Source organism: Streptomyces sp. NPDC059994 (genome assembly GCF_042737755.1).
Taxonomy (GTDB): domain Bacteria; phylum Actinomycetota; class Actinomycetes; order Streptomycetales; family Streptomycetaceae; genus Streptomyces.
Window position 1 is genome coordinate 138,269 of sequence record NZ_JBHWUR010000002.1, and the last position, 54,936, is coordinate 193,204.

At 71.4% G+C, this 54,936-nt stretch carries 54 protein-coding genes and 1 pseudogene (1 of these 55 running past the window's edge); 16 read left to right on the forward strand and 39 right to left on the reverse strand.

From position 1 onward, the window contains the following. Window positions 1-149 precede the first annotated feature (149 nt). From ACFWA7_RS02195 to ACFWA7_RS02295, 21 genes are all read right to left on the reverse strand, one after another. Window positions 150-1,001 (reverse strand): alpha/beta fold hydrolase, encoded by an 852-nt coding sequence (locus tag ACFWA7_RS02195; protein WP_385820335.1) that lies wholly within the window; start codon window positions 999-1,001, stop codon window positions 150-152. A 161-nt stretch (window positions 1,002-1,162) separates the two neighbouring features. Beyond that, complete coding sequence (locus tag ACFWA7_RS02200) at window positions 1,163-2,410, reverse strand: PucR family transcriptional regulator (RefSeq protein ID WP_385820337.1); 1,248 nt, start codon at window positions 2,408-2,410, stop codon at window positions 1,163-1,165. A 140-nt stretch (window positions 2,411-2,550) separates the two neighbouring features. Further along, window positions 2,551-5,388: an ATP-binding protein gene (locus ACFWA7_RS02205; RefSeq protein WP_385820339.1), complete on the reverse strand. Its 2,838-nt coding sequence runs from the start codon at window positions 5,386-5,388 to the stop codon at window positions 2,551-2,553. A gap of 85 nt (window positions 5,389-5,473) precedes the next feature. Continuing rightward, window positions 5,474-6,088 carry an FMN reductase gene (locus ACFWA7_RS02210; protein WP_385535085.1) on the reverse strand — a complete coding sequence of 205 codons (615 nt, stop codon included), beginning with the start codon at window positions 6,086-6,088 and terminating at the stop codon, window positions 5,474-5,476. Beyond that, the gene (locus ACFWA7_RS02215; RefSeq protein ID WP_385535087.1) at window positions 6,085-7,182 is read right to left on the reverse strand and encodes an LLM class flavin-dependent oxidoreductase; all 1,098 of its coding nucleotides are present in this window, start codon (window positions 7,180-7,182) and stop codon (window positions 6,085-6,087) included. Before ACFWA7_RS02215 ends, ACFWA7_RS02210 begins: the two co-directional genes overlap by 4 nt. A 26-nt stretch (window positions 7,183-7,208) precedes the next feature. Beyond that, on the reverse strand, window positions 7,209-8,045 hold the full coding sequence (locus ACFWA7_RS02220) for an alpha/beta fold hydrolase (RefSeq protein ID WP_385535089.1): 837 nt from the start codon (window positions 8,043-8,045) through the stop codon (window positions 7,209-7,211). A gap of 127 nt (window positions 8,046-8,172) precedes the next feature. Continuing rightward, window positions 8,173-10,887, reverse strand: a complete 2,715-nt coding sequence (locus tag ACFWA7_RS02225) for an AAA family ATPase (protein WP_385535091.1) — start codon at window positions 10,885-10,887, stop codon at window positions 8,173-8,175. A gap of 16 nt (window positions 10,888-10,903) precedes the next feature. After that, window positions 10,904-11,791, reverse strand: a complete 888-nt coding sequence (locus ACFWA7_RS02230; protein WP_385820341.1) for a carbohydrate ABC transporter permease — start codon at window positions 11,789-11,791, stop codon at window positions 10,904-10,906. Beyond that, window positions 11,788-12,753, reverse strand: a complete 966-nt coding sequence (locus tag ACFWA7_RS02235; RefSeq protein ID WP_385820343.1) for a carbohydrate ABC transporter permease — start codon at window positions 12,751-12,753, stop codon at window positions 11,788-11,790. Before ACFWA7_RS02235 ends, ACFWA7_RS02230 begins: the two co-directional genes overlap by 4 nt. After that, window positions 12,753-14,084 (reverse strand): ABC transporter substrate-binding protein, encoded by a 1,332-nt coding sequence (locus tag ACFWA7_RS02240; RefSeq protein WP_385820345.1) that lies wholly within the window; start codon window positions 14,082-14,084, stop codon window positions 12,753-12,755. Before ACFWA7_RS02240 ends, ACFWA7_RS02235 begins: the two co-directional genes overlap by 1 nt. 102 nt (window positions 14,085-14,186) lie before the next feature. Further along, on the reverse strand, window positions 14,187-14,912 hold the full coding sequence (locus tag ACFWA7_RS02245; protein ID WP_385820347.1) for an alpha/beta fold hydrolase: 726 nt from the start codon (window positions 14,910-14,912) through the stop codon (window positions 14,187-14,189). A 49-nt stretch (window positions 14,913-14,961) separates the two neighbouring features. After that, window positions 14,962-15,279, reverse strand: a complete 318-nt coding sequence (locus tag ACFWA7_RS02250) for a GNAT family N-acetyltransferase (protein WP_385535101.1) — start codon at window positions 15,277-15,279, stop codon at window positions 14,962-14,964. 45 nt (window positions 15,280-15,324) lie between these two features. After that, window positions 15,325-16,053: a GPR1/FUN34/YaaH family transporter gene (locus ACFWA7_RS02255; RefSeq protein WP_385535103.1), complete on the reverse strand. Its 729-nt coding sequence runs from the start codon at window positions 16,051-16,053 to the stop codon at window positions 15,325-15,327. A gap of 16 nt (window positions 16,054-16,069) precedes the next feature. Beyond that, complete coding sequence (locus ACFWA7_RS02260; protein ID WP_385820349.1) at window positions 16,070-17,956, reverse strand: amidohydrolase; 1,887 nt, start codon at window positions 17,954-17,956, stop codon at window positions 16,070-16,072. Continuing rightward, window positions 17,953-18,906, reverse strand: a complete 954-nt coding sequence (locus ACFWA7_RS02265) for an alpha/beta hydrolase (RefSeq protein WP_385820351.1) — start codon at window positions 18,904-18,906, stop codon at window positions 17,953-17,955. Before ACFWA7_RS02265 ends, ACFWA7_RS02260 begins: the two co-directional genes overlap by 4 nt. A 65-nt stretch (window positions 18,907-18,971) precedes the next feature. Continuing rightward, complete coding sequence (locus ACFWA7_RS02270; RefSeq protein ID WP_385820353.1) at window positions 18,972-19,799, reverse strand: alpha/beta fold hydrolase; 828 nt, start codon at window positions 19,797-19,799, stop codon at window positions 18,972-18,974. A gap of 100 nt (window positions 19,800-19,899) precedes the next feature. Next, window positions 19,900-21,327, reverse strand: a complete 1,428-nt coding sequence (locus ACFWA7_RS02275) for a dihydrolipoyl dehydrogenase family protein (RefSeq protein ID WP_385820355.1) — start codon at window positions 21,325-21,327, stop codon at window positions 19,900-19,902. Next, entirely contained in the window at window positions 21,327-21,911 is a 585-nt protein-coding gene (locus ACFWA7_RS02280; RefSeq protein WP_385535113.1) for a Dps family protein, read from the reverse strand. Before ACFWA7_RS02280 ends, ACFWA7_RS02275 begins: the two co-directional genes overlap by 1 nt. A gap of 87 nt (window positions 21,912-21,998) precedes the next feature. Further along, a complete protein-coding gene (locus ACFWA7_RS02285; protein WP_385820357.1) occupies window positions 21,999-22,520 on the reverse strand; it encodes a DoxX family protein in 522 nt (173 codons plus the stop codon). A 5-nt stretch (window positions 22,521-22,525) separates the two neighbouring features. Next, on the reverse strand, window positions 22,526-23,188 hold the full coding sequence (locus tag ACFWA7_RS02290; RefSeq protein ID WP_385820359.1) for a hydrolase: 663 nt from the start codon (window positions 23,186-23,188) through the stop codon (window positions 22,526-22,528). 233 nt (window positions 23,189-23,421) lie between these two features. Further along, window positions 23,422-23,862 (reverse strand): MarR family winged helix-turn-helix transcriptional regulator, encoded by a 441-nt coding sequence (locus ACFWA7_RS02295; protein WP_385820430.1) that lies wholly within the window; start codon window positions 23,860-23,862, stop codon window positions 23,422-23,424. A gap of 211 nt (window positions 23,863-24,073) precedes the next feature. On the opposite strand from ACFWA7_RS02295, the gene ACFWA7_RS02300 reads away from it, so the two are divergent. The 5 genes from ACFWA7_RS02300 (at window position 24,074) to ACFWA7_RS02320 (ending at window position 26,909) form a co-directional block, all read left to right on the forward strand. After that, window positions 24,074-24,592 carry an alpha/beta fold hydrolase gene (locus ACFWA7_RS02300; RefSeq protein WP_385820361.1) on the forward strand — a complete coding sequence of 173 codons (519 nt, stop codon included), beginning with the start codon at window positions 24,074-24,076 and terminating at the stop codon, window positions 24,590-24,592. Next, on the forward strand, window positions 24,574-24,864 hold the full coding sequence (locus ACFWA7_RS02305; RefSeq protein ID WP_385820363.1) for an alpha/beta fold hydrolase: 291 nt from the start codon (window positions 24,574-24,576) through the stop codon (window positions 24,862-24,864). The genes ACFWA7_RS02300 and ACFWA7_RS02305 overlap by 19 nt, the downstream gene beginning before the upstream one ends. An 804-nt stretch (window positions 24,865-25,668) precedes the next feature. Further along, the gene (locus ACFWA7_RS02310; RefSeq protein ID WP_385820365.1) at window positions 25,669-25,938 is read left to right on the forward strand and encodes a hypothetical protein; all 270 of its coding nucleotides are present in this window, start codon (window positions 25,669-25,671) and stop codon (window positions 25,936-25,938) included. A gap of 79 nt (window positions 25,939-26,017) precedes the next feature. Then, complete coding sequence (locus ACFWA7_RS02315) at window positions 26,018-26,377, forward strand: ANTAR domain-containing protein (protein WP_385535122.1); 360 nt, start codon at window positions 26,018-26,020, stop codon at window positions 26,375-26,377. Window positions 26,378-26,555: 178 nt separating this feature from the next. Then, entirely contained in the window at window positions 26,556-26,909 is a 354-nt protein-coding gene (locus ACFWA7_RS02320) for an ANTAR domain-containing protein (RefSeq protein ID WP_385820367.1), read from the forward strand. Between the two features lie 156 nt (window positions 26,910-27,065). On the opposite strand, the gene ACFWA7_RS02325 is transcribed toward ACFWA7_RS02320, so the two are convergent. Then, entirely contained in the window at window positions 27,066-27,719 is a 654-nt protein-coding gene (locus ACFWA7_RS02325) for a hypothetical protein (protein ID WP_385820370.1), read from the reverse strand. Window positions 27,720-27,874: 155 nt separating this feature from the next. Beyond that, window positions 27,875-29,218 (reverse strand): diacylglycerol/lipid kinase family protein, encoded by a 1,344-nt coding sequence (locus ACFWA7_RS02330; RefSeq protein ID WP_385820372.1) that lies wholly within the window; start codon window positions 29,216-29,218, stop codon window positions 27,875-27,877. A gap of 125 nt (window positions 29,219-29,343) precedes the next feature. On the opposite strand from ACFWA7_RS02330, the gene ACFWA7_RS02335 reads away from it, so the two are divergent. Next, window positions 29,344-30,177, forward strand: a complete 834-nt coding sequence (locus ACFWA7_RS02335; RefSeq protein ID WP_385820374.1) for a DUF1206 domain-containing protein — start codon at window positions 29,344-29,346, stop codon at window positions 30,175-30,177. 219 nt (window positions 30,178-30,396) lie between these two features. Here the strand turns inward: ACFWA7_RS02335 and ACFWA7_RS02340 are convergent, their stop codons facing one another. The 5 genes from ACFWA7_RS02340 to ACFWA7_RS02360 all read right to left on the reverse strand — a co-directional run bounded on the left by ACFWA7_RS02340 (window position 30,397) and on the right by ACFWA7_RS02360 (window position 33,723). After that, complete coding sequence (locus ACFWA7_RS02340) at window positions 30,397-31,113, reverse strand: ANTAR domain-containing protein (protein ID WP_385535132.1); 717 nt, start codon at window positions 31,111-31,113, stop codon at window positions 30,397-30,399. 86 nt (window positions 31,114-31,199) lie between these two features. Further along, window positions 31,200-31,958, reverse strand: coding sequence for an ANTAR domain-containing protein (locus ACFWA7_RS02345; protein WP_385535134.1), 759 nt, complete (start codon window positions 31,956-31,958; stop codon window positions 31,200-31,202). Continuing rightward, a complete protein-coding gene (locus ACFWA7_RS02350) occupies window positions 31,958-32,623 on the reverse strand; it encodes a hypothetical protein (RefSeq protein ID WP_385820376.1) in 666 nt (221 codons plus the stop codon). The genes ACFWA7_RS02345 and ACFWA7_RS02350 overlap by 1 nt, the downstream gene beginning before the upstream one ends. Beyond that, window positions 32,620-32,886, reverse strand: coding sequence for an anti-sigma factor antagonist (locus ACFWA7_RS02355; RefSeq protein WP_385535138.1), 267 nt, complete (start codon window positions 32,884-32,886; stop codon window positions 32,620-32,622). The genes ACFWA7_RS02350 and ACFWA7_RS02355 overlap by 4 nt, the downstream gene beginning before the upstream one ends. A gap of 654 nt (window positions 32,887-33,540) precedes the next feature. Next, window positions 33,541-33,723 (reverse strand): hypothetical protein, encoded by a 183-nt coding sequence (locus tag ACFWA7_RS02360; RefSeq protein WP_385820378.1) that lies wholly within the window; start codon window positions 33,721-33,723, stop codon window positions 33,541-33,543. Window positions 33,724-34,181: 458 nt separating this feature from the next. On the opposite strand from ACFWA7_RS02360, the gene ACFWA7_RS02365 reads away from it, so the two are divergent. The 4 genes from ACFWA7_RS02365 to ACFWA7_RS02380 all read left to right on the forward strand — a co-directional run bounded on the left by ACFWA7_RS02365 (window position 34,182) and on the right by ACFWA7_RS02380 (window position 36,929). Beyond that, on the forward strand, window positions 34,182-34,352 hold the full coding sequence (locus tag ACFWA7_RS02365; RefSeq protein ID WP_385535142.1) for a DUF5670 family protein: 171 nt from the start codon (window positions 34,182-34,184) through the stop codon (window positions 34,350-34,352). Between the two features lie 228 nt (window positions 34,353-34,580). Continuing rightward, window positions 34,581-35,204, forward strand: a complete 624-nt coding sequence (locus tag ACFWA7_RS02370; protein WP_385820380.1) for a hypothetical protein — start codon at window positions 34,581-34,583, stop codon at window positions 35,202-35,204. Further along, window positions 35,204-35,629 (forward strand): hypothetical protein, encoded by a 426-nt coding sequence (locus ACFWA7_RS02375; RefSeq protein ID WP_385820382.1) that lies wholly within the window; start codon window positions 35,204-35,206, stop codon window positions 35,627-35,629. The genes ACFWA7_RS02370 and ACFWA7_RS02375 overlap by 1 nt, the downstream gene beginning before the upstream one ends. A gap of 427 nt (window positions 35,630-36,056) precedes the next feature. Next, entirely contained in the window at window positions 36,057-36,929 is an 873-nt protein-coding gene (locus ACFWA7_RS02380) for a helix-turn-helix domain-containing protein (protein ID WP_385535148.1), read from the forward strand. 137 nt (window positions 36,930-37,066) lie between these two features. Here the strand turns inward: ACFWA7_RS02380 and ACFWA7_RS02385 are convergent, their stop codons facing one another. The 4 genes from ACFWA7_RS02385 to ACFWA7_RS02400 all read right to left on the reverse strand — a co-directional run bounded on the left by ACFWA7_RS02385 (window position 37,067) and on the right by ACFWA7_RS02400 (window position 42,084). Continuing rightward, a complete protein-coding gene (locus ACFWA7_RS02385; protein ID WP_385820384.1) occupies window positions 37,067-38,194 on the reverse strand; it encodes an HTTM domain-containing protein in 1,128 nt (375 codons plus the stop codon). Then, window positions 38,184-38,771 (reverse strand): DUF5819 family protein, encoded by a 588-nt coding sequence (locus tag ACFWA7_RS02390; RefSeq protein ID WP_385820386.1) that lies wholly within the window; start codon window positions 38,769-38,771, stop codon window positions 38,184-38,186. The genes ACFWA7_RS02385 and ACFWA7_RS02390 overlap by 11 nt, the downstream gene beginning before the upstream one ends. A 266-nt stretch (window positions 38,772-39,037) precedes the next feature. Beyond that, on the reverse strand, window positions 39,038-40,411 hold the full coding sequence (locus ACFWA7_RS02395) for an ice-binding family protein (RefSeq protein WP_385820388.1): 1,374 nt from the start codon (window positions 40,409-40,411) through the stop codon (window positions 39,038-39,040). 707 nt (window positions 40,412-41,118) lie between these two features. Next, the gene (locus tag ACFWA7_RS02400) at window positions 41,119-42,084 is read right to left on the reverse strand and encodes a pirin family protein (RefSeq protein ID WP_385535157.1); all 966 of its coding nucleotides are present in this window, start codon (window positions 42,082-42,084) and stop codon (window positions 41,119-41,121) included. A gap of 142 nt (window positions 42,085-42,226) precedes the next feature. On the opposite strand from ACFWA7_RS02400, the gene ACFWA7_RS02405 reads away from it, so the two are divergent. From ACFWA7_RS02405 to ACFWA7_RS02415, 3 genes are all read left to right on the forward strand, one after another. Next, a complete protein-coding gene (locus ACFWA7_RS02405; protein ID WP_385535159.1) occupies window positions 42,227-42,580 on the forward strand; it encodes a tetratricopeptide repeat protein in 354 nt (117 codons plus the stop codon). A gap of 87 nt (window positions 42,581-42,667) precedes the next feature. Beyond that, a complete protein-coding gene (locus tag ACFWA7_RS02410; RefSeq protein ID WP_385535226.1) occupies window positions 42,668-43,750 on the forward strand; it encodes a magnesium and cobalt transport protein CorA in 1,083 nt (360 codons plus the stop codon). Between the two features lie 123 nt (window positions 43,751-43,873). After that, on the forward strand, window positions 43,874-44,923 hold the full coding sequence (locus tag ACFWA7_RS02415) for a M4 family metallopeptidase (protein ID WP_385535161.1): 1,050 nt from the start codon (window positions 43,874-43,876) through the stop codon (window positions 44,921-44,923). A gap of 16 nt (window positions 44,924-44,939) precedes the next feature. Here ACFWA7_RS02415 and ACFWA7_RS02420 read toward each other — a convergent pair whose 3' ends face one another. After that, a complete protein-coding gene (locus ACFWA7_RS02420; protein WP_385820390.1) occupies window positions 44,940-45,416 on the reverse strand; it encodes a GNAT family N-acetyltransferase in 477 nt (158 codons plus the stop codon). Between the two features lie 10 nt (window positions 45,417-45,426). Next, window positions 45,427-45,981: a DUF1990 family protein gene (locus ACFWA7_RS02425; protein WP_385820392.1), complete on the reverse strand. Its 555-nt coding sequence runs from the start codon at window positions 45,979-45,981 to the stop codon at window positions 45,427-45,429. Window positions 45,982-46,216: 235 nt separating this feature from the next. Here ACFWA7_RS02425 and ACFWA7_RS02430 point away from each other — a divergent pair, with 235 nt between their 5' ends. Beyond that, complete coding sequence (locus ACFWA7_RS02430; RefSeq protein WP_385535228.1) at window positions 46,217-47,077, forward strand: nuclease; 861 nt, start codon at window positions 46,217-46,219, stop codon at window positions 47,075-47,077. 21 nt (window positions 47,078-47,098) lie between these two features. Here ACFWA7_RS02430 and ACFWA7_RS02435 read toward each other — a convergent pair whose 3' ends face one another. Then, entirely contained in the window at window positions 47,099-48,532 is a 1,434-nt protein-coding gene (locus tag ACFWA7_RS02435; RefSeq protein ID WP_385820394.1) for a dihydrolipoyl dehydrogenase family protein, read from the reverse strand. Window positions 48,533-48,669: 137 nt separating this feature from the next. On the opposite strand from ACFWA7_RS02435, the gene trxA reads away from it, so the two are divergent. After that, entirely contained in the window at window positions 48,670-49,047 is a 378-nt protein-coding gene (gene trxA / locus ACFWA7_RS02440) for a thioredoxin (RefSeq protein ID WP_385535168.1), read from the forward strand. Window positions 49,048-49,064: 17 nt separating this feature from the next. Here trxA and ACFWA7_RS02445 read toward each other — a convergent pair whose 3' ends face one another. The 3 genes and pseudogenes from ACFWA7_RS02445 to ACFWA7_RS02455 form a co-directional block, all read right to left on the reverse strand. Continuing rightward, window positions 49,065-49,994 carry an AEC family transporter gene (locus ACFWA7_RS02445; RefSeq protein ID WP_385820396.1) on the reverse strand — a complete coding sequence of 310 codons (930 nt, stop codon included), beginning with the start codon at window positions 49,992-49,994 and terminating at the stop codon, window positions 49,065-49,067. Window positions 49,995-50,119: 125 nt separating this feature from the next. Further along, window positions 50,120-51,554: pseudogene (locus ACFWA7_RS02450) on the reverse strand (benzaldehyde dehydrogenase). A gap of 280 nt (window positions 51,555-51,834) precedes the next feature. Next, a complete protein-coding gene (locus ACFWA7_RS02455) occupies window positions 51,835-53,019 on the reverse strand; it encodes a thiolase family protein (RefSeq protein ID WP_385820398.1) in 1,185 nt (394 codons plus the stop codon). A 162-nt stretch (window positions 53,020-53,181) separates the two neighbouring features. On the opposite strand from ACFWA7_RS02455, the gene ACFWA7_RS02460 reads away from it, so the two are divergent. Further along, window positions 53,182-54,777, forward strand: a complete 1,596-nt coding sequence (locus tag ACFWA7_RS02460) for an IclR family transcriptional regulator C-terminal domain-containing protein (RefSeq protein WP_385820432.1) — start codon at window positions 53,182-53,184, stop codon at window positions 54,775-54,777. Here ACFWA7_RS02460 and ACFWA7_RS02465 read toward each other — a convergent pair. Beyond that, window positions 54,741-54,936 carry the 3' portion of a hypothetical protein gene (locus ACFWA7_RS02465; protein WP_385535176.1) on the reverse strand. 62 nt of this gene lie beyond the right edge of the window, so the window shows 196 of its 258 coding nt (coding positions 63-258); its start codon lies beyond the right edge, outside the window; its stop codon occupies window positions 54,741-54,743. The two genes, ACFWA7_RS02460 and ACFWA7_RS02465, sit on opposite strands and share 37 nt — an antisense overlap.

Consider the following 54,936-nt stretch of genomic DNA (forward strand, 5'->3'; position numbering starts at 1 on the left):
GGGAAGGAGCTGAACAAGCCAGCCGGAAACGGGGGTTGACGAGGGATCAGGCACCTGACGTGTCTTCGTTTCAGGCACACGTGACATCAGTGATCGGGTCATCGGAACTCCAAACCGAACGTTCTTCCTACCGGGGCGCAACCGTCTGCCTAGGCCCCTGTTGCAGCCGCCTCCGCGAGGAATCCGTCCACCACCGCGTTGAAGGCCGCCGGGTTCTCCAGGAACGGGAAGTGCGAGCTCGCCACGTCGGAGGGGAAGACGTGCAGGCGCGCACCGGGAATCTGCTCGGCGATGAAGCGCTGCGAATCGGGGTGCACATGGCTTCCCTCACAGCCGATCACCAGGGTCGGCACATCGATCCTGGGGAGGACGTCGCGCCAGTCCTGAGCGCAGTGGTCGAACAGAAGGGGTACGGCGGCGTAGGCGGGCGTCGAGGTGATCTGCTCGGCGACGAAGGCGAGCACCTCCGGGTCGGGCTCGCCGGAGAACATGCCGCGCACGAAGCCGGCGCGCACCTCGTCACCCCCCGGCGCCGCGAGCGCTGCACCCAGGGCGAGCAGCTCGGACACGTCGAAGATGGCGCCGGAGTCCCGCTGTTCCCGCCCGGTCATCCAGGGAACGGCGGCGACGGCCGCCGGCTGGTCGACGGCGACGAAGCGCCGGATCCGTCCGGTTCCGTACTGGTCGATGAAGCTCCACCACACCGAGACGCCCATGGACCAGCCCAGCGCGTCGAACCGCTTCAGCCGGAGGTGGTCGACGAGTTCGAGCACGTCGCGGGCCAGGCGCGCGATGCGGTAGCCGTGCCGCGGCTTGCCGGACAGCCCATGGCCGCGCAGGTCGACGGTGACGACGCGGCGGCCGTGCGACAGATCCGCGAGCTGATGGCGGAACATCGCCTGTGTCTGGCCCCAGCCGTGCAGCATGACCAGAGGTACGCCCTCGCCACCGCTGTCCCGGTACGCGAGCCGTGTTCCGTCAGTGGTGATCAGGTCTCTCATGGCTTCTTCCCTGGTCAGGGTGGTGGACGTGATGCCCGCCTCGTCCTGATGATCTTCTGATGCGGCACGCCGCCGTCGCTACCGCGTGCTGTAGGAATCGGGCGGGAGATCCTTCTCGCTTTGTCGAAGCGATGAGAACCGGCCATCCGATCGGGCCGGGATCACCTGCCCGCTTCACCGCCCGCGGTGAGGAGTTCCTCGATCCTCAGTCCGAGGTGCAGGGTGAGCCGGTGAGCGCCGTCGTCCAGGTCGAGTCCGGTGATCTCCTGGATCTGGCGCAGGCGGTAGTAGAGCGACGTGCGGTGGAGTCGCAGCGCGTCCGCGGTCCTGGGGATCGACCCGGCGTGTTCGAGGAAGCACCGCAGGGTGTCCCGCAGCCGGTCGCCACCGCCGGCCTCGTTCAGGGTGCGGAGCGGCTTCGGGACGAGGGATCCGTTCAGGGCGTGCTCGGGGAGTTGGAGCAGCACGGCGAACTCCCCGAGCAGGTCCCAGTCGCCCATGCTCTTCAGGGAGGGCAGCCGGCGCGCCGCGCGGGCCGCCACGAGCGACTGCTCGTACGACGTCGAGGCGTCGTGCAGCCCGTGGTGGCGCCCCCCGACGCCGATCACGGGGGCCGCCGACGGGTCCAGGAACGTGTGGAGTTCATCGAGGATGCGAGCGGACTGGGCGGTGACCTCGTCCGGACCGGGAGGCCGGTCGCGCAGTTGGAGCAGGATCGCCCGCTCCTGGTAGATCGCGACGAGGCCCTGCGCCGAACGCGTCTGTCTGAAGCCCTCCAGCGCGGCCCACAGCGCCGCCTCGGACTGCCGTACGGGCTCCGTACCGCGGCAGAGCTGGACGAAGGTGACCAGCACGTGGTCCGCTTCGCCGAGCAGCCCGAGCTCCATGGCCTGCCTGCGCGCGGCGGTGCGCCTGGCGACGTTGGCGTCGACCAGATCAAGTACCAGGGTCCGCTCGTCGGTCTTCCGCGTGTCGGCGGAGAGGTTCTCCGTGTACATCTGGGCGGCCATGGCGTCGGCGGCCCGCGCGATGGCTTCGGTCTCGTTCTCCCCGAGCGCTTTGTCCGGTGCGACCACCATCAGCAGTCCGAGGAGGTGTCCGCGCTCTCGCAGCGGCACGACGTAGCGGGGCAGCAGCCCGAGGTCGTCACGGCCGTCGATGAATCCGGGCCTCGACCACTGCGCCACTCCCTGGTCGAGGACGTACCGGACGGTGGCGTTGTCGGCCCGGCCTTGCAGCAGCGTGCCGATGCGCACCGGGTCCTCGTCACCGAAGTGGCGGCTCGTGCACACCATGCGTATCAGCGGGTCGTCGACCGCGACGGACCGGCCCAGCCTCTCCGCGAGTTCGTCGACAAGCGCCTGGAGCTCCGCACTGCCGGGACGGGCCCGCTGAGGTCTGACCGTCATGCACTGTTCCTCTCCTGACCAGCTGTTCCCTGCGGATCACGTCTCCTTTCCGCAGCTATTGATCATTCTGAGGACGCCAGGGCGTCGGCACATCGCACGAATCGTGCATGGGCATGGGGCTCTCAGGGGATGCGAAGCGATTACTCTGCGCTGTCGCGGCTCATCACCAGCCGTGCCAGTTCCGTGCGCGAGGCGACGTCGAGCTTGGTGAAGGTACGGCGCAGGTGCGACCCCACCGTGTGCGGCGAGAGGGAGAGCTTCCCGGCCACCTGCCGGTTCGTCAGTCCTTGTGCCACGAGCCGTGCCACCCGCAGCTCTGACGCCGTCAGCTCGGGCCACTCCTTGACGTATCCGGCCGACACGGGCTGACGGCGGACACCCGCCGCCCGCAGGCGCCGACGGACACGTGCCGCGTCCCGCTCCGCGCCGGCCCGTGTGTAGAGAGCGAGGGCCGTGTCCAGGTACGGCACCGCTTCGGACACCCGGGTGGCCGCGAGCTTGCGTCCGGCGTCCTCCAGCGCCGACGCCCGGGCGAGCGGCCGAGGGCATTCCCCGTAGAGCCGGACCGCGCGCAGGAGGTGCCCGAGGTCGTTGTCGAGCAGCCCGCGGGCGTGCGCGGCGGTGGCGGCGAGGATCGTGAAGTCCGGGTTGAGCTCGGCTCGTCGCTCGGCCACCGCGACCGCCCTCGCGGCCCGCTCGGGCGCGCCGGCCCGCAGCGCCATGCGGACGAGGACGGGGGCGTCGACGGCGTCGGCCGGGGCGGCGGCGAAAGGCCGGCCCCCGGCGGGCGCCACGTCGTCGAGTTCGGCCAGGGCACGGTCGGGGCGGCCTTCGAAGTCGGCGAGCAGCGCCAGCAGCCAGGCGCCGGCGTCACGGACGAGCGGTGCGTTGTCGCTCCGCATCCGCCGCACCCGCGCCGCGTACCCTCGTGCGGCCTCCTGGTCGTTGGTGTGGAGTGCGATGCGCACCATCACGTACAGGAGGGTGATGTCGGCGAGGTTGCCCGTGCCGAGTTCGTCGCTCATCGCGAACGCGGTTTCCGCGTCGGCCTGGGCGTCCGCCAGCCGTCCGGCGTCCAGGAGCGCTCGGGCCCGGCTCATGAGCCACATGCGCGTGGCGGCCGCGCGGCCCTGGTTCCGGCTGTCGCGAACGCCGGCGTCAGCGACGGCGAGCGCCTCCGCGGAGCGGCCGGCCGCGTTCAGCAGGAACCCCTGCCACAGCGCTTCCGGAATCCACCCGGAAGGGACGATGCCCAGGCCTGCGGCGAGGGCGCCGGCCCGGTCCGCCCGACGGAACGCCTCGCTCCATTCCATCCGGCGGAAGTGCACGGCCGACTCGACCACCATCAAGGTGGCCTCGGCCGTTCGGTCGCCGGCCGCTTCGGCGCTCTCCAGCGCCTCGCCGACGGCCTGTTCGGCCGCCTCGTCGTCGCCCGACAACGACAGGCCCAGGCACAGCAGCGCGAGCAGTCGGGCCCGCAGGGCCGCCGGTATCCCGGGCAGTGCCGCCCCGGCACGGGCCTGCCGGACCGCAGCACAGAAGTCGAACTGACTGGACAGGCGCGCCAGTCCAAGGCGTATGCGCGCCTCGTCCTCGGGTCTGAGGCCACCGGCCGACAGGGCCGAAGTCCCCAGGTGGTGTGCCCGGGCCGGCTGTCCCGTCTGCCAGAGGAGCGGGATCGTCTCGGCGATGACCCGCGGCCGCTGGGGAGCGTCCACCGCGGTGAGTTCCAGGGCTCTGAGGGTGAGTTCCGCGGCTGGTCCGGGAGCGGTGTCCGCGACTTCCGCCGCCGCCGTACGCAACCGGTCGACGGCCGCCCGGTCACCGCGCTCCGCGCCGTCGGCCGGCAGTGCGGGGGCTTCGGCCGGGGATGCCGCGCTCTTCGGCCGCGTCTTGGCACCATGGCGGCGCAGGGTGCGGCGCAAGGAGAGCGGAAGCCCGGCTTCCACCGCCTCGCGGACCAGCTCGTGCCGGAATTCCAGGTGATCGCCGCTTTCGGTGAGCAGATCGGCGTCGAGGGACTCCCGCACCGCCGTGATCAAGGCCGCGGGCGACCGGCCGAGCAGCTCGGCCAGCAGGCCCACGGTGACCGGGCACCCCACGGCGGCCGCCGTTTCCACCAGCTCGCGGGCCACATCGGACAGCAGGTCGAGCCGGCGCGCCACGGAGGGCAGCGGCCGGATGGGGAGGGGGCCGGCCGACAGCCGGGCCGTGCCGTTCTCGATCGTCACCAACTCCTCGTCCCGCAGCGCGCCGAACAGCTCCACCAGCAGCAGCGGCACCCCCTCGGCCCGGCGGGCGACGCCGAGGACGTCCGGACCGGGAACCGCGCCCAGGACGTCCTCGGCGAGGTGCGCGATCGCCCCGTCCCCGAGCGGCCCCAGGGCCAGCTCGTGCGCGCCGGCCTGCCGGATCCTGTCGAGCGTCGTGCGTACGGCCGGCGGCACGCTCCCGCCCCGCACGGCCACCAGCCACAGGATCGCGTGCGAGGAGAGTCCGGCCGCGACCGTGTGAAAGGTGAGGAGCGTCAGGTCGTCGCACCACTGGAGATCGTCGAGGACGATGAGCAGGGGGCCGCCGCGAGTCGCCTCCCGCAAACGGTCCCCCAGCTCCTGAAGCAGCCAGAACCGCTGGCCGGGCATCGTGGCGAGGTCCCGCAGCCTGGCGGCGTCCGACAGCGGCTCCTCCCCGGAGAGCAGCCCCTCCAGCAGCGGGCCGAGCGGCACGAACTGTTCGGCGGGATCGGCTCCCCCCTGGAACACCCGCATCCCCCGCCGCCTCGCGGACGCCGACGCCTCCACGAGGATCCTGGACCTGCCGATGCCCGCGGGGCCTTCGACGAGGACGACCCCGCCGTCGCGACGGGCGAGCGAGTCGAGCCGCGCCTCGATGAACGCCAGTTCCGCCCGCCTGCCGCGGACCGGCGCCCTCGCACCGTCGAAGTCCTCGGGCAAGGGCCATGTCGTCAAGGGGTTCACGCTCATTCCGCCGGCCGGGGCCGCACGGGACGGGGCTCGGTTTTCGCGTGCGGTACGGCGGAACAGTATGCGGGACCGTCCCGCCTCAGTCGAAGCGCAGGTCGGCGAGCTGCCGTTCCAGGGCGGTGACGTCGTCCTCGGGTCCGGAGCGCGCCGGGCGGGCGGCCATGAGCTCGGCCAGCTCGCCGCCCGCCCGCCGGATGCGGGCGGGCAGGCCCTCGGTGTACTCGTCTCCCCCCGATCCCCAGTCCTCGGACGCCGCGTACACCGCGGTGGGAACGACGGCCGCCCGCAGATGGGCGAAGAGCGGGCGCATGGCGTGGTCCAGGACCAGGGAGTGGCGAGCGGTGCCGCCCGTCGCCGCGACAAGCACCGGCTTCCCGCTGAGGGCGTCCGGGTCGATCACGTCGAAGAAGGACTTGAAAAGCCCGCTGTAGGAAGCCGCGAACACGGGAGTCACCACGACCAGACCGTCGGCTCCCGTCACCGCGTCGATCGCGGCGGCCAGCCGCGGCGGTGGGAAGCCGGTCACCAGGTGGTTGGCCACGTCGCCGGCCAGCCCGCGCACCTCCACGACCTCGGTCGACACGACGTGGCCCCGGCCGGTGAGTTCCTCGCGGACCGACTCGGCCAGCCGGTCCGCGAGCAGACGGGTGGAGGAGGGCGTGCTCAGCCCGGCGGAGACGGCGATCAGCTTCACGCGGCGGTCCCTCCCTGCTCGCTGCTGGCGGCAGCGACCCGCGCCTCGTGCGTGGGTGCGTCGGGGACGCCGGCCGGGCGTCCGTTCGCGAACTCCTCGCGCAGGACGGGCACGACCTCTTCGCCGAGGATGTCGAGCTGTTCCAGGACGGTTTTCAGCGGCAGACCCGCGTGGTCCATCAGGAAGAGCTGGCGCTGGTAGTCGCCGACGCTCTCCCGGAAGGACAGGGTCCGTTCGATCACCTGCTGGGGCGAGCCCACCGTCAACGGGGTCTGCTCGGTGAAGTCCTCCAGGGACGGACCATGGCCGTACACCGGCGCGTTGTCGAAGTACGGGCGGAACTCCCGTACCGCGTCCTGGGAGTTCTTCCGCATGAACACCTGCCCGCCGAGCCCCACGATGGCGTCCTCCGGGCGGCCGTGACCGTGGTGGGCGTACCGGCGCCGGTACAGCTGGACCATGCTCCTGGTGTGATCGGCCGGCCAGAAGATGTTGTTGTGGAAGAAGCCGTCGCCGTGGAACGCGGCCTGCTCCGCGATCTCCGGGGACCTGATGGATCCGTGCCAGACGAACGGCGGGACGCCGTCCAGCGGCCGTGGGGTCGAGGTGAAGGCCTGTAGGGGCGTACGGAACGTTCCCTCCCAGTCCACGACGTCCTCGCGCCACAGCCGGCGCAGCAGCGCGTAGTTCTCCTTGGCGAGGTTGAGGCCCTGGCGGATGTCCTGCCCGAACCACGGGTACACCGGGCCGGTGTTGCCGCGCCCCAGCATGAGGTCGACCCGGCCGTCGGCCAGGTGCTGGAGCGTCGCGTAGTCCTCCGCGATCTTCACCGGGTCGTTGGTGGTGATCAGCGTAGTGGCGGTGGACAGGATGAGCTTCTCGGTGCGGGCGGCTATATGGCCGAGCAGGGTGGTCGGGGACGACGGTACGAACGGCGGGTTGTGGTGCTCGCCGGTCGCGAAGACGTCCAGGCCGACCTCCTCGGCCTTGAGCGCGATGGCGACCATCGCCTTGATGCGCTCGTGCTCGGAGGGAGTACGGCCGTTGGTGGGGTCGGGTGTCACGTCCCCGACGGTGAAGATGCCGAATTGCATGGTGTCGTGCCTCTCCTGAGCTGTCGTCACTTCGCCAGGAAAGCGAGCAGCGCGGTGTTGACCTCTTCCGCGTGGGTCCACAGCAGGCCGTGCGGAGCGCCCTCGATCTCGACGTAGTCGGCGGAGGGCAGTGCCTTGTGGAAGGGGCGCGCGGTGCCTTCGGCGGGCAGGATGCGGTCGGCGGTGCCGTGCAGGATCAGGGCGGGCACGTCGATGGCCGGGATGTCCGCGCGGAAGTCGGTGTACCAGGTCGACGGGGCGGCGGAAGCGGCGAAGGAGCCGCCGCCGGCCGCGGTGTTCCAGCTGTTGCGGACCGCTTCCTCGCTGATGCGGGTGCCCAGGTTCTCGTCGAGGTTGTAGAAGTCGTTGAAGAAGGCGGTGTAGTAGGCGTAGCGGTCGGCCTTGACGGCGGCGACCACCCCGTCGAAGAACTCCTTCGGCGCGACCCCGTCGGGGTTGTCGCCGCTCTTGAGCAGGCACGGCTCCAGCGAGGCCAGGAAGGCGACCTTGGCGACGCGGGCGGAGCCGTACGTGGAGACGTGGCGGGCGACCTCGCCGGTGCCCATGGAGAAGCCGACCAGAACGGCGTCGTTCAGGTCGAGGGTCTCCATCACGGTGTTCAGGTCGGCGGCGAAGGTGTCGTAGTCGTAGCCGGTCGTCGGCTGGGAGGACTGCCCGAAGCCGCGGCGGTCGTAGGTGATCACGCGGTGGCCGGCGTCGAGCAGTGCGGCGCTCTGGCGCTCCCAGGAGCGGCCGTCGAGCGGGAAGCCGTGGATGAGGACGACCGGCTGCCCGGTGCCGTGGTCCTCGTAGTAGAGGTCGATGGCGGTGGAGTTCTCCTGGCCCACGGTGATGTACGGCATGGGGTGCTTCCTCGATTCGGTGTGGTGGTCCGCGGCTCGGCGCGGTACTGAACGCCGTCACGCTATGGCGGGGGAAGCGCCGCCTGTTGTCGCGTGACGCACCGGGGCTTGCCCACGGGCGCAGAGTTCACGGACCGCTGGACGCGGCGTCCGCCAGCACGAGCCGTGTCAGGTGGACCCTTGAGTTGACCGAGAGCTTGTGGAAGATCGAGGCCAGGTGGGTGTTGACGGTGTGCGGGGAGACCGCCAGGGCGGCTGCCGCGGACCGGTTGGTGTGCCCGGTGGCGATCAGCCGGGCGACCTTGCGCTCCGAGGCGGTGAGCGCGCCCCAGCCCTGGCCTGGACGCGGCCGGGTCGCGGTACGCCGGCCGGCGCGGGTCGTCGCCCGGTTCAGGTCCGTCCGGACCCGCTCGGCCTCGAAGCCCGCTCCCGCCTGCGCGTACGCCTCGTAGGCCCTGGTCAGGGCGGCTGTCGCGGCGGCATCGCCCGTGGCCAGCAGGGCGCGCCCGAGGTCGGCCGAGGCCGCTGCCAGCTGCAAGGGGCGCGGGCCGGTGAGGAAGATCTGGACGGACCGCTCCAGGAGGCTCGTGTCGGCGTTCAGCAGGGCGGCCGTGTGGGCGGCGATCCCTTGTGCGGTGGGTACGGAGGGGTTGCGGGAGGCGTGCTCGGCCGCCTGCGCCGCCAGGTCCTCGGCCAGGGACCGGTCTTCGGCGCGCAGGGCGATCCGCACCGCTTCGACGAAGCGGGTACGCAGGAGCCTCCATCGGACGAACGGGTGGTCCCGCTGAAGGGAACGGACCCGTTCGGCCGCTGCCGCGTGGTCGCCGTCGGCGTCGGCGAGGACGGCCTCAAGGTACTGGTGGGCGGCGTGGTTCCCGGTGTTCGGGCGGCCGGCCATGGCCGCCCTGACGACGTCGAGGTGTTCCTCCGCGGCTTCGCGCTCGCCGCGCAGCAGCGCCAGCGAGCCTCGGATGACCCGTATGTTGACCAGGTTGCCGGGCACCCGGATGTCCGCTTCCAGCCGTTCGGCGGTGAGGAAGTCGGCTTCCGCGTCGTCGAGCCGCCCGAGCCCGAGGTTCAGGCTTCCCTGGGCCCACGTCAGCATCGCGGGGCGCAGTGGTTGGTCGCCCGCCGACCCCAGCAGCCGTCGGGCGGAGTCGAAGTCGTCCATGTGGACCCGTGCGACGACCTCCTCGGGCAGGAAGGCCGCGTCGAACGCGCTCAGCGCCGTGTGGTGGTCGACGGCGGCCGCGCATTCGCCCGCGTTGAGGGCGATCTCGCCGAGCCCCCACAGCGCGACGACGCGGGCTTCCCGGTCGCCCGCCCGCTCCGCCTCGGCGAGCGCCCGCTCTCCTGTCTTCCGGGCGCTCCCGAGGTCACGTCCGCGCGACTGGGCCAGTGCCTGCCGCGCGGTCAGCCGGGCGGAGACCGCCGGGTCGGTGACGACGGCCAGTCCCGCCGTCGAACGGCGGGTCAGCTCGTGGGTGTCGTCGAGGTGCCACAGCGTGTCGCCGAGGACGCACTGCAGGCGGGCGAAGGCGTCCAGCGGCGGCTGTCGGGCCAGCAGCACGTCGCCGGTCTCCCGTGCCCGGGTGTACCGGCCCGCGCGGGTCAGCGCGGTGATGGCACGTTCTCCCACCCCGAACGCCTCGGGGTCGTGGGGCGGCACCAGTTCCAGGGCACGCACAGCCAGGTCGGCGGCGAGATCGGGCATGACGGCGAGTACGTCCGTGGCGGCCCTGCCGAGCAGCCGGACCGCCTCGTGATCGCCGGGTTCGGCGCTCTTCAGCAGATGCGGGACCGCGTCGACGGAGGCCCGTCCCGCCGCGACGAGCCGGCTCGCCGCCTCCCGGTGCAGTGCGCGTCGCGCCGAGGGAGCGAGGTCGGCGTACACGGCCTGGCGGAGCAGATCGTGACGGAACACGAGGCGTTCGCCGTCGTCGTGGAGGAGCCCGGCGGCGATCGCCTCGTGCAGTTCGCCGAGGAGGTCGGTGGCGGACCGGCCGCACAGGGCCGCGGCGTCGGCGAGCCGGAAAGCGCGCCCCAGGACCGAGCCGATCCGCAGGAAGTGGAGGGTGGCGGGCCGGAGCGCGGCCAGCCTGCCGCGCACACCGAGCACCAACCGCTCCGGCGGCACCGCCGCGTCCGCACCCGACGCCGCGATTCCCGTCAGCATCTCGGCCGCGAGGAACGGGTTGCCCCCCGATCCGTCGAGCAGCTCCGTGACCTTCCGCGGTACGTCCTCGCCGAGGACGTCGCGTGCCAGCTCGGCCAGGGCCGTATCGGAGAGCGGCCGCAGGGAGACCGTCGTCGTACGCGGTCCGTCTCCGCGCAGGTCCGGGTCCTGCCTGCCCGCCAGCAGCCACAGGACCGGGGAGGTGAGCAGCCGGGCCGGCATGACGTTCAGGGCGAACCTGCTCAGCGGATCGGTCCAGTGGACGTCGTCGATCGCGATCAGCGTGGGTGTGCCCGCCGAGCGCTCCTCGATCAGCTGGGCCAGCCGTTCGACGAGCCAGATGCGCTGATCGTGGTGGCCGGCCAGGTGTGCGAAGTCCCTGGCGGACAGCAGCGGCGGGTCACCGTGCAGGAGGCCCGAGGCCAGTGAGGCGAGCGGTGCCAGCTCGTGCAGCTCTTCGGCGCGTCCCTGGCTGACGACGAACCCGTGGGCCCGCGCGATCGAGACGGTCTCCTCCAGCAGTACGGTCTTGCCGATGCCGGCTTCCCCCAGGAGCAGGGCGATCGCTCCGCCGTCCCCGTCGCCCACCGCCCCGACCAGGGCACGCAGCTGCTCCAGCTCGGCTTCACGGCCGCGCAGTCCGGGCCGGCTCAGCCCGGCGCTCACGGCCTCCTCCTCGATGTCATCCCTTGACCGATCCGGCGAGCAGGCCCCGGGCGAAGTGCCGCTGGAGGCAGAAGAACACGAGCACCGGGACGAGCGCCGACACGAACGCTCCCGCGGTGAGCCGCTGCCACTCGTTGCCGCGCGTCCCGGCCAGCGCCGCCAGTCTGACCGTCATCGGCGCGGTCTCGGCCGTTCCGCCCGACAGGGTCAGCGCCACCAGCAGGTCGTTCCACACCCAGATGAACTGGAGGATCGCGAACGTGACCGAGGCCGGCCGGGCCAGCGGGAGGACGATCCGGAGCAGCAGCGTCCCGTGCGACGCGCCGTCGACCCGGGCGGCCTCGATCAGTTCCCGTGGCAGTCCGGCCAGGAAGTTGTGCAGGAGGAACACCGCGAACGGCAGCGCGAAGACCGTGTGGGCGAACCAGACGTGGCTGAACCGGGCCGGTCCGGTGAGGTTCCAGGCGGGCAGGAACAGCCACCCCTGGGAGAAGAGCTTCAGCAGGGGGACGAGCGCCATCTGGAGGGGCACGATCTGGAGCGCGAAGATGCCGACGACGAGCGCGTCGCGCCCCTTGAAGTCGATCCAGGCCAGGGCGTACGCCGCGAAGAACGCCAGGACGAGGGGGAACAGCACCGAGGGGACGGTGATGACGACCGAGTTGACGAAGTGGTCGGCGAGCCGCCCCGACGCGTTCTCGGTGCCGAACAGCACCTCGCCGTAGTTGTCGAGTGTGAGGTGCGGCGAGCCGAACACGGTCCACCAGCCCGTCGTCTTCACCTCGCCCTCGGGGCGGAACGAGGAGAGGAGGAGGCCGAGGGTCGGCGTCGTCCACAGGACCGCGATCACCACGGCGATCACCGAGAAGGCGCGGGAGGCCAGACGCTCCCGGACGCCGTTCACCTCGCCCTCCGCTGCGCCCGGACCTGGTAGGCGACGACGGGGGTGACCAGGACGAACAGGAGCACGGCGAGGGCCGCGCCGCGGCCTGTCCGCCCGTAGCGGAAGGCCTGGTCGTACATCTCGTGGGCGATGACACCCGTGTCGAACTGGCCGCCCGTCATGGTCTTGACGACGTCGAACGCCTTGAAGGTGCCGATCACCTCGGCGAGGACCACGACGAGCAGCGTGGGTCTGATCGACGGCAGGGTGATCCGCCAGAAGATCTGCCGGGGGGAGGCACCGTCCAGTTGGGCCGCCTCGGTCGTCTCACGGGGAACCGCCGCGATCGCGCCCGCCAGCAGGACGGCCGCGAAGCCCGCCTGGGTCCACACCATCGTCACGACGAGGAACAGGACGTTCCAGGGAGATTCCACGAGCCACTGTCTCGGCTCGCCACCGAACGCCACGACGAGCTGGTTCAGCAGCCCGATCTGGTCCGCCCCGGCGGGCCGGTAGGCGTAGACGAACTTCCAGACGAGGCCGGCGCCGACGAACGACATCACCATCGGCAGCAGTACGAGCGAGAGGGCGAGCCCCCTAAACCGCGACCGTACGACAGCCGCCGCGTAGAGCAGACCGACCACGGTCGTCAGCAGGGGCACCAGCACCACCCACGCCAGGGTGTTGCGCAGCGCGATCAGCGCCTCGGGATCGGTGAACATCCACACGTAGTTGTCGAGTCCGGCCCAGGTGCCGCCCTCACCATCCGTGAACGACAGCATCAGGGTGCGCAGACCGGGCACGAGGAGACCGGCCGTGAGCAGCAGCAGCGCGGGGGCCAGCAGCAGGAGGGCCGCGCCCCGCCGCCGTACCGGCCCGCGGTGCAGCGCCACGAGGATCAGGCACACCACCGCCGTGAACGCGGCGATGCCCTGGAGGAGATACAGCAGCTTGGGCTGCTGGGCGACGACATCGAACGACATCAGTGGCTCGGCCAGGACCGTTCGATGGAGTCGGCCACCGGCTTGGTGCCCTTGCCGCTGATCCAGTCGACGGCGCCCCGCCAGAACGTTCCCGCACCGACCGCCGCGGGCATCTGGTCCGAACCGTCGAACCTGAACTGCGTCCCGGGATCCTGGAGCAGCTGGATGGAGAGCTTGTCGACCGGGTTGGCGGCGTTCGCCGGATCCACGCCCTTGTTCGCCGAGACGAACGGGCCCTTCTTCATGCGCGCGTTGGCGAAGTCCGCGCTCGCGAGGTACTCCTGGAAGGCCCGGACCTCGGGACGGTCGGAGAACGCGGAGGCGAACACCCCACCGCCGAGCACCGGACGGCTGTTCCTCTCCGTCCCTGGCAGGAGGAAGGCGAACACGTCCTTGTCCGGTCCGATCCCGGTGCCCTTCGGCCACTGCTCGGCGTAGAACGAGGCCTGGCGGTGCATCGCACAGTCGCCGGAGAGGATCGGCGTGCCGGCCTCCTGGTAGGCGATCGAGGCCATCGACCGGGCCGGGCCGTAGCCGCCGTTGGCGTAGCGGTCGTTCTTGAGGAGGGACCCCACGGTGTCCATGGCCCTGATCACTCTCGGGTCATTGAAGGGGATCTTGTGGGTGACCCACTGGTCGTAGACCTCCGGCCCCTGCTGGCGCAGCAGGACGTCCTCGATCCAGTCCGTCAGGGGCCAGCCGGTCGCCTCACCGGATTCCACGCCCGCACACCACGGCTTGACCCCCGATGCCGCGACCTTCTCCGTCACGTCCATCAGCTCGGACCAGGTGCGGGGAACGCTCAGTCCCCTGTCCCGGAAGAACTTCGGCGAGTACCAGACGAACGACTTCACGTTCGCGACCAGTGGAGTGCCGTAAAGGGTGCCGTCCACGGTCGCGTAGCTGTTCCAGTCCGCCGACCAGCCCCGCTTCGCCAGGGAGGCGAGCCCGGCGCTCGCGGGCTTGAGCTTGCCCGCGCGCGCGAAGCGCCCCAGGAGCCCCGGCTGGGGGAAGAACGCCACATCGGGTGCGTTCCCGCCCTCGACCCGGATCTGGATCTGGGCCTCGAACTCCCCGTCCCCCTCGTACTGGACGTCGATCCCCGTGCACCGCGCGAAGTCCGCCCAGGTCTCTTCGAACAGATCGGCTTCCCGGTCCCGGTTCGACGCGTAGACGGTGACCGCGGTGCCGGCGTGCTTGCCGTACCGCGCGTACGGCCCGCAGTCCGGGGCATGGCGGGACTGCGAGCCGGTGCCGTGCGGGGCGCCACAGGCGCTGGCCGTGGCTACGAGGGTGATGACGGCGAGCGCGAGCCTCGCCCCGAACCTCATGGGGTGTGCTTCCTCCGATCGCCCCCGAAGGATCCTTGGGGGCGACCCGAAGCTACCAGCGGTCGAACATTATCGACCAATCGTTCGACGTCAGGGACCTGGTCAGGGGGCGGTGGCCCGGATCGCGTCCTGAATCAGCCCGGCCACGGCCCTGGGGTGGGCGAGCATGACCAGGTGCGAGGAGTCGACCTCGACGGTGGTCATGCCGGCACGCTCGTACCCGAAGCGCTCCACCTCGGGGTTGATGGTCCGGTCGGAGGCCGCGACCAGGCCCCAGGAGGGCTTGCTCTTCCACGCCGCGACCGGCGCCGCCTCCGCGAAGGCCCTCGCGGCCAGGGGGCGCTGGGAGGCGGCGAGCACCGCGGCGAGCTCGGGGTCGACATCCGCGGCGAAGATCGCGGGGAACCTCTCGGCCTCCACCGACACATCGGTGCCGGTCTCGGTGGAGCCGGCCACGGGGAACGGGGTGTGGACGAGAGCGTCGGCGAGGCCGGAGTCGGGGAAGCGTCCCTGGAGCTCGCCCAGGCTCTCGCCCTCCTCCAGCGCGTATCCCGCCAGGTAGACCAGCGCCCGGACGTTGTCCTCCGCGCCGGCGAGGGTGATGACGGCGCCGCCGTAGGAGTGCCCCACCAGGATCACGGGGCCGTCGACGGCACGTATCACGGACGCGATGTACGCGGCGTCGTCGACCAGGCCGCGGTTGGGGACCGCCGGAGCCACCACCTTCAGGCCGGCGGCGGTCAGTTCGGGGATGACGCGGGCGTAGCTGGAGGCGTCGGCGAAGGCGCCGTGGACCAGCACGACGGTGGGGTCCGCGGATCGGGACATGGGTGAACTCCTCGGTGGGTGGGTGGAGGTGGGGAAGGCGAAACGTGCTTCACAGACCGAACCGGGCGCGGCGCGCCTCGGGCACCAGGTCGGCGTACTCCGGGTGCTTGCCGATCCACCCCCGGACGAAGGGGCAGTACGGCAGGACGTGCAGCCCGCGCGCCCGGGCGTCGTCGAGGGCTCCCCGGACGAGCAGCCCGCCCAGGCCCCGTCCGGCGAACCGGGGCTCGGTCTCGGTGTGGATGAAGGCGATCTCGTCCTCCGAGAGGAAGTACTCGGCGAAGCCCGCGGTCTCGGTGCCGTCGTCACCGGCGAGGACGATCTCGTACCGGGACCTCTCGGGCCGGTCCATCACCTGCGGTTCCATGGGTGCTCCAGTGCGGTCGCGGTGTTCGTGGGTGGGTGGGTGGGTTCAGAGGGTGCGGCGCACGCCGGCGTGGCGTTCCAGGTTGCGGAGCTGGACCGCGAGGTCGCCCTCCACGGCGGCGTGGGCGGGGCCACTGCGGCCGATGGGCAGGACCTCCTCGCTGCGCATGTCCTCCAGCATCAGGGCGAACGCCGCGTACATCGCGACGAGCGCCACCAGAAGGCCGAGCGCCCCGGACGTGCGCGTGAGCCATTCGGCGCCGGTCAGCCCCGACAGACCGGTGGCCGTCCAGCGGGGCAGGGAGGCCACCAGGACCAGCCACAGCGCGCGCTTGGGCCGCGTCACGGCGGTCATCAGCGCCCCGAAGCAGAGGAACACCAGGTTGAACACGCCCAGCACCCGAAGGCCGTCGGCCGCGCCGCTGACCATGACGAGCGAGTAGGCCAGCCAGCTGCCGGCGAAGACGCCCATGAGCGTCGCCGCGATCACGTCACGGGCGCCGAAGGCCAGGATGCTCACCAGGAGTTGCAGGGCGAAGGCGGGCAGTACGCACAGGGCGACGGCCTTGCGGGCCTCGGGCTCGAAGAGCCCGAGCTGCAGGCATCCCGTCATCGCGGAGGCGATCGCCACCGTGAAGAAGCCCAGCGGCATGGGTGAGGCGATGGGGCGCAGGTTGATCCGGGTCATCGACCGCAGGTCCGGTTCGAAGCGGCGCCCCGGGGGAGCCTTTGGCGCGTCGTCGGCGCCGTCGGCGGGGAGGGAGGCTGTACTCATCGTGGGGATCTCTCGTTCAGTGCGCGAAGCAGGGGTCGATGAACGGCGGAGGTGTCTCGGGAGCGGAGCCGCGGGCGACGCGCCACCGGCGCTGCTGCTCGGACTCGGCGACGGCCTCCGCCACGAGCGAGGCCTGGCGGGCACCCCCCTGGTAGCCGCCGAAGTGGGCCACGGGGCTCCACTGCGGGCTGACCGGCGGGACGGCCTCGTCGAGCCCCTCGTACTCCGCACTCGCGTAGACGATGCGGCCGCCGACCACGGTGAGTACGGATTCGATGTCGGGGATGGCGGCCTCGGGCACGGTGAGGAAGTCGTCGGAAAGGATCGCGAGGTCGCCGTAACAGCCCTCCCGCAGCCGCCCCTTGACGTCCTGCTCGCCGGTGAGCCGCGCGCCGCCCCGGGTGTACAGGCCGAGGGCGGTCTCCCTGCTGATCAGGTTCCCGGCCGGGCAGAGCGCGGTGCCGCCGACGGTGCGCCCGGTCACCAGCCAGTGGAGCGCGACCCACGGGTTGTACGAGGAGACGCGGGTGGCGTCGGTTCCGGCGGCGACGGTCAGGCCCCGGTCGAGCATGGCTCCGACCGGCGGGGCGTGGGCGGCGGCCTCGGCGCCGTAGCGGTCGCGGAAGGCGGTGCCCTGGAAGGACATGCGGTTCTGGACCGAGAGGGCGCCGCCGAGGGCCGCGATGCGGTCCAGGCTGGCGGCCGAGACGGTCTCCGCGTGGTCGAAGAGCCAGCGGTTGTCGCCGGGAAAGAACCCGTCCGCCGCGAGCTTCTCGAAGACGGCCAGGTCGCGGCGGATCGTCTCGTCGTAGGTCGCGTGGAGCCGGAAGCCCCAGCCGTTCTCCATCAGGAGCCGGACGGCCTGCTCGAACTCGGCCTCGTACCCCGCGGCGAGCTCGGGACGGGGCTCGGAGAAGTTCTCGAAGTCGGCGGCGGCCCAGGTCAGGTTCTCGCCGGCGCCGTTCAGCCGGAGCCACTCGTCCCCGTCCCCGGGCTTGACCATCTCGGTCCAGCGCTTCAGGTCGGCGAGCTCCTGGCCGGCCGTCTGCGGGAAGAGGTGGTAGGCGATCCGCAGGGACAGCTCCCCGGCCCCGGCGAGGTCGACGACCGTGGCGTAGTTGTCGGGGAAGTTCTGGAACCCGCCGGCGGCGTCGACCGCGGAGGTCAGCCCGAAGCGGTTCAGCTCACGCAGGAAGTGCCGCGTCGAGGTGCGCTTGTCGGCCTCGTCGAGGGCGGGTGCCTTGGCCAGGGTCGAGTACAGGATGAGCGCGCTCGGCGCCGCGAGAAGGACCCCGGTGGGTTCGCCGTCCCGGCCCCGGACGATCTGTCCGCCGCGCGGGTCGGGGGTGTCGCGGGTGAATCCGGCGGCCCGCACGGCGGCCCGGTTCATCAGGGCCGACTGGTACAGGTGCAGGACGAACACCGGGGTGTCGGGGGCGGCCGCGTTCAGCTCGGCCACGGTCGGCATCCTGCGCTCGGCGAACTGTTCGGCGGTCCAGCCCCCGACGACCCGGATCCACTGCCCCTTGGGGGTGCGGCCGGCCTGCTCGCGCAGCATGGCGAGCGCGTGGCGGAGGCTGCGCACCCCGTCCCAGCGCAGCTCCAGGACGTAGTTCAGGCCGCCCCGGATGACGTGCAGATGGGAGTCGTTGAGGCCGGGGATCACCCTGCGGCCGAGGGCGTCGACGACCCTGGTTCCCGGCCCGACGAGGTGGGCGAGGTCGTGGTCGTCGCCGAGGGCCGCGACCCGGCCGTCGCGGATCGCGACGGCACGGGCCTCGGGACGGGCGGGGTCACCCGTGAACACCTTCGCGTTGCGGACGAGGAGGTCGGCCTGCGCCTCGGCCTGCCGCGCGGCGGGAACGACGCCCGCCACCGGCATGCTCGTCGACGGCCCGGTCATGCCAGGGCCTTGCGCAGGGTGTCGATGGCGACGCCGATGGCGAGTTCGGCGCCCCGCGTCTCGCGCAGCGCGTTCAGCATGACGAAGTCGTGGATGACCCCCTGGACGCGCAGGGCGGTGACGGGCACTCCGGCTGCGCGGAGCTTCGCCGCGTACGCCTCGCCCTCGTCGCGCAGGACGTCGGCCTCGGCGGTGACGACCAGCGCGGGCGGCAGGCCGGTCAGCTGCTCGGTGGTGGCACGCAGCGGCGAGGCGGTGATCTGGGCGCGCTCGGCCTCCTCGGTCGTGTACTGGTCCCAGAACCACTTCATGGCGTCGCGCCGCAGGAAGTAGCCCTCGGCGAAGAGGTGGTACGACTCGGTGTCGAAGCCCGCGTCGGTGACCGGGTAGAAGAGGACCTGCTGGGTGAGGCGGACGTCGCCGCGCTGCTTGGCCATGAGGGTGAGGGCGGCGGTCATGTTCCCGCCGACCGAGTCGCCCGCGACGGCGATCCGGGTGCCGTCGAGGTCCTTGTGGTGTCCCTCGCGGGCGATCCACTGGGCGACGGTGTAGTTCTGCTCGATGGCGACGGGGTAGCGGGCCTCGGGCGAGAGGTCGTACTCGGGGAAGACGACGGCCGCCCCGGTGCCGACGGCGAGTTCGCGCACCAGCCGGTCGTGGGTGTGCGCGTTGCCGAAGACCCAGCCCGCGCCGTGGATGTAGAGGATGACGGGGAGGGGGCCGGTGGCTCCGCGCGGGCGGACGATCCGGGCGCGGACGTCGCCGGTCGGGCCGCCGGAGACGGTGACCCGTTCCTCGTCGACGGCGGGCAGCGGGACACCGTCACCGCTCTGGACGTCGTCCACCGCCTTGCGGCCGTCGGCCACGGGGATCTGGTAGAGGAACGGCGGCTGCGCGGTGGCATCGGCGAAGGCCTGGGCGGCGGGTTCGAGGGTCGGCGGGTTCGGCATGAGGGGTTCTCCTTCGAGGTGTACGGGGGTTTACGGGGGTGTACGGGGGTGTACCGGGGGGGTGGTCAGCGGGTGGTGCGCGCGGCGTCGAGGATCACGTCGGTGACCACGGCCGGGCGGGAGACGGGCACGGCGTGCGACGCGTCCACCTCGGTGGTGTGCGAGCCCGCGCGCCGGGCCATCCACCGCTCGGCCGCCGGCGGGATGTTCTTGTCGGCGGTGGCGATCAGCGCCCACGACGGGATCGTCTTCCAGGCCGCGTCCCGGGCCTTCTCCTCCAGCGCGAGGGTGGAGACCGGGCGCTGGGTCGCGGCCATGACCGCCGCGTCGGCAGCGGAGACATCGGCGGCGAACTGGTGGCGGTACTTCACCTGGTCCATGACGAGTTCGGTGCCGGTGCCGCCGCCGGACAGCGGGTACGGCCGGGGGTTGACCGCCCCGCCGAGGGTGGAGCCGGGGAACTTGGCGGCCAGCTGGGCCGCGCTCTCGCCCTTGTCCGGGGTGAACGCGGCGATGTAGACGAGGGCCTTCACCCGGCTGTCGCCCGCGGCGGCACCGCTGATGACGGCGCCGCCGTACGAGTGGCCGACCAGGACGACAGGGCCGTCGACGGTGGCGAGCACACTCCGGAGGTAGGCGGTGTCGTCGGAGAGACCGCGCAGCGGGTTGGCGACGGCGACGACGGGGTAGCCGGCGCGGCGCAGCCGCCTGATCGTGCCGCTCCAGCTGGAGGCGTCGGCGAACGCCCCGTGGACCAGGACGACGGTGGGCCGGGGAGCGTGCCGGTCGGTTCCGGCGGCGTGCGAGCCGCTCGCGGGTGCGGCGCCGATCAGGGAGGCCAGCGCCGCGGTCAGGGCGAGGGAGAGCGCGAGGGTGCGCTTCGTGGGAGGCATCTGCGGTTCCTTGTCGGGTGCTTGTGCGGGTGCACTTGTGCGGGTGCACTTGTGCGGGTGCACTTGTGCGGGTGCATCGGATGGACGGGCGGAGCGCGCCTCAGAGGCCGTACGCCTCCAGCAGCCGCAGCCAGACCTCGCTCACCGTCGGGAAGGCGGGGACGGCGTGCCGCAGACGTTCGAGCGGGACTTCGCCCACGATGGCGACGGTCGCCGTGTGGATGAGTTCGGTCGCCATCGGGCCGGTGAGCGTGCAGCCGACGACGACTCCCCGGGTCTCGTCGACGACGAGCTTGGCGCGGCCCCGGAAGTCGTCCGCGTGGAGCGCGGCACCGGCGACGTCGTCGATGCGGTACTCCACCGCACGTACCGCGAGACCCGCTTCGCGCGCCGCGCGTTCGGTCGGACCGACGCTCGCGACCTCGGGGTGGGTGAAGACGGCCTGCGGGAGGGCGAACTGGTCGGCCTCCGCGCTCCAGGCCTGTCGTCGGCCGGTGTCGGCCGGGCGACCCGCGGCTCGCTCGGCGATCGCCGCGGCGCAGGCGCGGGCCTGGTATTTGGCCATGTGGGTCAGCGGCGCACGGTGGTTGACGTCGCCCACCGCGTAGAGCCAGTCGCCGTCGAGGGCGGTGACCCGGCAGGTCTCGTCGACCGGGAGCCAGTCACCGGCCGGCAGGCCGACGGTGTCCAGGCCGAGGTCCGTGGTCCGCGGGCGGCGGCCGGTGGCGGCCAGCACCTCGTCGCAGACGAGGGCGGCACCGTCGTCGGTCTCCACGGTCACGGTACGGGTGGTCTCGTCGCGGGCGACCCGGGTGGCCGAGACCCCGAAGCGGACCGTGACGCCGAGAGCGGTCAGACCCCGGGTGACCTCTTCGCCGGCACACGGCTCCCAGCCGCTCAGCAGGCCCCGGTCGCGGACGAGCAGGGTGACGGAGGAGCCGAGCGAGCGCCACGCGGTGGCCATCTCGCAGGCCACCACTCCCCCGCCGATGACGACGAGCCGCCCGGGCACCGCATCGGCCGTGGTGGCCTGCCGGTTGGTCCACACACCGATCCGGTCGAGCCCTTCGACCGGCGGCAGCGCGGGTTCCGTCCCGGTGCTGAGGACGACCGCGAGCCGGGCCCGCAGGGTGCGGACCGTGCCGTCCGTACCGGTCACGTCGACCCGGCGCACTCCGGCGAGCCTTCCGTGCCCTCGTACGAGGGGTATGCCGGCGCCGTTCAGCCAGTCGGCCTGGCCGCTGTCGTCGCCGCGGCCGGTGAACCGGTCGCGGCGGGCCAGGACAAGTGCCGGGTCGAGTACCGCCGTTACCGCCTGCCGGGCCCCGTCCACCGACCGCGCGGCCTCCCGGGCCGCGCCGGGCCGCAGCAGGGCCTTGCTCGGGATGCACGCGCGGTAGGAGCACTCGCCGCCGACGGCCTCGGCCTCGACGACGACGGCGGTCAGTCCGGCCCGGACGATCCGGTCGGCGGCGACCTCGCCGCCCGGCCCCGCGCCGACCACCACGACGTCGTACGTGTCGTCCATCAGGCGCGCACCAGCGGGGTGTCCACGAGGTGCTCGGCCAGGAACCACACCTGCGCCTCGCCGGTGCGGATGACTTCGGACACGAGCAGGTCGGTGCTGCCCTCGTCGCCCTCCGCCGAGATCCGGGCGGCGGCGTCCCGGGCGTCGATCAGGATCCGCTCGTGGGCGTCGAGGAGCCGCGACAGCATGACGGGGACCTCCTCCACGCCGTCCGGCGGCCGCGGAACGGCCGTCAGCTCCGCGACGTGGCGCGGGTCCGAGACCGCGACGCCGCCGAGGCTCTGGATCCGCTCGGCCAGCGCGTCCACGACGGCCAGTTGGGCCTCCGCGTGCTTGTCCAGCATGAGGTGGAGCGAGTAGAAGGTCGCCCCGCGCATGAGCCAGTGGTGCTTCTTGTAGAGGGAGTACAGGATCTGGGTGTCGGCGAGTACGCGGTTCAGCCGCTGGCAGGCGTACATGCGGGTGTCGTGGCCGAGGCCGATCGGCAGCTGCTTGAGCGTGCCGAACGCCTGGGTCTCGGCGCCCTTCTGGTGCAGCAGCGGCTGGCCGCCGCCGTGCGGGGGCGCGGTGGTGGTGGTTTCCATCAGGTGCTCCTGGTAGGAGAAGTGGAAGGGCCCGGCCGTCCGTTCGGGGGTGCGGAGCGGCCGGACCCGGTCTTTGGGGGCGCGTGCTCAGCGCCCGGCGGTGGCCGCGGTGTGCGGGGCCGGCGGGGCCGGCCGGTGCAGTACGAGCCGGGTGAGCAGCCCGCTGCCGAGGCCGGCCACGAGCGCGAGGGCCGCCCACCAGAGCGGGTACGGCGTGAGGCCGAGGACCGCGTCGAGGGACCAGTCACCGGGTCCGGTGGCGGCGAGAGCGGTGGCGGCGCCGATGAGGAAGAGCGGGTACTCGTATCCGTCGTGCTGCACCCAGAGGCCGTTGTGCCATTTCACGGTGAGCGCGACCGTCATGACCCCGATGGTCCCGGTCGCGGCGAGCGGGGTCAGGAAGCCCGCGGCGAGCAGCAGACCCGATCCGATCTGGCCACCGCCCGCCGCCAGGGCGGTGAGGACTCCGCCGCGGAAGCCGTCGTCGCGGAACTCCTCCGTGCCGCCCTCCAGCCCGCTGCCGCCCAGATGCGAGCTCACCTTCTGCACGCCATGGGCGGCGACGAGCAGCCCCACCAGCAGACGCAGGATCAGAATTCCGGTGTCCAAGGCGGTCAGCCCGCCGCGTGCGCGCCGATGACGCTCTGCGCGTAGACGACGCCCAGGCCGTAGGCGCCCGCGTGCGCCTTGACGATCTCCATGACCGCGCCGTACGTCTCCGTGCGCGCCCAGTCGCGCTGGAGCTCCAGCAGGACCTGCACCCAGGTCACGGGGACCGCCCCGGCGGCGATCATCCGCTGCAGCGCGTGCTCGTGGGCGGCCGGGCTGACGCCGCCGGAGGCGTCGGAGACGACGTACACCTCGTAACCCTGCTCCAGCGCGGACAACGCGGGCAGCACCAGGCAGACCTCGGTCCACAGACCCGACAGGATGATCTTCTTGCGCCCGGTCGCCTTGACGGCCGCCACCAGCGCCTCGTCCTCCCAGGCGTTCATCGTCGTGCGGTCGATGACCTCGTGCTCGGGAAACACCTCGGCGAGCTGCGGCAGCAGGGGCCCGGAGAACGACTCCGCGGCGACCGTGGTCAGGACAACCGGCACGTCGAACGCCTCGGCCGCCTTGGCGAGACCCACGGTGCTGTTGATGATCGCGGCGCGGTCGCCGCTGCCGGTGCCGAAGAACATCTGCGGCTGGTGGTCCACGAAGAGCATGACCGCGTTGTCGGGCGTGAGGAGGTCCGAACTCGGGGCGGCCTGCACCTTGGTGATGTCGAACATGAGGGGTCCTTTCGGGGCAGTCGATAGCGCGCCCGCCGCGTTCACGGACGGGCACACCCCGAAAGTAGGTCCGGCGCGACCGGTCGACTTTGCTCCCCGTGCCCAGGAGTCGGCACGACAGCGCACTACCCGCTCAGGACCGCGCCCCCGGTCCGGCACGAGGTCGGCCCCGGCTCAGCGCACCCGCCCGCGTGCCAGGCGTCGCGCGGCAGGCGGGAATTCGACGACAGGCCCTAGCAGGGCGGCGGCCCGGAGTTGGAGACGTCGACGTCGTCGAAGAGCTCCAGCATCCGGCCGAGCACCCGGACACAGGCGGCGATGTCGGCATCGCTGAGGCCGCCGCCGGCCTGGCGCAGCAGGGCGTACTCACGAGCGGTCACGGCGGTGATCACCGCGTGGCCCTCGTCGGTCAGCCGGATCAGCGAGGAGCGCTGGTGCGCGGGGTTCGGAATGCTCTCGACGAGCTTCCTCTCGGCGGCGTCGTTGACCATCCGCTGCACGAACTGGCGGCTCAGTGACCGGGCCCGGCCCATCTGCGGCACGGTCATCGGGCCGTTCTCGCGCAGCAGGTCCAGTACGGCGCGCACGCCCACGGAGATGTCCTGGGCGGCGCCCAGCTCGATCCGGCGCTGTACGCGGCGGTAGAGCGGGCCGACGAGCGCGAAGACTTCCATGAGACGTCCCGGCAGTTCGTCGGGGGACAGGGGTACGGAGGTCGGCTCGCTCACGGGACCACTCTCTCACATCACATGACAACCGGGTTGCCATCTCCGCTCCATTCATGACACCTTGGCTGTCATGAATGGAGATCATGTTCGAGACCTTCCAGTCCACTGACGGCCTGCTCACCTACCGCGACGAGGGGCCCGTGACGGCGAGGTGCTGGTGCTCCTGCACAACGGCTTCGCGGACAGTACCCAGTTCGACACCCTGATTCCGGGCCTCACCGCCCTCGGCCACCGGGTCATCGCCCCCGGCGCCCGGGGCCACGGCCGTTCCGTCAACGCGAGCAAGCCGTTCCGGCAGGCCGACGACCTGGCGGACCTGCTGCGGCACCTGGGGCTGCGTCAGGTCGTACTCGTGGGCGTCTCGATGAGCGGGATGATCGGCGTGGACACGGCCGTCGAGCACCCGGACCTGGTGCGCGCCCTGGTCGTCAGCGGCCGCGGGCTGGGCGAGCCGGACCTGACCGACCCCTGGTCCGCCGCCGTCGCCGAGCGGCAGCACACGGCACCGGCCGGCGGAGATCTCCCGGGCTGCCTCGACGGCTTCGTCGAGTGGATCGCGGGCCCGCGGCGCAGCCTCGAAGAGATCGATCCGGCGTCGCGGGCCCGCGGCGCAGCCTCGAAGAGATCGATCCGGCGATCGTGGCGCACGTCCGCGAGATGGCGACGCACACCCTGATGAAGCACACCCCGGACGAGCCGGACCACCTCGTTCCGGTCGAGGACCTGGCCTCCCGTGCCAAGGACATCGCCATCCCCGTCCTGGCCATCAACGGCGCCCTCGACGTGCCCGGTCTGCTCGACACCGTCGCGGCCCTGATGGACGCCGTCCCCCACGGCCGCACCACGGAGCTGGACGGCGCCGGCCACTACACGACGATGGAGCGGCCGGAGGAATTCACCCGGGTCCTCGTGGACTTCCTGCGCGAGGTCCACGCCCACGAGGGCTAGGCGTGCGGGAGACCTGGGGGGCCCTCTCTCGCTCCGCACCGCGATGAGCCGGGTGCGGGGCGAGGTCGGCGCACCCGCCCCGTGGCTTCAGCGGTACCGGCGGCAGTTCCGGGGCAGCCGGCCGATCCCCGTCGTAACCCTTCACCTCACCGAAGCGGCGAAACGATTCCGCGCACGACCGACCCGATTTGGCCGACCAGTTGGCGGGTCGTGACCCGAGCCGACCAAGGCTTGATGGCTTGTGATCGCCGTAGCGCGCGACGCTGGGGGGTCGCACGGCCGGGGCCGCCGGGGTCAGCGGAGTCTCGACAGGGGCTTCGGCCGACTCGGCCGGTGACAGAAGGCGGTCCTCCCACCAGGCAAGGCCCATGACGGTGGCGAGCAGGACGAAGGGGGCCGAGGCCGGAACGATCAGCGCGTACATGCGTACCGCCTGTGGTCGGATATGTGCGACGCGGCGGGCAGCAGATCGCTGCCCGCTTGGAACGCATCGAGGCCGCGCCGGGATCACCTGGCGAGGGGCGGGGCAGGAGCGGCCACGCTCGTGACGCGGCAGCTTCCGGCAGCGATGCGCACGGTGCGCCCCTGGAGAGCGCGACGGCTGTTCGGCGCGGCCGGGGGCTGGGGCGGCACCGCGCACGCTAGCCCTCGCCGCGTTTCCTGACCAGAGGCCAAGTGGCCGTCTACGTCGTACAGATATGCGATGACGTCGCAAGCTATCCGGAACCTTTGGGCAGGGCTACGCTGTTGGGTGAGGCCCCGGTCCCTGGCAGCGATGCCCATTCCGTTCCCGGGAGGCCCGCCATGTCCGCCCTGCTGATCATCCTCCTCGTGCTCCTGTTCGGGCTCGGCTTCCTCAACCCCCTGTGGTGGGTGGCCGCAGCCGTGGTGATCTTCGGGCTCGTCCACTACGGCCGAGGCGGCACCGGGAGCTGGGGACGTGGGGGCGATTCCGGGTACGGGGAGTACCGGGACTACCTGGATCGCCAGGACCGCTGGGACCGCCGCTACCCACGCCGGCGCCGAGGGCGCTGGAGCAGCCAGGACCGCAGGGATCACGAACACCACGGATGACCTGGGGATTACCTGCCCGAACACTCCGGGGTGGCGTCAGCCGGGCCGGACACGAGGAACTCGGCGAGAGGTACCTGTCATGCAGCGGACGACCACGGTCCAAGAGGAGCGGTGGAACCTGATGGCCGAGGCCACATGGGGAAGCGGACCCCCAGAGCAGGACGTCACCGCGCTGCGCACCGAGAACGATCGGCTGCGCCGGATGATGGCGGGCCGCGCGCTCGTCGACCAGGCATGCGGCATGGTGATGGTGCTGACCCCCTGCCGCCGCACGGCAGCCAGGGGTCTGCTGGTGGATGTCGCGCGGCAGTGCGATCTCAAGCTCCGAGAGGTCGCCCTGGCCCTGGTAGCCACCACGGAGGACGAGCCGCTCCCCGTGCCGATGCACCGGGCGTTGCGCCGCGCCCTGCGGCGGCTCCATGCGGCCGACCGACGATGAGCAGCAATCCGACCGACGACGCCCTGCCGCCGAGGACGAAGAAGCGATCTTCGAGCACCACGGCTGTGCTACGAGCCCGGCACGGCTGGAGAGCGGCAACTCGCCTGCCGCCGACCGCTTGTGGTGCCCGAAGGGGCGTAGGCCATGGCTCTCATCACCGCGCTGCGAGGTAGGCACCATGCATCAAGCGATCACGCCCTATGACGAACAGCGGATGTGGACGGCCGCGGCTTCGGCACAGGATGCGGCTCTTGTGGCCGCGGTCCTCGAACTGCGGGCCGAGAACGATCAGTTGAACAGAGCCCTGTCGAGCCGTGCGGTGATCGACCAGGCGCGCGGCATGGTGATGGCCCTGGCGCCGTGTTCCAGTGAGAGGGCCTGGGGTCTGCTGGTGGATGTGTCGCAGCGTTGCAACGTCAAGCTCCGGGACGTGGCTGCGGCCCTGGTCGCCACGGCACAGGGCGAGTCGCTCCCGGCGCCGATGCAACGCGAACTGCGCCACGCGCTGAGGCGCCTCCACGACCGGGGGTGATGACTCGTGTGGTGCGGGCGGCACCGGAGCCATGAACCCGACTCTCCGGTTCCTTCGTCCGGGCCGACCTCGGACGCCCCTGCCGGGTAACCCGCCGTGCGGATCCGGAACAGGTGCCGCAAGCCTCTCCCTACGCGTCGCTTCCGGCGGGCACGGCTATTCGGGCCGCTGGGTCCGGGCATTATGAGCCAGGCCGTCGGGATGCTCTGTCGTACGCTCTCCCAGCCGAAGGACCAGTACACGTAACGCTATTGGTCCGGGCGGCTGCCGGTGGACCTGTCCGACCTCCTGCCAACCCCAGGCTGCGAACGCGGCAAACGCCGAGTGATCGGACTGATCGGCCAGGGTGACGCCGAGCGAGGCCTGATGGTCGGCGAGCAGGCGCTCCTGAAGGCGGCGGGCGAGCCCGCGCGCGTGCTCATGCGGATGGACGACGGTTTCGGTGATCGCGAAGACATGTCCGGACGCGGTGAGCTGCTCAAGGTTCTGGGGCAGGGGGCCGTCGAACCCCTGCCACCAGGAACCGTCACGCGCCAGGGGAACTCCGTACACACAGCCGGCCAGCGCTTCGGCCTCGGCGACCAGCATGTCGAATCCCGGCTGTTGTACGCCATCCGCCAGGCGGCGCAGGAACTCCTGTCGGCCGTGGAACTCCTCACCGGATGGAGCCGTGGAGGATTCCACGTACAGGTCCGCGAGGTCTTCGCGCAGGTCCTCGGCCTGCCAGCGGTTCAGCCGGCGCAGGCGCACGGCGTCCATGGCGGACGGCTGGGAACTGTCGGGTTCGTGCGGGTGCTGCGGAGTACGCATGGGGCGCCTCGGTTCAGGAGACCGGCAGACGTGCAGGACGGGCGTGGTGCCCAACTGGCAGTGCTCCGCCGGGGTCTGGGGCGTCTGCCCCGCAGCATAGCCCCGGAACCGGCACCGCGGTGCCGTCCGCTGATGGCACTGGTGATGGCACTGGATCAGTGTCGCTCAGGCAGATAGACGGTGAGCGTCCGGGTCCTCTTGTCGAGGACGAGGGTGTCGGCGGCGGGGCTGACTTCGCCGTCGCGGGTGTAGTCGCCTGCCTTTCCCACACCGTCGATCCGCAGGCGGACGGCGGTGGTCTCCTGGTAGACGCGGGAGCGGGCGAGGGTGCCGGTGAGGAAGGCCGCGACGAGGCGGGTGCGGGCGAAGGGGTGCTTTCCGTCGACCATGCGGACATCAAGCAGCCCGTCGTCCAGGGTGTGGCGGTAGGAGGGGGCGAAGCCGGGCGGGTCGTAGCGGCTGTTGCCGGCGAAGAGCAGCCACAGCCGCCTGGGCTGTCCGTCAACGGTGACGTCGATGGGTGTGCCGTCGGCGAGGACGCGGAGCAGGCCGACGGCGAGGGCGGGCCATTTGCCCAGAGACGTCTCGCGGGCTTCGCGGGCCCGGACGAGTTCGGGGTAGACGCCGATACTGAAGGTGTTGAGGAAATACGTGCAGTTGCCGTCACCGGTGATACGGCCGAGGTCGACGGTTCCGCCACGGCCTGCTTCCACGGCCTCGGCGGTGTCCTTCAGGGTCGGCAGTCCGAGGTCGGCGGCAAAGTGGTTGAGGGTGCCGCCGGGGAACACCGCGAGCGGCAGACGGCTGTCGACGGCCAGCACGGCCGCCGCGTTGACGGTGCCGTCGCCCCCGACGACCCCGAGCGCGCCGCCGCGTGCGGATACGTACGCGGCGGCCTGCCGGAGCACGGTGTGCAGGTCCTCGCCCGCCTCGCACAGCCGCAGGTCCGCTTTGGGCAGGAGGGTTCGCAGCTCGGCATCGGAGGGGACCGCGTTCCCGGCGTCGCTGTTGACGACCACGACCAGCCCCTCGCCGGAGGGAAGGGCCGGAATCGGGAGTTCCGGCCGGGCGCTGTCGGCGGGCTCGTCGCGGTGCCGCGGCCACCAGCGGCAGGTCGCCGCCGCCATCCCCACGCCTAACACGACGTCCACCAGTACGCGGGCGGGCGAATGCGCGCCCGATCGGACGCGGGCGGCGGCGATGCCTGCCGCGGCGGGGATGAGGACGGCTCCCAGTCGGGGCGACTCCAAAGTGGCGGCCGTCGCGAAGGCGGCAGCGCCGGCTGAGCGGTGGGACGACGACACCCCGCTCGGCCGATGCCGGAGCGGTCGGCGGCTGCCGAGCACCTGGACGGCAACCCGGACGGCGGCAGAAGTGAGGGCAAGCGAGCCGGCGCCGCGCAAGGCGGCCCGGCGCGCGCTGCGGTTGCCGGTCAGGCTCTTCGCGGCCAAGGAGGCGACCTTCGTGCGTTCGCCGAGTCGCGGTTCATGGGTTCGCATGCCGGCCGAGTACCCCTGTCGGCGGTGAACAGGCTGCCCGCCCGCGCCGCGCATCAGACCTCCGCACGGGGGCACTCAGGGGCCTGGGACGCGCCATCGCGCGCCCCAGGCTGTGGGGAGGACCCGTGACGTCGTCTCAGGCACAAGGAAGGGGCCGGGGTGGGGGTTCCGCCGCCAGGGCCGCCGAGAAGGAGACGCTGACCGCCGCCGGCCGGGCGGGGTTCGTCGCGCGCGGCGTCGTGTACGTCCTCATCGGCGTCCTGGCCATTCAGATGGCCCTGGGGAGCGGCGGGGAGTCGGCGGATCGCCAAGGGGCGCTGGACCGGATCGCGGCGCAGCCTTTCGGGAAGGTGATGCTGTGGGCGCTGGTCGTCGGCTTCGGCTGTATGGCGCTGTGGCGGGGATCTCGCGCGGTCCTCAGCAGGGGGCCCGCGCGGAAGACCGCCTCGCGACTCCTTGACGGCGGCCGGGCGGTCTTCTATGCCTCTGTCTGCTGGGGAACCGCGGTGTTCGCCGCCGGTGGCGGCCAGGGTTCCAGCGGCAACGCGAAGTCGCAGGACTGGACGGCGTCGGTGCTGAAGCTGTCGTACGGCCAAGTGCTGGTGGGGGCCGGCGGCTGCCTCCTGATCGGCATCGGTGCGGTGCTCGCCACACGGGCGGCGATGCGCAAGTTCCTGCGACAGCTGGACCTTGGCGCGATGAGCCACCGGACCTGGCAGGTCGTCACCGGCCTGGGGGTGGGCGGGGGCGTGGCACGCGGCTTGGTGTTCGCCGCGGCCGGCGTCTTCATCCTGATCGCGGCCATCCGCTTCGACGCACAAGAGGCCAGAGGCATGGACGCCACGCTCCGCAGCTTCACGCACACCCCGGCGGGCCCGTGGCTCCTGGTCGCCGTCGCGGTCGGCCTGATCCTCTTCGGAGTCTTCTCGTTCGCCTCCGCGCGCTGGCGCCGCCTGTGAACCCTGTGAACAAGGACCGCAACGACCACCAGGTCCATGACCGGCCCGCCGGGGCTCCTTCGGGAGGGCCGGACCCGGACCCCCGCTCACAGCTCAGAGACCCCGCCCGCGCCTGGAGTAACCATGCGGGGCAGTTCGGTCAAAGACGCGTCGACCAGAACCGCCGGCGCACAACGCTGGCGGCACCCCGGTAACAGGCGACAATCCTCGCGGTATGGGTCAGGACGCCAGACCGGCGAGGGGCTCGGTTTCGTCGACGAAGGCGCGGGCCACGTCGGACAGACGGCGGTTGTGGGAGCGGGCGTAGACGCGCAGGGCGGTGAACGCCTGCTCCATGTCGATGCCCTGGCGCTCGGCGAGTTTGCCCTTGGCCTGCTCGATCAGGACGCGGCTGTTCAGCGCCGTCTGCAACTGCTCGTTGAGGACCGTGGTGCGCTGGGTAGTGCGCTGCTGCAGGAGGCTGATGGTGGCGACGTCAGCCAGGGCCTGGGCGATGGGCGTACCGAGTGGGTCGAAGGGGCCGGGAGCGGAGCGGAAGAGATTGAGAGCGCCGACGACCTCGTCGCGCAACCGCATCGGCAGGGCCTGAACCGCGCCGAAACCGCGAAGCCCGGCCTGCACGGCGAAGCGCGGCCAGCGGTCGGTCTCCTTGCGCAGGTCGGGAACAGTCACCGGCTTACCGGTGCGGAAGCACTCCAAGCAGGGGCCTTCGTCGTTCTGGAGCTGGAAGAGCTCCAGCAGGCGTACCTGTTCGTTGGAGGCCGCCATCACACGGAGTTCGCCGTCACGGTCCGCGAGCAGCACGCCGACGGCGCTCGCACCGAGCATCCCCACGCAGCGGTCGGTCAGCAGGCGCAGGAAGTCGATCAAGTCGAAGTCGGCGACCAGATTGTCCGCCAGCTCGACGAAAGTCTTGGCCAGGAGTCGCTCATCCATCATCTACACCCTCTATGGAGACTAGCCCTGCCGGAATCGGGCGGGAACCTCGGCGCATGGTGCGTTCACTGGCCCGGGCGAGGACGTCATGTGTCCTCGTCGCACTGGGTCGGCTCCGCGTCGCGGGAGAAGCGGAGCCGGCCGGCCACCACGTCAGCGGCCACGACGGTGAGCCGACGCCCGTGGGCATAGGCGTGGGCGCGCAGCCGGACGAAGGCTTCTTCGACACCGACACCCAGCTGGACGGTGAGCATGCCGGTGGCCTGGGAGATCTCCGCCCGGTACCCGCCCAGATCCTCGGCGTGTCCGCTCGGCACACCGTCGCCGGGTGGTGCGCCCGTCTCATCGATCCGGGCGTCGAGCAGGACCAGAGTCGCGAGATCAGCGAAAGCCAAGGCGTCGGCCAGCTCCTCCGCGTCCAACCGGACCGGGACCTGGGCGTACAGGTCCAGAACCCCGGGGCTGATCGCCCCTATCTGCAGGGGGAGCGCGAAGACCGCGAGCGCCCCGGCCTCCAGGGCAGCACCGGCGAACACGGGCCAGCAGTCCTGCAGTTCGCCGGCCCGCAAGTCGGATATCAGGACGGCCGCACCGTGCGTGAAGGCATCTACACACGGCCCTTCGCCCAGAGCGAGCTGTAGTTCTTCCAGCTGCTCACTGATGTCATCGGTACTGCACAGCGGATGGCTCGCCGCCGTCCGGTACATCGCCGAAACCCCGGCCCCACCGACCGGCAGAGAGGCCACCGCCGCGGTACACACGTCCACCACCCCGGCCCGGGCACCACGCCGGGCCGCCTGCTCGGCGACCAGCACACGGATCCGGGACGACCGGCTGTTCGGCATCACCCGGTCCACCGCGTCCAGGATTGGGGAGCGAGACCCTCCAGCCTCGCCACGGTCCGTTCTCCGAGGGGAAGGACCAGCACGCGGAACATCGTGTGGTCGGTCGGCCTCCAGATCTCTCCGATGTCCTGCCACCCCCAGGCCCGGAAGGCAGTGAGGGCCGGGTGATCGGCCTGATCCACCAAGGTGGCGCCGAGCGACGCCTGCTGGTCGTCCAGCAGGCGCTCCTGCAGACGCCGGCCCAGGGTCTGGCTCTGAGGGTGCGGGCGGACCAGGATGTGGGTGATGGCGAAGGCCCTGTCGGATTCGGTGAGTTGCTCGAAGCTGCGGAGCAGCTCACCGTCGAAACCCAGCCACCGAAAGCCCTCGCTGCGCACCGGGAAGCCGAAGGCGCATCCCACCAGCCCGTCCGTCTCCGCGATCACCATGGCGAACCCCGGCCGACGGATGTCACCGGTGAGACGGTTCAGGAAGTCCTCTCGGCTGCGACTGCGGCAGTCCTCGCCCGGCTCCGTTTCACAGGACTCCACGTACAGATCCGCCAGATCCTGGCGCAGGTCCTCCACCAGCCAGCGGTTCACCCGGCGCAGGGGCGCCGCGCTCGGGGTGAACGACTCGTCGAGTGCGGACTTCTGTGACTGCCCCCGCCGGGGCCGAACCCTCACAGCACACCGCCCGGGACAGCGGGAGCGAGCCGATGCGATGTCGCGAAACACGCCACGGGGGCGATGAAGGCGTTGCGGCCGCTGGAGTCGCGGAACGTGGCAGGGGGGAGATCGATGTCGATGGTGCGTACGCCGCCCCGGAGGGACCGTTCCAGCGCCGCACGCATCAGCGGCGCCGTCTCCAGATCGATCTCACCGGCCAGGGTGAGCAGAGCGCTGGTCTTTCCGTGGTGCCGGTGGACGTTCAACTGCGGTAGGGGCATGACGCCTCAGTTCCAGAGGCCCGCCGGGCAGGGCCACGGAGAGGAGCTTGACACCCGGCTCCTCTCGGGGCGTTCCCGGCAGGGACATGCATGGGGCGGAGGCAGGCGAACAGGCGGGCCGACAATCTGACCACCAGGCCAGGGGAACCGCCCAGTTCCTCCAAGGAATGCGCCGGGCGACCGGACGAAGTGGTCCGCTCCCGGCAGCCATCTGTGTCGAGCAACAACAGGTCCGCCGGGGTCCAGGGCGTCCGTACCTCAGGATAGCCCCCATCCCGCACCAGAAGGCGGCCGGAAGTGACCATTCTCAGGGGCTGGACGCCCGGCCGGTGTTCGGCGGTGCCTGCTGCGCATATCCGTTGCGCCACAAGGTCTTTCGGCACGACGCTGAAGACCGGAGCCGGGGAGCTGGCGGCGACCCGCGGCCAACGGCCATCGCTGACGGAGTCGTGGAAGTGAACATCTCCGCCGACGACGTGCACCTGCCCGCGGAGGAAACCGCAGAGACCAGCGAGGGCCGGGGCAACAACGTCCACTCACGGAGACGCGCACGGCGGCCCGGATTCAGACCATGCGCCGCGCGCCAGGACGACGAGTGGTACAGGGGCTTCGGCTACCGGTCCGGCAGATCGAGCGGGGACCCGAAGACCTCGCTCAGCGTCGGCGGCCACGGCCGCGGGGAGACCACCCGGAGCCCACGCCGGCCGAGTGCACGGAGAGGAGGGCAAGCCCGACGAGCATGAGGCTCGTCGCGCTGAAGACCATCTCGGTCGACGTCTCGGTTGCATGGATGACGAAGGCGATAACGAAGAGCACGGCCGCCACGAATGCCAGCATCTGTCTTCTCCTGCCGTTGAACGGCGAACCACGGGTGTTCCCGGTGGCAGCACCGCTATCTGTCGTGTTCCCCGCCAAACTGCGATCAGGCACCGGAATCCGGAAGAATATCCCTCGATCACGCAGAGCACCCCGCTGGGTGGGAACGGCTTGATCGCACTTCCTCGTCGAGTGTTCGCATGGTGATGGGCCTGTCCTGGTGGAAGGATCACTTACTGCCACCAGCACCCCTGGACGATGTGGCCGCCGAGCCGTCACGAGCGCCGGTCTTCTGCGCGCCCGTTCGCGAACGCGCCGGCATTCCGCTCGCGTTGACAGGGCCGGTCATGCGGAGTTGACTGGCAGGCACGGCGTTGGGCTATGCCGCTCGGAACTTCCGGGCGACGCGCCCCCGTTCTGTTTCGCCTGGACCTCGCGGAGAGCAGGGCTTGCGGCCCTGCAACTGCTGGAGGCCCACCATGATCGTTCTCATTCTCCTTCTCCTGCTCGTCCTGCTGCTGCTCGGGGTCGGCTTCACCATGCACGTCCTGTGGATCGTCGCGGCCGTCCTGCTGGTCTTCTGGATCCTCGGCTTCTCCCGCCACCACCGCAACGGCGGCGGACGCCGATACGCCTGGAACCGCCGGTAGTCGGACGGGGTGGCGCCCCGCGCCCTCCCCCCCCCCGGCGGATACGCCGGGCCGTCCCGGGCACCGGGAGGATCCGCGAGCGGGCCAAGGGCACTTCCAAACCCACGAACGCCCGGTGCCCACCTCGGGTGGGCGCCGTCCGGCAGGCACGGATACAAGCACCGGTCGGCAGGAGCTGACGCACATGCAGCAGATCGGCCTACGAGCCGGAAGTCAGAGAGGAACGTCATGTCGATGTTCGCCATCGTGGTGATCGCCGTGGTGGTCGTGATCGCGGCCGCAGTTCTCTTCATCGGGCTCGGCCGGCGCGGTGACAACCGTGGGCTGAAGCGGCGCTTCGGCCCCGAGTACGACCACGCCCTGGCCGGCCACAACGGCGACACCGAAGCCGCCGGCCAAGAACTCGGCGAGCGCGTGCGGCGGTACGGATCCCTCAAGGAGCGGCCCTTGTCGCCCGAGGATCGCGAGCAGTACGTCGCTCAATGGGCCCGGATCCAGGAGCAGTTCGTCGACTCGCCGCACAAGGCGGTTACCGAGGCCGACGCGCTCCTGGCCCGGCTGGCCCAGGACCGGGGATTCCCGAGCGGTGAGCAGTTCGACGAGCAGTTGGCCGCGCTCTCCGTCCACCACGCGGGCCAGGTCCACGGCTACCGCGGCGTCCATGCCGCGGTCCGCGGCCAGAGCGGCACCGAAGAGATGCGCGAGGCCATGGTCGAGGCCCGCGGCCTGTTCGCCGCACTGGCCACCGAAGAGCCGGCCGACTCGGACCGGCACCGTTCACAGCCCCCCGATGACCACGGCCGGGCACCCACCGCACATGGCCGGCACCACACGAAGGGAAGTGGCACGTAATGCTGTACGACTCCGAACGCGCGAGGCAGCCCGAGGCCCAGACCCCGGATCTCGCCGAGCAGCGCGCACCGCAGGCAGCGGGACCGGAATCGGCCCGGGCGCCGCGCGACGTGTTCACCGGTTCCGCCGACCCCGACCGTACCCGGATCTCGGAACACCAGCTGCTCCCGACGGGCGAACGGGACAAGCTGGCCGTCCGCCTCCAGCAGGCCGTCAGCAACTTCGTCGACAGCCCGCGCCACGCCGTGGAGGAAGCCGACGGCACCTTCGGCCAGATGGTCACCCTCCTGACGAACGCCCTCGCCGAACGCCAACTCACCCTCCGCGCGAACTGGCAGAGCCAGGACACCCAAGCCGAGACCGAGGAACTACGCGTCGCCCTACAGCAGTACCGGGAGACCGTGGAGCGGCTGCTGGCGATCTGAGCAATCGCGACCATCCGTCCTGAACTGCTGCTGCGGACCACCGGCCCACAGCGGCACGCGTCCGGCCGCCACGCCTCCCGGCGGATCGGTGACCAGCCGGACAACCGGCGGCCGCGACGCACCGGCCAGACGGCCTCCCCGCCCCGGGCCGAAGAGAGCACCGGCCGGCCGTGGACCTTCGCGGGGCGAGAGCGCCGGACAGCCGGGTGCACGTCAGGGTGGGGCGAAGCCGGCACCTCTGAACAGGACCACGTTGTCGGGTGGAGCTCGTGGACTTCTCCGGCGGTTCCTGCCGTGAGGCACATTAGAACGGCAGATTCCGTTTCGACTGCTCCGCGACACGACGGCACGGCACACGGTCAACAGGTCTCGTCCCATGGCAATCTGCGGGCGAGTACGATGACTTGGAGCCGGAGGTACACCGCTCGTGGCGGCGAACACCAATCCCACCGTCAGGAGACGCCGTCTGGGAGCCGAGCTCCGTCGGCTCCGCCAGGGCAGTGGACTGAAGAGCACCGAAGTGGCCGAGCGGCTCATGGTCTCCCAGCCTAAGATCAGTCACCTGGAGAACGGCAACCGCACCATCAGCCCCCGCGACGTGCGCGACCTGTGCGCGCTCTACGGAGTGACGGACCAGCAGGTCATCGACGCTCTGATGCAGATGGCCAGGGAATCCGGACAGCAAGGCTGGTGGCACGCCTACGGCGACATCCCCCAGAGCGTCTATATCGCCCTGGAGACGGACGCCGCCTGCCTCCATACCTTCGAGCCCATGGTGATCCCCGGGCTGCTGCAGACTCCCGCCTACGCCCACGCGGTCATCGAGGAGACGATCCCCCCGATCACTGCCGAACAGGCCGCCACGCGCCTCAAGGTGCGGTTGCGCCGTCAGCACCGGATCTACGACCCGGCCCGCCCGTTGCGTCTGTCGGTCGTCCTGGACGAATCGGTACTGCGCCGCGTCGTCGGCGGTCCCGACATCATGCGCGAACAACTGGAGCACCTGAACGCACTCGGCGCCGAGCCGCACATCACCGTGCAGGTACTTCCCCACGCGGTGGGCGCCCACCCCGGCCTGTCAGGACAGTTCTCCATCCTGCAGTTCGCCGACAGCCCCGACGCGGGAGTGGTGTACCTGGAGCGGTTCACCAGCGACCTCTACCTGGAGAAACGATCCGACACGCAGCACTTCAGCATGCTGTACGACCACCTCCAGGCCCAGGCCCTCAGCCCCGACGGCACCCGCGACCTCATCGCCGACGCCACCAAGACATACATCGACGCGGCGAGCCGCCCCTGAGAGGTCGTTCTCTCCCTCTGTACGGAACGTGCGTTCGGCCGTGCACCCAGGGGCAGCGCCGTGAAGTCTCCGGCGCCGGGCGGGCGGCGGACCACGTCCGCCCGTGTATCTGCGAGATGGCCAGGACGGGCACGGCCTCAGCCGCCCGGTTCGCTCTGCGCGGGTACCAGTGCACGGGGTGTCCGGGGCGCGTCCGCCGTTCCTCCGGGACCCGCTCCCCGAGCGGTACGTCGCCACAGCCGACCCGGAGCCCGGTAGAAGCGGTCCGGCAGGAACACGGCGTCAGCGATGATCATCGCGCCCGAGAAGAGGGGCAGCCCCATGAGTACCGCGATGCCCAGGTGCATGCCCAACAGCATGGTCAGGACCGGGTACTTGAGCCGCCCGAACAGGACGAACGGGAAGGCGACCTGCAACAGCACCGTCAGGTAGCAGGCGATGGCGATCAGTACGTCGTGCTCGTCCGCCATGAGGGAGAGTCCGGGCCATGGCCGGAACAGGTCGATGTTCAGGACGTAGTGGAGGGCGGTCCCGTTGCCCCAGGATCCGCCCTGCACCTTGTACAGGCCCGCGGACCCGTAGAGGAAGCAGACCTGGGCCGCGATGACGAACATCCCGCAGTTGTGCAGCACGGCGCTCAGGGTCCGCCGGGAAGCGCGGAGGTGACGCCGTAGCCCATCCGCCGTCCGTTCCACCGACGGGCGCGCCGCAGCACCCGCGCATGCCCGGAGCCGGGTTCTGCGTGCGTCCAGGGACCAGCGGCGGCCGCATGCGGTGAGGACGAGGTAGAGGGCCATGAGGAGGATGAGGTTGTCTCCTCCGTCGGTCATGAAGATCGCCCTGCCGTGGAACGACGCGACCACGACCGCGAACAGCACGGACACCGCCCTGGTCCGCCAGCCGAGGGCGAACAGTACCGATACGCCGACGGCCAGTGCGTAACAGGCCTCGAAGTAGACGCGGTTGTCGGACAGGGTGAGGATACTGATCCATCCGGTCTGGTCGAACAGTTCCCTCGCCAGTTCCGGTGTCCACGGTGATCCCGGACCCCAGATCTCGTTGCGGTGCGGAAACTCGCGCAGCAGGAAGACAAGGTAGACAGACCCGTATCCGATGCGCAGGACCGCGGCGGCGTACAGGGAGACCGGCCGCTCGGTCAGGACGTCGAGGGCCGCACGGACACGGTCGGTTGCGCGGTGCGGCGCGCCCGCCCCCGGCCTCTCGGCGGCCGGGGGCTGCGATGCGGGCAGCTGCTCAGTTTCCATGGGAGTCCACCTCAACCTTCCGCCAGGGCAGATACCGCGTATCGGCCGTCCTCGGCGCGACCGCGGCCGCGCCCGCACCGTCCGCCGGGGCCGGCGCGGCGATGGGCACGGTGACCACCCGTAGCTGGATGGCCTCGAAGCTCCCGCCACGGTGGGCCGCGACGCGATCCGACGCGATGTTGGTCAGGTACCGCTCGATCATCAGCGCCCGCTGTGAGCGCGGCTGGTCGTCGACAACGTGGTTTTCGAGGTAGGAACTCCATGCCCGCCGCAGCATGTTCTGCGCCGTATGGCTGGGGAAGGGGTTGTGCTCCACCGCGGAATTGTCCACGGCGGTCAGATCGAACCAGCCGCTCACCCGCACGGTTCCGTCGGGGGCGGTGTGCTGGGTCCTCGCCGAAATCTGCCGGTTGACGGACTCCGGATCCGGGGCGAATAGTCGCCAGTTCTGCTCGAACAGCGGGAAGACCCATGCGTTGACTTGCCGGCTGTACTGCTGTGAGAGCGGGTTCGGGGGCGCCACATGCAGAAAAACCAGGAGCACATGGACCAGGGTCGTCGCCAGGCAGAGGAACACGGCAGTACTCGTTACAGCTTGCAGGAAGCCCGGCGGAGGCTCCGATTGTGCCGCGGGTCTTTCTGCGGATTGTGACGCGGATTGTTGTGGGAATTCATCCCTAGATTCGTCCGCATCCGTCGATGCAGTGCCATCCAGCACAGCCCCTCCCGGCCTTTCGATCCCGGCTTCTCTCACTGCTCTCCTGAGCTTTCGGCGGCGCCGCGCGACGGAATCGACAACGATCCGCCGCGCGCCGCCCGTCCCTTCAAGGACGCATGCACGATTCAGTGACGAACGCTGCCGTAGCCGTCGTCCCTGCCGGGCTTGTTGCCGTACCCGCCGTAACCGCCGTGCTTTTCGGGCTTCCCACCGTGATCGTGGTGACCCGGCTTCTCCGGCTTCCCGTAGTGGCCTCCTGGCTTCTCCGGCTTCCCGTAGTGGCCTCCCGGTTTCTCCGGCTTCCCGTAGTGGCCTCCGGGCTTCCCGTGGTGGTGGTGGTGGTGCTCGTGCCCGGTCCCGCCGGTCGTGCCGCCGTGGACGCCGCCCGTGGTGGCACCCGTGGTCCCGCTCGTCGTAGTGCCCGCGACGAGGCCGCCGAGCGCTCCGCCCGTGGTGCCGCCTGTCGTCAGGACGCCGCCCAGGATGCCGCCCAGGATGCCGCCGGTTCCACCGCCCGTCGGCACGCCGGCGATGACTCCGACCGTCGTGGCGCCCGTGGTGCCACCGGACGTGGCGCCGGCGACAACACCACCCGTCGGCACGCCCGCGATGACTCCGACCGTCGTGGCGCCCGTGGTGCCACCGGACGTGGCGCCGGCGACAACACCGCCGGTGACCAGACCGCCCGTGGTCCCACCAGTGGCCCCGGTCCCGCACGGCCCCAGGAAGATCCTGTTGCTGTCCAGCGTCACGGCGCCGTCACCGCGCAGGCCCGCATCGGCCAGCAGCCGGCCGTTGATGACCGCTCCCGTGGTGGCGGTGATCGAGGTGTCGGCCAGGATGGTGCCCACGAACGTGGAGTTGGTACCGAGCGTGGCCGAGCTGCCGATCTGCCAGTACACATTGCACGGCGAGGCGCCATTGATGAGGCTCACCGAGCTGGCGGATGCCGTCGTCAGCGTCGAACCGATCTGGAACACCCAGACGGCACTGGAGTTGCCCTGGGCGTCCAGGGTGAGTGTGCCGGTGATCCCGGCGGAGCTGTTCGCCCTGTAGAGGCCCGGCGTCAGCGTCTGGCCACCGAACTCGTGGGGAGCGTCGTTGTAGGTCGCGTCCGTCATAGTCTGTCCGGCGGCCTGGTTGTACGCCGTATTCAGGTCGGTCTTGGCTTGGCCCGCGACGGCATCGGCACGGTGCAGAACCCCGGGCGGGGTCACAATGCCGGGCCCTCCGTCGGACGTCTGGAACCCGGTGATGGCCGCCCCGGGGCTTACGCCGACGTGGAGACCGTTGACGACCGTGGGACCGGTGTTGGTGACCGTGGCGCCGGCCAGCACTCCGAAACTGGCTGCCGTACCCAGAAGCACAGGGCTGGCAACAGCGTTTGCGCGTGTCGGCGTCACCGCGAGGACGACAGCGGCCATCGCCACGGCCGTAACCGCCGCGATCCACACCGACAATGTGCGCCGTGGAGGCGCGTCAGGAATATTCAGCGTCATCGATGGGCCAACTCCTTTGAGAGGATTATCTTGGCGATTACCGGCCGCAGAATTCGATTCTGCGTCTGGAATATTACGCAGGAAGGTGCTCCGACTACGGCTTATCTGAGCGGTTTCGCTGGAATGGAAGAGTTCGGTGCTTGATCTACCCAAATGACTAATGGGCTGAATGGCGCTTCCGTTTGTCCGGCTCGATGACGGACGAGCCGCTCACGATTCCCTGGGCAGACCGGCCCAACAGGCGGGCACCGGTCACCGCGGTGCCCCCCCCAGTCGATCAAGGAGCGTTTTCCAAGCCGGCGGCGGTGGCCGCGAGTTGGACACGTCCGTACAACGACGAAGCTCCTGACAGTGGGGATCTCGACCAAGATCACCCGTGCTGCCAGGAGCTTCCGCGCTTGTCGACCCGCCGTCCATGGGTCTGTCCAGTCGCACCCTGTTTCCGAGTGGACGGGGTTTCCGAATGGACGGGCAAGGGCCCGTGGCGCCCGACCACGGGAACACGTCGGCAGAACTGACACAGCATCAGACAGTCGGCAGTGAGTCAGCACGCGGATTGCCGGACACTGTCACAGACTGCTGGACATTCGACGAAGGCCCCCGACCGTCGAGCAGTTCGAGGGGCCCTCCGTCGCCCTGGTCAAGTCGGCACGGGCAACGCCATCCGGATCGAGAGCATTCTCAGTCCTGATGGACATCAGAGCAGGTCAGCGCACCCGTCCCCGCGGCTTCAGCGGTACCGGCGGCAGTTCCGGGGCAGCCAGCCGATCACCGTCGTAGCCCTTCACCTCACCGAACCGCGCCCCCGACATCCACTCCTCCCGCGCTTGCGCGACCTCCTCCTGCGACCGCCCGATGAAGTTCCACCACATCACGATCTCCTCCTCGAACGGCTCGCCGCCCAGGAGCATGAGGGATGCGTCCGAGGGGGCGCGCAGGGGGAGTTCGGTGCGGCCGCAGCCGAGGTAGAGCATGGAGCCGGGGAGGACCGGGACGCCGTCCACATGGGCCTCGCCGGACATCGACAGGACCGCGTACTCGAAGTCGGGGTCGAGGGGCAGAGCGAGGTCCGCGCCGGCCGTCAGGGTCAGGTCGGCGCCCACCAGGGGGGTGTAGATCGTGCCCGGCGACGCCGCGCCGTCGAGCTCGCCCAGGATCACCGTGGCCTTCAGGCCCGGGGCGGTGACCGTGGGCAGGTCCGCGTGGTGCTGGAAGTGCGGCTCGGTGTGGCGGTGGGCGTCGGGCAGGGCCACCCAGAGCTGGGCGCCGTGCAGCAGGCGGGCGTGCGGGCGAGGGCTCTCCTCGGAGTGGCTGATCGCCCGCCCCGAAGTCATCAGGCCGAGCTCGCGCGGGCGTACGGTCTGCAGACTGCCGAGGCTGTCGCGGTGCAGCACCTCGCCCTCGTGCAGCCAGCTCACCGTCTGCAGCCCCATGTGCGGGTGCGGCGGCACCTGCATACCGGGCTCGTCGGCGATGTCGTCCGGACCGTAGTGGTCGACGAAGGCCCAGGCGCCGACCATGCGGCGGCCGAGGTTCGGCAGCAGCCGGCGGACCTCGGTGGACTCGCCGAGCTTGACGGTGCGCGGCGAAAGCAGCTCGCGCACCGGCTCGGCGACGACGAAGCCGCGGCCGCCGCACACGGAGACTGTGGCTTGACGATCGAGATTGCTCATGTCGGTCAACCTATTCCTGTCGGGGCACCCGGTGGCAGCCTCCCACGCGCACCACACCCGTATAGTTGTGGAATTTTCAACCACTGCCCCTTGTTGTGGCGTCCGTATCGGGATGGACAGACCAGCTACGAGAGGACGTTCCGTGGTCGACAGCTACTACGAGTCCGGCACCACCGCCGAGCGCTGGGACCGCGCCCAGCTGTTCTTCGAGGCCAAGGAGTACGTCACGGCCGTACGCATCCTGACCGGCATCGTCGGCGAGGTGCCCGAGCAGGTCGCGCCGAGGCTGCTGCTCGCCCGCGCCTACTACCACTCCGCCCAGCTCAAGAAGGCCGAGACCGAGCTGCGTGCGGTGCTGGAGCGTGACCCCGTCGAGCAGTACGCGACGCTGATGCTCGGCCGCACCCTGGAGCGCCAGGGCCGGCCCGAGGACGCGGCCCGCTATCTGCGCCTCGCCGCCGCCTTCGACGGGGAGGTCGCGGCACAGCGACGGTGACCTGCGGACTCGGCGCGCCGATGGCCCCTACAGGCGCGCATGGCACACTGGCCGATCGATCCGCCGAAGGAGTGCCCAGCCGTGCCCATGATCCGCAACCTCCGCAGGGCGGTCCGCCGTGCCTACCGCCGCACGGTGGACCTCAGCCACCCGGCCCGCTCGCCGCTCGGCAGCGCCGTGGTGAACTGCGTGGTCTACCGGGACGGGGTGCGCCAGCCGGGCGACTGCCCGGTGGACGAGGCCGTACGGCGGGTGCGCAAGGCCGGTGAGGGGTTCGTGTGGGTCGGGCTGCACGAGCCCAGCGCCGAGGAGTTCGCCGGGATCGCCGAGCTCTTCGAGCTGCATCCGCTGGCCGTCGAGGACGCGGTCCGCGCCCATCAGCGCCCGCAGGTCCAGCCGTACGACGACGTGCTGTTCGCGGCCTTCAAGACCGTCGGCTACGTCGAGCACGAGGAGCTGACCGCGACCAGCGAGGTCGTCGAGACCGGTGAGTTGATGATTTTCACCGGGCCCGACTTCGTGGTGACCGTGCGGCACGGCAAGCACGGCTCGCTCGGTCCGCTGCGCGAGGCCCTGGAGGAGACGCCCGACCAGCTCGCCAAGGGCCCGGCGGCGGTGCTGCACGCCATAGCGGACCACATCGTCGACGACTACCTCGTGGTCATCGACGCCATGCAGGACGACGTGGACGCCGTCGAGACCGCCGTGTTCAGCGACACCGCCGGGCGCGGCGACGCGGGCCGCATCTACCAGCTCAAGCGCGAACTCCTGGAGTTCAAGCGGGCGGTGACCCCGCTCCACCGCCCGCTCCAGGCCCTCGCCACCACGCCGATGCCGCTCATCGGCCCGGACACCCAGCCGTACTTCCGCGACGTCTCCGACCATCTGACCCGGGTCAACGAGCAGATCGGCTCCTTCGACGCGCTGCTCGACTCGATCCTCCAGGCCCATCTGGCGCAGGTGACGGTGGCCCAGAACGAGGACATGCGCAAGATCACGGCGTGGGCGGCGATCGTCGCGGTGCCGACGATGGTGTGCGGGATCTACGGCATGAACTTCGACAACATGCCGGAACTGCACTGGAGGTACGGGTACTTCCTCGCCCTCGCCGTCATGGCCGGCGCCTGCTTCGCCATCCACCGGGGCTTCCGCCGCAACGGCTGGCTGTGACTGGACGGGTGGCGGGCCGCCGTCACGGTCCGTAGAAGCGGCCGTTCCGACTCCGCCACCGATTTTCAGCCAACTCGACTACAGGTATCACCGAAGCGGTCACGCTGTGCCACATTGCTCGGCATGGAGACCAACACCGTGTTCTGCACCATCATCCCGCCCCATGTCCTCGACAAGCTCGCGCAGGCCGAGGACCCCGCCACGTTCGAGCCAGCCCGCCGCACCCTGGAGCACGACGCGCTCCAGCGCACCCGGCGCCGGATCACCACCGTGCGTGGCATGGCCGCCCCCACGGGCACCCCCTCCGACAAGCCCCACCGCACGATCTACGACGCCGCGGCGCAGGAGACGCTCCCCGGCACGAAGGTGCACGCCGAGAGCGACACGCCGTCCAAGGACGCGACCGTCAACCGGGCGCACGCCGGACTGGGTGCCACTTTCGAGCTGTATCTCAAGGCGTACGGCCGGCACTCGATCGACGACTCCGGACTGCCGCTGGACGCGACCGTCCACTACGGCGAGAAGTACGACAACGCCTTCTGGAACGGCGAGCAGATGGTGTTCGGCGACGGGGACGGCGAGCTCTTCCTCGACTTCACCATCCCGGTCGACGTCATCGGCCACGAACTCACCCACGGCGTCACGCAGTTCACCGCCAACCTGGAGTACTTCGGGCAGTCGGGCGCGCTCAACGAGTCCATCTCGGACGTCTTCGGCTCGCTCATCAAGCAGTACGCGCTCGGGCAGTCCGCGGACCAGGCCGACTGGCTGATCGGCGCCGGGCTGCTCGGCCCGCGCATCCACGGCGAGGCGCTGCGGTCGATGAAGGCGCCGGGCACGGCGTACGACGACCCGCAGCTCGGCAAGGACCCGCAGCCCGCCACGATGGAGGACTTCGTGCGCACCAGCCGGGACAACGGCGGAGTGCACATCAACTCGGGCATCCCCAACCACGCGTTCTACCTGGCGGCCACGGCGCTGGGCGGCAACGCCTGGGAGCGGGCCGGGAAGATCTGGTACGCCACGCTGACCAGCGGCGAGCTGGCGAGCGACGCCAAGTTCGCCGACTTCGGGCGTCTCACGGTCGCCACCGCCCGCAGCCTCTACGGCGACGGCGACGAGCTCCAGGCCGTCACCAAGGCGTGGAGCCAGGTCGGGGTGCCGCTCACCTGAGGCGGCCCGGGACCGGTCAGGGAATCGGGATCTCCAGCTCGGGCCGGTCCCACATCACCGCGGGCGGGTTCGCACGGGCCGTGCCGGTCCGCAGCGCGCCCACACTGCGGTAGAAGCCCTCGGCGGGCGGGTGCGAGACCACCCGGACGCGGTCGAGGCCGGCGGCCCGGGCCCGCCCGGTCATGTGCGCGACGAGCCGGCGCCCTATGCCGAGCCCCTGGGCGTCGTCGGCGACGAACATCAGGTCGAGCTCGGGCGGGGTGATCAGCAGGGCGTAGAAGCCGAGCAGCCGGTCGTCGGCGCCGACCGCCGCGTACACCTCGTGCGTCTCGATGTAGTCGGGTCCCACCCGGTAGCCCTCGATCATCGGGGCGTACGGGCCCTCGTACGCGCGTGACGACCGTACGAGCCGGGTGAGGCGCTTGGCGTCGCGCGCGACCGCGCGCCGGATCAGCACGTCATCGCCACCCTTGCTCGTAATACGTGAGGTCATGCGGTGAGTATTACTGATGGGTCGCCGTGCGGGCGAACCGGGGCCGGGGCTCCGCCTCCTGCGCCAGCCTGCGCAGCACCGCGCCGCAGCGGCGGGCGTACAGCCTCTGGGCCACTGGGACCAGTGGACCGGCGAGGCGGGTGTACCAGCTCGCCGGGTGGCTGAAGGCGGTGACGGTGAACCAGACCTGGCCCCTGCCGTCGAGCTCCACGACGAACGACTCCTCACCGCACTCCGGGTGGCCCGGGAGCGTTCCGTAGGCAAAACCGATCCGGTGCGGCTCCCGGTCGGTCCACACCACCCGGCACGGCGCCGCGATCCCGACCGGGCCGACGCCGAGCACGATGTCCACGGGGACGCCCGGCTCGGCCCGCCCGGACGACGAGCGCACCCCGACGCCGAGGGCGCGGTGCATCCGCCACTCGGTGACGGCGGCTCCGGCGCGGTGCAGGGTGTCCGGCCCGTGGCCGATCCGCGTGCTGTGGTGGAGGTGGTGGTATCCGGCGGGCAGCCGGTGCAGCCGGGTGCCGCCGACCTCGGGATAGGTGAAGGCGGGGACGCTCATGCGCTTACCGATCCCCCATTCTGAACGCGTTCAGATACAGGGCGAGCCTACCTCTCATTGAACGCGTTCAACAAGGCGGTGGCCGGGGCGGACGGGACGTACGCGCAACGGCGTACGGCGCTGTGCGCGCCGGGGCCCGGCGGACCGTAACCATCGCGCCGCGCGGGCGCCCCCGGGGCCCGGGCGGCGGATGCTGGAAGTGCCCGGTGCGCATGCTGAGGAGGCCGTCGTGGGAATGCTCGTGATCGAGGGAACGTACCGGGTCACCGGTGCCCGGCCGGACGGCGACTCCGTCCGCTTCCACCCGGCCGACCCCGCCGAGTGGGACCTCGTACCCGGGCCGCACCGCGTCCGGCGCAACCGGAGCGGCGGCGCCCAGCTGCGGCTCGACGGCATCGACACCCTGGAGACGCACTACATCCCGGCGCACGGCCGCGAGTCGCACCAGCCGGCGCCGTTCGCGGACCGGGCGGCCGACGCGCTCACCGCCTGGCTCGGCTTCACCGGCGTCGAGCGCGACGCCCACGGCACGGTCACCGCATCCGAGCCCGACCGGGCCCCGGGGTTCGTCCTCACCCGGGGCGCGGACCTGCACGGGCGCTGTGTGGCGATGGCCGGACGGGGCCCGGCGCCCGGCCCCGGCGGGCAGCAGCACTTCGTCGACGCGGCGCTGCTCCAGCAGACCGCCAACTTCGCCCAGTTGGCGGACGGGCTCGCCTATCCGACGTACTACACCAAGCTGTTCGTCGATCTGCGCGCGGCGATGACGGCCGCGGTGCAGGAGGCGCGCACGGCCGCCAACGGGCTGTGGCCGGTGGATCTGACCGCCGGCGGCGCGAAGATCGACGGGCCGGCCTCGCTCACCGAGAGCGCGGTCGTGCTGCCGAAGCTGTTCCGGCGCCTCGCGGACTATCTCGTCCTCGGCGCCGGGGACCCCTCGCTCGCCGGGTTCAAGGCGTTCCTCGACCAGCGCCCCGACCGCGTCCTGATCGTGTCGAAGGGGCAGTTCACCACCTTGTCGACGGTCGTGGAGGTCGCCGAGCAGACCGTCCGGATGACCGAGCCGCCGGAGAACCTCGTCTTCGAGGAGCGCTGACGGCGACCTCCACGCGGGCGCCTACTGGTCGCGGTACGTCTCCAGGAGGCGCAGCCACACCTCGCTGATGGTGGGATACGCCGGTACCGCGTGCCACAGCCGTCCGATCGGGACCTCGCCGGCGATCGCGACCGTGGCGGAGTGGATGAGCTCGCCCACGCCCGGGCCGACGAAGGTGACGCCGAGCAGGACCTCGCGGTCCAGGTCGACGACCATCCGGGCGCGGCCCCGGTAGCCGTCGGCGTACAGGCCCGCGCCCGCCACGCCGCTCAGGTCGTGGTCGACGGCCCGGACGCGGTGTCCGGCCGCCTCCGCCTCGGCGAGCGTCAGCCCCGCCGAGGCGGCCTCGGGGTCGGCGAAGACGACCTGGGGGACGGCGGCGCGGTCGGCGGTGGCCGCGTGGGCGCCCCAGGGGTCGGTCCCCAGGAGCGGGACCTTCGCCGCGCGCGCGGCGATCGCGGCGCCCGCGATCCTCGCCTGGTACTTGCCCTGGTGGGTCAGGAGCGCCCGGTGGTTGACGTCGCCCACCGCGTACAGCCAGTCGCTCCCCGCCACCTGGCAGGAGTCGTCGACCGGCAGCCAGGAGCCGGGCTCCATGCCGATGGTGTCCAGGCCGATGTCGTCGGTGCGCGGGGCCCGGCCGGTGGCGAAGAGGATCTCGTCCGCCTCGATGCGCCCGCCGTCGTCCAGGACGACCGTGACCGGGCCGGTGCTGCCTTCCCGTACGACCTCGGACACGGACACGTGCGTACGGACGGAGGCGCCCGCCTCCTTCAGCGCCTCGGCGACCAGCTCGCCCGCGAACGGCTCCATCTTCGGCAGCAGCCCGTCGCCGCGCACCAGGACCGTCACCTGCGCGCCGAACGCCTGCCAGGCCGTCGCCATCTCGACGCCGACCACTCCCCCGCCGACGACCACGAGCCGGCCCGGCACCTCCTGCGCGCTGGTGGCCTCGCGGCTGGTCCAGGGCCTGGCCCCGGCGACGCCGGGCAGGTCGGGCACGACGGCGCGGCTGCCGGTGCAGACGGCGACCGCGTGCCGGGCGGTCAGCACGTGGTGCTCGCCCTCGGGGCTGGTGACGCTGACCTTGCGGGTGCCGTAGAGGCGTCCGTGGCCGCGGTAGAGATGGGCGCCGATACTGTCCAGCCACCGCACCTGCCCGTCGTCCTTCCAGTGCGAGACGTAACTGTCGCGGTGCGCGAGCACCGCCGGCACGTCCAGCGGTCCCTCCACGCTGCCGCGCAGGCCGGGCACCTTGCGCGCGTCCGAGCGCGCGATCACCGGCCGCAGCAGCGCCTTGCTGGGCATGCACGCCCAGTACGAACACTCGCCGCCGACGAGTTCGCTCTCCACCACGGCGGCGCTCAGGCCCGCCGCCCGCACCCGGTCGGCGAGGTTCTCGCCGACCGGTCCCGCTCCCAGCACCACCACGTCGTATTCCAGGGCTTCCGTCATACGCACAGTCTGGTGCGGGGAGTACCTCGGAGCCACAGGGGCAGCCGTGAGTCCGGGGAAAACACATGGAATACCACGACGGCGGCCACCGTTGTGCGAAGCGGCTTCACGGTGAGGCCAGGAAGAGGGAGTGCGTGATGGCGACTGTGGAGCTGACCAAGGAGAACTTCGACCAGGTCGTGTCGGACAACGACTTCGTCCTGATCGACTTCTGGGCCTCCTGGTGCGGTCCCTGCCGGCAGTTCGGCCCCGTCTACGAGGCGGCCTCGCAGCGCCACGAGGACCTGGTCTTCGCCAAGGTGGACACCGAGGCCCAGCAGGAGCTGGCGGCGGCGTTCGAGATCCGCTCGATCCCCACGCTGATGATCGTCCGCGACAACGTGGCGATCTTCTCGCAGCCCGGCGCGCTGCCGGAGGCCGCTCTGGAGGACGTCATCGGGCAGGCGCGCGCCCTCGACATGGACGAGGTCCGCAAGTCGGTCGCGGAGGCCGACAAGGGCGAGCAGGGCGAGTAGGGCGGCCCCCGCGCCTCTCAGCCCAACTGCCAGGCGATGAGCGACAGGGACACCATCGACAGGAGCGTCGAGAGCAGCACGGTGTCCCTGGGCAGCTCGGTGTCCAGGGAGTACTCGGACGCGAAGATGAACGCGTTCTGCGCGGTCGGCAGTCCGGCACAGAGCACCACCGCGAACAGCGCGTGCCCGTCGAGCCCGAAGAGCCAGCGCCCCAGTGCGTAGGCGAGCAGGGGCTGTGCCGCGACCTTCAGCCCCACCAGGATCAACCGCTCGGTCCGGCCGTCGGCGTCGGGCCGGGCGCGCGCGTTCAACGACATGCCAAGCGCGAAGAGCGCCGACGGGACGGCGCCGCCGCCGAGGATCTGGAGCGGCGAGACCACCTCCGCGGGCAGCCGCAGCCCGAGCCCGGCCACTGTCAGCCCCAGGGCGGACGCCCCGATCACCGGGTTGCGGAAGGGCAGTTGGAGGATCCGCGTCCACCGCTCGCGCCCGGCCCGGCGTACGTCCAGCTCGATCAGGACCAGGATCAGCGGCGTGATGAAGAGCATCTGGAAGAGCGCGGCGGCGACGATGAACGAGGTGTCGTGCAGGACGTGCACGGCGACCGGAATGCCCAGGTTCGCGGAGTTCACATAGGACGCGGCCATCGCGCCTATCGCCTGCTCGCCGCGCTTGCGCCGGAACATCCAGCGGCTGACGAGCAGCCCGGCCGCGAACACCGTGACCAGGCTCGCCGCGAAGACGGCCACGCCCGGCCGGGCCAGATCGCCCGGGTGCGAGCGCGACATCGTGAGGAACAGCAGCGACGGCATCGCGAAGGTGAACGCGAACCGGCCGAGCACGTGCTGCGCCTGCGCCCGGGGGGCGAGCACGTGGTAGCGCCCGGCGGCCCAGCCACAGGCTGTGAGTGCCCAGATGGGTAGAAAGCCGCTGATCACTGAGTGCACCGGGTCAGCGTAGGCGCTCCGCTGGTGGTGCAGTTAGTCGACTGCGGACCGTGCGTGGCTGGTCGCGCAGTTCCCCGCGCCCCTGAGAGAAGGGGGTGCGGCCTGCCCCGGACCGCGAAGGCCTCCTAAAAACCGTGGGCCGCCGGTTCGCGCCTCACCGTCGTCCAGCGCAGCTCCGTGAACGCCTCCAGATTCGCCGCGCCGCCGAAACGCGCCCCCGTCCCCGACGCCGCCACGCCCCCGAAGGGGGCCACCGCCTCGTCGTTGACCGTCTGGTCGTTGATGTGGGCGATGCCGGTCGGGATGCGGTCCGCGAGCTCCAGGCCGAGCGCGGTGTCGCGGGTGACGATGCCGAGGGAGAGCCCGTACGGGCCGTCGGCGGCCAGCGCGGCGGCCTCGTCCAGGGTGCGGAACGGCCGTACGGGCGCGACCGGTCCGAAGACCTCCTCCGCGTACGCCGGGGTGTGGTCGTCGACGTCCGCGAGGACGGTCGGCCGGTAGAACAGCTCCCGGTGGGTGCCGCCCGCGGCGAGCCGGGCGCCGCGCGGTGCTGCCCTCCACCAGGCCGTGGATCTTGGCGAGTTGGGCCCGGTCGATGATCGGCCCGAGGTGCACCTGCTCGCGGTACGGGTCGCCCACGGCCAGCGCGTCGGCCTTGGCGGCGAGCCGTTCCACGTACTCCTCGTACAGCGAGGCGTGGACGAGGTGGCGGCCGGTGGTCATGCAGATCTGGCCCTGGTGGAAGAAAGAGCCCCAGGAGGCCTGCGCCACCGCGCTCTCGATGTCGGCGTCCTCCAGGACGACCAGCGCGGAGTTCCCGCCGAGCTCCAGGTGGACGCGCTTGAGCAGACGCCCGGCGGCCTCACCGACCCTGCGCCCGGCGGCGGTCGAGCCGGTGAAGGAGATCACCGGGACGCCGGGGTCCGCGACCAGGGCCTGCCCGGCCTCGGCGCCGCCCGGCAGTACGTGGAGGAGGCCCTCGGGCAGCCCGGCCTCGTCGAAGACCGCGGCGAGCGAGAGACCGCCGCAGACGGCGGTGCGCGGATCGGGCTTCAACAGCACGGCGTTGCCGAGCGCGAGGGCGGGCGCGACCGAGCGGATGGCGAGGATGAGCGGGGCGTTGAACGGGGCGATGACCCCGGTCACCCCGACCGGCACTCTCCGGGTGAAGCTGAGTCTCGGCTCCTCGCTGGGCAGCACCTCGCCCAGCGGCCGGGAGGCGAGGGCCGCCGCCTCGTAGCACTCCTGGGCGGCCACGTGCAGCTCGAAGCCGGCCTTGCCGGGGATCGAGCCGGACTCCCGTACGAGCCATTCGCGCAGCTCTTCGGCGTACTCCGTGAACAGGTCGCCCGCGCGGCGCAGTACGGCCGCGCGGGCGAAGTGCGGGGAGCGGGCCCAGCCGGGCTGCGCCGCGCGGCCCGCCGCGACGGCCGCGGCGATGTCGTCGGCGGTGGCCAGGGTGAACGCGCCCAGACCCTCTCCGGTGGCGGGTTCGGTGACCTCGTACTCACCCCCCGACAGCGTCCGCGCCTGCCAGGTCTTGGGGTCGAGCAGGGTCATGAAGGATCTCCAGTCTCACGCGTGATCGAGAGCAATGACCGGGGGAAAGCCATGGGGGAAGCCATGGGGGAAGCCATGATCGCGGGGAAGTCCCGTGCGGCATCCTAGTGGGGCCGCACGAACAAATGTCTCGCCCGTCACTCGTGATACGGGTCCCCCCAAGCGGACTTGGGGAAGTCCGGTGCGGTACCGGCGCACCGGCGCCCCAAAGGGGCGCGGGGAACTGCGCGGCCAGCCACCGCCAACCCGCAGCCGAATCACCGCACTTCCAGCGGAGCGTTCAGCGCTCCAGGACCAGCGCGAGACCCTGGCCGACGCCGATGCAGAGCGCGGCGAGTCCCACGCCCGAGCCCGCGGCGGCCAGTTGGTGGGCCACCGCCCCGGCGAGCCGGGCGCCCGAGGCGCCGAGCGGGTGGCCGATGGCGATTGCGCCGCCGCGCGGGTTGACCACAGCCGGATCCAGCTCCGGCCACTCGGCCAGACACCCCAACGACTGTGCGGCGAACGCCTCGTTGAGCTCGAAGACGCTCAGATCCCCGAGGCCCCTGCCCGCCTTGGCCAGCGCGGTGCGCACCGCCTCGACCGGGCCGAGACCGAAGAGCTGCGGCTCGATCCCGGTGACGGCGGAGGTACGGATCCGGGCGAGCGGCTCGCGGCCGGTGGCGCGCAGCCCCTCCTCGTCGACGAGCAGCAGCGCGGCGGCGCCGTCGTTGAGCGGCGAGGAGTTTCCCGCGGTCACCGAACCGCCCTCGCGGAAGGCGGGCTTGAGCCGGGCGAGCGCCTCCATCGAGGACGACTCGCGGATGCACTCGTCACGGGCGAGATCGACGCCGTCGTACGGGACGACCTCGTCGTCGTACAGCCCCTTCGCCCAGGCCTCGGCGGCCTTGCGGTGGCTGTCGAGGGCGAACGCGTCCTGCCGCTCACGGGTCAACGCGTGCCGGTCCGCGATCAGTTCGGCGCCCTCGCCGAGCGCGACCGTCCACTCGGCGGGCATCCTCGGGTTGGTCATCCGCCAGCCGAGCGTGGTCGACCAGAGCTGCTGGTGACCGGCCGGGAAGGCACGCTCGGGCTTCTGCATCACCCACGGGGCGCGGGACATCGACTCCACACCGCCCGCGACCGCGATGTGCGCGTCACCGACCGCGATGGCACGGGCCGCCTGGATGACGGCCTCCAGGCCCGAACCGCACAGGCGGTTGACGGTGACGCCGGGGACCGACACCGGCAGCCCGGCGAGCAGCACGGCCATCCGGGCCACATCGCGGTTGTCCTCGCCGGCGCCGTTGGCGTCACCGAAGTAGACGTCGTCGATGCGGGCCGGGTCGAGCTGCGGGGAGCGGCCGACGAGCGACTTCACCACGTGCGCGGCCAGGTCGTCGGGCCGCACCCGGGCGAGCGCGCCCCCGAACTTGCCGATGGGGGTGCGCACGGCGTCGACGATGTACACGTCCCGGATGCTCATCGGTTCTCTCCCGCTGGTCGGTCGGCCGTGCCCGCGTGGTGCGCGACGCATTCGGTCCGGCGCACTCTGTTCGCCCAGTGAACTTTGGTTCACAATCAATGCCGAGTCTCGGCCCGCCCCGGCGCGCTGTCAACGGCCCTTGGAGGACCCGTGTCCGAAGACATGCCGGTCGGCCCGCTGGAACGCGGCCTCACGGTGCTGCGCGCGCTCGCCGCACAGGACATGGACCGCGGCGCGCTCGTACGGTCCACGGGGCTCCCCCGGGCGACGGTCGACCGGGTGGTGGCGACCCTGGGCGGGCTCGGCCTGGTCCGCGCCGACGGCCGGGAAGTGGCGCTCGCGCCGGGTCTGATGGCGCTGTCCGGCGCGTATCTGCACGGCAGCGGAATCCCGGCGGCGCTCGGCCCGCTCGTGGGACGGCTGGCGGAAGAGCTGGACGAGTCGGTCTCGGTGGCCGTGCCCGACCGGGCGGGCGCCCGCGTGGTCCTCCAGACCGCTGCCCGCCGCCGCACGATGTCGCTCGCCTTCCGCATCGGCGACCTCCTGCCCGCCGACCGGTGCGCGCCGGGCGCGCTCTTCGCCGACGGCACGCTGGAGTGGGCGGCCGACGAAGAGCTGATCGAGCCGGGGCTGATCGCGGTGGCGGTGCCCGTACGGGACGCGGCGGGCTCGACGGTGTGCGCGGTGAGCGTGGCGAGCCACACGAGCAGGCACACCCCGGAGTCCCTGCGGGAGGCGGTACTGCCTCGGCTGCGGGAGATGGGGGGTGCGATGGGGGCGGCGCTCGCGGGTCCGCGTCCACCGGCTGCGGCGGATGCTGTGGCGGGCGGCCCCGTCGGCGCGTCCGCCGGGCTCAAAGTCGATGCCTCCGCCGGGCTCAAGGTCGACGCCTCCGCCGGGCTCAAGCGGGAGCTCGGGCCGGACTTTCTGCAGTCCCTGGCCCGTGGCCTCGCGGTGCTGTGCGCGCTGGGCGCGGACCGGGGCGAGGGGCTGACGCTCACGGCCGTCTCCGAGGTGACCGGTCTGGCCCGGGCCACCGTGCGGCGCTCGCTGCTCACGCTCGTGCACCTGGGGTACGTGGAGTGCGGCGGCCCCGCCGGGCGGCACTTCCGGCTGCTCCCCCGGGTCCTCGAACTCGGCTGCGCCCGGCTCTCGGCGCTCGGGCCCGCCGAGGTCGCCCAGCCGCACCTGGCGCGCCTGGTGGCCCGGACCGGCGAGTCGGCGTCGATGGCGGTGCTCGACGGGGCCGACATCCGCTATGCGGCACGCGTCCCGACCGTACGGATCATGAGCATCGACATCACGGTGGGGACGCGGTTCCCGGCGTACGCGACGTCGATGGGGCGAGTGCTGCTCGCCGGTCTCGCGCCGGCGGAACGCCCCCCGCTGCCCGACGGGCTGCCCGCCCTCACCCCGAACACCGTGACGTCCCCGGCCGAGCTGGCCCGGATCGTGGAGCGGTGCGCGGCCGACGGGTACGCGCTGGTGGCCGAGGAGTTGGAGGAGGGGCTGCGCTCGCTGGCCGTCCCGGTGCGCGGGGCGGACGGGCGGGTGGTGGCGGCGGTGAACGTGGCGCAGCACGCGCGGCGCGGGACGCCGGAGGAGATGCTGCGGACCCTGCTTCCGGCGCTGCGGGCGGCGGGCGCGGGGATCTCGGCGGATCTGGCAGTGCTGGGTGTGCCCGGTCTGCCGGGTGCGCCGGGTGTGTGCGGTGTGCCGGGTCACTCCTCGGGGGCGATGAGCGCGGTGAGGCCGTAGTCGAGCTCCGTGCCGTCCACGAGGATGCCCTCCACGGTGCGGGTCCGGGGGTCCACATCGGCGACGATGCCGTGGCCGGCGTAGCGGGGGTAGCCCGTTTCGCCGGTCTCGCCCGTCGCCTCGACGAGGGCGGAGCGGACGGCGCTGTCGGCAACGGAC

Bases quoted from the DNA above. Each gene is read 5' to 3' on its own strand.
- ACFWA7_RS02325 (WP_385820370.1), bottom strand. From the start codon at position 27,719: ATGCGTACTCCGCAGCACCCGCACGAACCCGACAGTTCCCAGCCGTCC.
- ACFWA7_RS02395 (WP_385820388.1), bottom strand. From the start codon at position 40,411: ATGACGCTGAATATTCCTGACGCGCCTCCACGGCGCACATTGTCGGTG.
- ACFWA7_RS02245 (WP_385820347.1), bottom strand. From the start codon at position 14,912: ATGTCCCGATCCGCGGACCCCACCGTCGTGCTGGTCCACGGCGCCTTC.
- ACFWA7_RS02250 (WP_385535101.1), bottom strand. From the start codon at position 15,279: ATGGAACCGCAGGTGATGGACCGGCCCGAGAGGTCCCGGTACGAGATC.
- ACFWA7_RS02460 (WP_385820432.1), top strand. From the start codon at position 53,182: ATGCCGGTCGGCCCGCTGGAACGCGGCCTCACGGTGCTGCGCGCGCTC.
- ACFWA7_RS02260 (WP_385820349.1), bottom strand. From the start codon at position 17,956: ATGACCGGGCCGTCGACGAGCATGCCGGTGGCGGGCGTCGTTCCCGCC.
- ACFWA7_RS02240 (WP_385820345.1), bottom strand. From the start codon at position 14,084: ATGAGGTTCGGGGCGAGGCTCGCGCTCGCCGTCATCACCCTCGTAGCC.
- ACFWA7_RS02410 (WP_385535226.1), top strand. From the start codon at position 42,668: ATGATCCGCAACCTCCGCAGGGCGGTCCGCCGTGCCTACCGCCGCACG.
- ACFWA7_RS02365 (WP_385535142.1), top strand. From the start codon at position 34,182: ATGATCGTTCTCATTCTCCTTCTCCTGCTCGTCCTGCTGCTGCTCGGG.
- ACFWA7_RS02330 (WP_385820372.1), bottom strand. From the start codon at position 29,218: ATGCGAACCCATGAACCGCGACTCGGCGAACGCACGAAGGTCGCCTCC.
- ACFWA7_RS02310 (WP_385820365.1), top strand. From the start codon at position 25,669: ATGTCCGCCCTGCTGATCATCCTCCTCGTGCTCCTGTTCGGGCTCGGC.
- ACFWA7_RS02200 (WP_385820337.1), bottom strand. From the start codon at position 2,410: ATGACGGTCAGACCTCAGCGGGCCCGTCCCGGCAGTGCGGAGCTCCAG.
- ACFWA7_RS02400 (WP_385535157.1), bottom strand. From the start codon at position 42,084: ATGAGCAATCTCGATCGTCAAGCCACAGTCTCCGTGTGCGGCGGCCGC.
- ACFWA7_RS02215 (WP_385535087.1), bottom strand. From the start codon at position 7,182: ATGCAATTCGGCATCTTCACCGTCGGGGACGTGACACCCGACCCCACC.
- ACFWA7_RS02385 (WP_385820384.1), bottom strand. From the start codon at position 38,194: ATGGAAACTGAGCAGCTGCCCGCATCGCAGCCCCCGGCCGCCGAGAGG.
- ACFWA7_RS02425 (WP_385820392.1), bottom strand. From the start codon at position 45,981: ATGAGCGTCCCCGCCTTCACCTATCCCGAGGTCGGCGGCACCCGGCTG.
- ACFWA7_RS02355 (WP_385535138.1), bottom strand. From the start codon at position 32,886: ATGCCCCTACCGCAGTTGAACGTCCACCGGCACCACGGAAAGACCAGC.
- ACFWA7_RS02295 (WP_385820430.1), bottom strand. From the start codon at position 23,862: ATGGAAGTCTTCGCGCTCGTCGGCCCGCTCTACCGCCGCGTACAGCGC.
- ACFWA7_RS02280 (WP_385535113.1), bottom strand. From the start codon at position 21,911: ATGGAAACCACCACCACCGCGCCCCCGCACGGCGGCGGCCAGCCGCTG.
- ACFWA7_RS02320 (WP_385820367.1), top strand. From the start codon at position 26,556: ATGCATCAAGCGATCACGCCCTATGACGAACAGCGGATGTGGACGGCC.
- ACFWA7_RS02270 (WP_385820353.1), bottom strand. From the start codon at position 19,799: ATGCCTCCCACGAAGCGCACCCTCGCGCTCTCCCTCGCCCTGACCGCG.
- ACFWA7_RS02345 (WP_385535134.1), bottom strand. From the start codon at position 31,958: ATGCCGAACAGCCGGTCGTCCCGGATCCGTGTGCTGGTCGCCGAGCAG.
- ACFWA7_RS02455 (WP_385820398.1), bottom strand. From the start codon at position 53,019: ATGAGCATCCGGGACGTGTACATCGTCGACGCCGTGCGCACCCCCATC.
- ACFWA7_RS02340 (WP_385535132.1), bottom strand. From the start codon at position 31,113: ATGGATGAGCGACTCCTGGCCAAGACTTTCGTCGAGCTGGCGGACAAT.
- ACFWA7_RS02315 (WP_385535122.1), top strand. From the start codon at position 26,018: ATGCAGCGGACGACCACGGTCCAAGAGGAGCGGTGGAACCTGATGGCC.
- ACFWA7_RS02265 (WP_385820351.1), bottom strand. From the start codon at position 18,906: ATGCCGAACCCGCCGACCCTCGAACCCGCCGCCCAGGCCTTCGCCGAT.
- ACFWA7_RS02435 (WP_385820394.1), bottom strand. From the start codon at position 48,532: ATGACGGAAGCCCTGGAATACGACGTGGTGGTGCTGGGAGCGGGACCG.
- ACFWA7_RS02420 (WP_385820390.1), bottom strand. From the start codon at position 45,416: ATGACCTCACGTATTACGAGCAAGGGTGGCGATGACGTGCTGATCCGG.
- ACFWA7_RS02430 (WP_385535228.1), top strand. From the start codon at position 46,217: ATGCTCGTGATCGAGGGAACGTACCGGGTCACCGGTGCCCGGCCGGAC.
- ACFWA7_RS02195 (WP_385820335.1), bottom strand. From the start codon at position 1,001: ATGAGAGACCTGATCACCACTGACGGAACACGGCTCGCGTACCGGGAC.
- ACFWA7_RS02375 (WP_385820382.1), top strand. From the start codon at position 35,204: ATGCTGTACGACTCCGAACGCGCGAGGCAGCCCGAGGCCCAGACCCCG.
- ACFWA7_RS02415 (WP_385535161.1), top strand. From the start codon at position 43,874: ATGGAGACCAACACCGTGTTCTGCACCATCATCCCGCCCCATGTCCTC.
- ACFWA7_RS02220 (WP_385535089.1), bottom strand. From the start codon at position 8,045: ATGCCGTACATCACCGTGGGCCAGGAGAACTCCACCGCCATCGACCTC.
- ACFWA7_RS02370 (WP_385820380.1), top strand. From the start codon at position 34,581: ATGTCGATGTTCGCCATCGTGGTGATCGCCGTGGTGGTCGTGATCGCG.
- ACFWA7_RS02255 (WP_385535103.1), bottom strand. From the start codon at position 16,053: ATGAGTACAGCCTCCCTCCCCGCCGACGGCGCCGACGACGCGCCAAAG.
- ACFWA7_RS02290 (WP_385820359.1), bottom strand. From the start codon at position 23,188: ATGTTCGACATCACCAAGGTGCAGGCCGCCCCGAGTTCGGACCTCCTC.
- ACFWA7_RS02360 (WP_385820378.1), bottom strand. From the start codon at position 33,723: ATGCTGGCATTCGTGGCGGCCGTGCTCTTCGTTATCGCCTTCGTCATC.
- ACFWA7_RS02275 (WP_385820355.1), bottom strand. From the start codon at position 21,327: ATGGACGACACGTACGACGTCGTGGTGGTCGGCGCGGGGCCGGGCGGC.
- trxA (WP_385535168.1), top strand. From the start codon at position 48,670: ATGGCGACTGTGGAGCTGACCAAGGAGAACTTCGACCAGGTCGTGTCG.
- ACFWA7_RS02305 (WP_385820363.1), top strand. From the start codon at position 24,574: ATGGCGACGCACACCCTGATGAAGCACACCCCGGACGAGCCGGACCAC.
- ACFWA7_RS02235 (WP_385820343.1), bottom strand. From the start codon at position 12,753: ATGTCGTTCGATGTCGTCGCCCAGCAGCCCAAGCTGCTGTATCTCCTC.